Genomic DNA, 57058 nt, shown 5'->3' with positions numbered 1-57058 from the left:
GGCTGGCAACCCTGACAAAAAACTGCGGCCTGGACGGCGTCGTCTGTTCCGCCCAGGAAGCACCAAAACTGAAAGCAGAGCAGGGTACCGACTTCAAACTGATCACCCCGGGAATTCGCCCACTGACCGCCGATAAAGGTGATCAGCAGCGCATTATGACCCCTGCGGATGCCCTTAAGGCCGGGTCCGATTACCTGGTTATCGGGCGTCCTATTACTCAGGCGGCTGATCCGTTGGCGGCGTTGGAGGCGATCCACGCAGAAGTGCTTTCGGTCTAGCTTTGGTGCGTCGCGGCTGATGCTGGCCCTAGCCTTTCAACTGAGGGGGAGGGCTTACATCCTCGCCTGGTGTGCAGCGGTGACATAGTCGGTTCGAAAGCCTGAAAAGCGTAGGTCGGATTAGCGAAGCGTAATCCGACAAAACGTTTACCACCCAACATGCGTTCAATTTTGTCGGATTACGGCTGCGCCTAATCCGACCTACGTTTGTGACTATCGCACTAAGTCCGAAGGAGGGGGCTCCACCCACACCCATCCCGCCAAGCAAGCAGGCTAGGGCAGGACTTGGCCATCATTCTCCAATCCACGCAGAAAAAACACCAAAGCCAAAAACGAAAAAAGCCCGCTAACTCAAAGAATTAGCGGGCTTTCAAAATAGTGGCTCCCCGACCTGGGCTCGAACCAGGGACAAACGGATTAACAGTCCGTTGCTCTACCAACTGAGCTATCGGGGAACGTCGTCATGTGACGAGGCGCGTATATTAAGGTGACTATACCGCCCCGTCAACCCCTGGCTAAGAAATTTAGCCGAGGGCTTTTTGCAACCGTTCGATGGCTTTTTTCAGGTTATCCATGCTGGTCGCAAAGCTCAGGCGCATATGGCCTGGGCTGCCAAAAGCGGAGCCAGGGACTAGGGCGACGCCGGCTTCGGTGAGCAGCTTTTCGGCAAACTCGACATCATTGCTGACATCGCTGTCGGCATCAATGGCGGCCTGAAAGCTGGGGAACACGTAAAACGTGCCGTCGCCGTTCAGGCACTCTACGCCTGGCAACTTGTTCAGCGCCTCGACCAGCCAGTCATGACGCTCCTTGAAGGCAGTGACCATTTCGCCGACGCAGTCCTGTGACCCTTCCAGGGCGGCCACGGCAGCGGCCTGGGAGATGGAGGCCGGGTTGGACGTGCTCTGGGACTGGATCTTCTTCATCGCCCCGATGATTTTCGCCGGCCCGGCGGCGTAGCCGATACGCCATCCTGTCATGGAGTAGGCTTTGGACACGCCGTTCAGCACGAAGGTGCGGTCGTAAAGCTCCGGTGTGGCGTTGAGGATGTTACAGAACGGCTTTCCAGTCCACAGGATCGGCTCATACATGTCGTCGGTGGCGATCATGATTTGCGGGTGCTTTTTCAGCACTTCGCCAATGGCCTGCAGCTCTTCGAGTGTGTACGCCATGCCGCTGGGGTTGGACGGGCTGTTGATCACGAACAGGCGGCTGCGCTCGGTGATGGCGTTTTCCAGCTGCTCTGCAGTGATCTTGAAACGGGTGGCGGCGGTGGTTTCGATGACTACCGGTTTGCCTTCTGCCACCAGCACCATGTCCGGGTAGGACACCCAGTATGGTGCCGGGATGATGGCTTCGTCACCCGGGTTCAGAGTGGCCAGTGCAAGGTTGAAAAAGCTCTGTTTGCCACCACTGCTGACTAATACCTGGTTGGCTTCGTAATCCAGGCCGTTGTCCCGTTTGAACTTCGCAATGATCGCCTTTTTCAACGCGGGCGTACCATCCACGGCGGTGTACTTGGTCTGGCCGTTGTTGATGGCTTCAATGGCTGCCTGCTTGATGTGATCCGGGGTGTCGAAGTCTGGCTCGCCAGCACCGAGGCCGATGATGTCCTGGCCTGCAGCGCGCAACTCGGCTGCTTTGTTGGTGACAGCGAGGGTGGGAGAGGGCTTGATTGCCTGTACTCGGCTGGAAAGTTGAAGGTCCAAACTTGCGCTCCTTAAAGCTGCATCTGATAGGGCTGCAACACGCCGGCACCCCGTGGTTCTGGTGGATTTGCGGGCGGTCATTGATTGCAGTGATGGTACCATGAAGCCAGCGTAACGATAAATTTCTCTGTAAACTGCGACGATTGAAATTCCGAACCCTTTACCGGAGGTTGGCTGCCAATTATGGCTACTTCAGAAACTGGCGCGCTGATGAAAGACGGCGCGTTCAAGGTCGATTCCCCGTTCCAGCCAGCGGGCGACCAGCCCAAGGCGATTGAGGAGCTGGTGGACGGTATCCAGTCCGGTCTTGCGCACCAGACCTTGCTGGGGGTGACCGGGTCCGGTAAGACGTTCACCGTCGCCAATGTTATCCAGCAGGTGCAGCGGCCCACCCTTGTCATGGCCCACAACAAGACGCTGGCCGCGCAGTTGTATGGTGAGTTCCGGGAGTTCTTTCCGGACAACGCCGTGGAATACTTTGTGTCCTACTACGACTATTACCAGCCTGAGGCCTACGTACCGTCGTCGGACACGTTCATCGAAAAAGATGCGTCCATCAACGAGCATATTGAACAGATGCGGTTGTCGGCCACCAAGGCGCTGCTGGAGCGGCCAGACGCCATCATTGTGGCGACGGTGTCGTCGATATATGGCCTGGGGGATCCCCAGTCCTACCTGAAAATGATGCTGCATCTGGATCGGGGTGACCAGATCGATCAGCGCTACATTCTGCAGCGATTGGCGGAGCTGCAGTACACCCGCAACGACATCGAGTTTCACCGGGCCAACTACCGTGTTCGCGGCGATGTGATTGACGTGTTTCCGGCGGAATCCGAAAAGGAAGCCATCCGCATCGAGCTGTTCGACGACGAGGTGGAAAACCTCAGTTACTTCGACCCGCTCACCGGGGAGGTTCTGCGCCGCGTACCGCGGGTGACCGTATACCCGAAATCCCACTACGTCACGCCCCTACAAACCGTGCTGGATGCCGTTGAACACATCAAGGTTGAGCTGGACGGCCGCTTGCAACAGTTGCGTGACAACAACCGTCTGGTCGAAGCCCAGCGCCTGGAAGAGCGCACCCGCTACGACATCGAGATGATGCTGGAGCTGGGCTACTGCAATGGCATTGAGAACTACTCCCGGTACCTTTCTGGCCGGCGTCCCGGCGCAGCACCGCCGACGCTGTTTGATTACCTGCCACCCAACGCGCTGCTGGTGGTGGATGAATCCCACGTGACCGTCTCTCAGATCGGTGCCATGTACAAAGGCGACCGGTCGCGCAAAGAAACCCTGGTGGAGTATGGCTTCCGCCTGCCGTCAGCGCTCGACAACCGGCCCATGCGTTTTGATGAGTGGGAGCGGATAGCGCCGCAGATGATCTTTGTCTCCGCCACGCCTGGCAACTACGAGGCCGAGCATACCGGGCAGGTGGTTGAGCAGGTGGTCCGCCCGACCGGGCTGCTGGACCCGGCAATCGAAGTGCGGCCCGCCTCGACCCAAGTGGATGACCTGCTCTCCGAGATCCATTCCCGGGTGAAAGTCAAAGAACGGGTGCTGGTGACCACACTCACCAAACGCATGGCGGAAGATCTGACCGACTTCCTGATGGAACACGATATAAAAGTGCGTTACCTGCACTCCGATATCGACACCGTTGAGCGGGTTGAAATCATCCGTGACCTCCGCCGGGGTGAATTCGATGTGTTGGTGGGTATTAACCTGCTGCGGGAAGGGCTGGATATGCCCGAGGTCTCACTGGTGTGTATTCTGGATGCGGATAAGGAGGGTTTCCTGCGCTCCGAGCGTTCATTGATCCAGACCATTGGTCGGGCAGCCCGTAACCTGAATGGCAAAGCCATACTCTACGGCGACCGGATCACCGGCTCCATGCAGCGGGCCATTGACGAGACGGCCCGACGCCGGGCGAAACAGGCGGCGCACAATGAGGAGCATGGTATTACCCCCAAGGGCCTGAATAAGAAGGTCGCTGATATTATGGAGGGAGCCGGTAGCGGTGGCCGGGGTCGCCGCAAGGCTGAGCGCCCGGGGCAGAAAGCGGCCGAAGAGGCCGAGAAGTATCGGGCCAGAACGGGCAACAAGTCTCCGCAGGAGGTGCTCAAGGAGATGGCGCGCCTGGAGGACGATATGTACAAGGCGGCGTCCGAGCTGGATTTCGAGAAAGCCGCCCGCCTGCGGGACGACATCGCCGAACTGAAGGAAGCGGCATTGCGAACCGGCTAGCTGTATTAACGTCGCGGTCCGACAATGACCGCGGCCTGCAGTGGCTGGTTACTGCCGTAGCGCGACATCCTGTCGAACACCCGGCGATCGATCGGCAGGTATTGCTTGTCGGCCATGGTTTCGCCGGCGTGCACATCGATCTCCGGATCGTGCAGGTAGACGAACTGGTCATCGATGGCACACACAGTGACCCAGTGCGGCACCCGGCTGCGGTTGAGCTGCCAGGTGCTGATCAGGATCACCGGCACGTGGCCTTCATGCAGCGCTGATTCCATGCCTGCAAGGGTCAGTGGATCGTGGTGGATGGCGATGCCGGTCTGCCCGATATCGTGCAGGAACCCTTCATGCACCAGCTCCAGAACCCGCTTCTTGTCGTCGTTTCTCACCGTGTCCTTGAACAGCGCACCTTCCTTGCTGATCCAGGCGCTGGCGTGAAAACCCCGGTGCCACGCTGACAGTGCCAGGCCGTGAGGGCCGCAGCCGCCATGACCGGCCAACATGAAAATGGTGGTGGCCTCGCGCCAGATCTTCAGTTCCTCCAGGGTGGTGACTGGCTGTTTCTCGTCCAGAGTAGCCATCGCCATGATCAGCGCGGCCGGGCCACAGGAAAATTCCGTGGTCTGCGGGTAATAGGGCACTTTCGGAAACTCGCGGGACGGTTCGTAAAACAGAATCCGGCGTTCAAAGCGTAAGGCGTCACCGTGGTCTTCGTAATAATCTCGATAGGTGCCGAATTGTCGGTACCCCAGCCGTTTGTAGAGGTTGATTGCAGCTGCGTTGTCGTCACGCACCTCCAGGCGCATAACGATGCGGTCGGCCTCAGCCGCCTCTTTCTCGGCTTCCCGAATGAGCATTTCGCCAACGCCGCGACCACGAGCCGTCGGTGACACCGCAAGGGAATAGATCCGCGCTAGCCTGGTGGCGGCGTTCATCAGTACCAGGCAATAGCCGATGAGCTGGTTGTTCAGTTCCGCGACCACCAGACGATCCCGGGGCATGTCCAGGAAACGACGGAAGCTGCGGCGGGAAATCCTGTCGTCGCGGAAACTGCGGTTCTCCAGTTCCATCAGTGCGTCAAGATCGCGGCTGCTCGCTTGGCGAAGGGTGACATCGGACATAAATACGTGCCTTGGTACATCGTGGTCGGGGCGGCTCGCAGGCTTCCCGTATCACGCTATTATGGTAGAGAGTCGGGCAAGCGCAAATAGCGCCATCATGCGTAAAAGCACGCATCTTCAAAGCATTGTGCGCTTGTGGGGGCGGGCGTATTGTTGCCGGCAATCGAGCGGATTTATCCTCAGGGAGGACCTGCATGTCCCGTTTGCTTATCGTCGTGGATCGCGCCAAAGACTGGGCACCTTATTACCCCAGCGAAGACGTGCTTACTTTTGATCAGTATCTTCAGTTTTCGGCCCCAGCGGCGAGCCGGGTGCGGGTGATCAACCTGTGCCAGAGTGCGAAGTATCTGAGCCGCGGGTATTACTGTTCCCTGCTTGCCGAAGCGCGGGGGCATCATGTGGTGCCATCGGTGATGACCCTGAATGACCTGAGTCGCAAAGGGCTGTTCTCTCTTGAGCTTGAAGAGCTGGATGCCAGTGTCATGACCTGGCTGGAGGCCGCCGGTTCTGAAATTGACCCGGCCAGTGACGACCGCAATGCCACTCACGAAGTGCGCATCCGCACCTTTTTCGGCCAGGCCAGCCATGCGGATCTGAAGCCGGTTGCCCGCGCGCTGTTTGAACGCTTTCCCTGCCCGATTCTGGAGGTGGTCTTCAAGCGCCGGAAGACCTGGCAGATAGCGTCCATGAAGCCGGCCGCACCGGCGGATCTCAACGAAAAAGAGCAGGATGTTTTTGCCGCTGCCTTTGATCGGTTCAGCAGCATGGTGTGGCGCAAGCCCCGCACCCGTCGCCGCTACCGCTTCGACCTGGCAGTGCTGGTCAATCCGGAAGAGGAAATGCCGCCCAGTGACAAGATCGCCCTCAGCCGGTTCGAGAAAGCCGGGCGGAAGCTGGGCATCAACGTAGAGCAGATTACCCGCCGCGATTACATGCGCCTGCCGGAATACGACGGGCTGTTTATTCGCGAAACGACGGCCATTGATCATCACACCTACCGGTTTGCCCGCAAGGCTGCAGCGGAGGGCATGGTGGTGATCGATGATCCGGTTTCCATCCTGCGCTGCACCAATAAAGTGTTTCTCGCGGATCTGCTGAAAAACAACAAAGTACCGACACCGAGGACCCTGATTCTGTCTAAGGATCAGAAGGATGCCTCAGAGCAGGTAATCCGCGAACTGGGCTTTCCGGCGGTGATCAAGATTCCCGATGGTGCGTTCTCCCGTGGGGTCAACAAGGCCGAGGATGAAAAATCCCTGAAAGCCGGATTAAAGGAACTGTTCAAACAGTCCGCGCTGGTGCTCGCTCAGGAGTATTTGTATACCGATTATGACTGGCGAATCGGCGTGCTGGGTGGCCGGGCCATCTACGCGTGTAAATATTACATGGTGAAAGGCCACTGGCAGATTTATCAGCATGGTGGTGCGGAGGTGGGCAGCGGCGGCTTCGAAACCATGCCCACCTACGAGGTACCGCGAAATGTGATTCAGGCGGCGCTGAATGCCACCCGGTTGATTGGCAACGGCCTGTATGGCGTGGATATCAAACAGTCGGGCAACCGCGTGGCGGTCATTGAAGTGAACGACAACCCGAGTATTGACGCTGGCGTGGAGGACCGTTTTCTGGGGGGCGAGCTGTACACCCTCATCATGCAGGAGTTCCTCTCCCGCATGGAAGACAATCGCCGCCGTTAAGGGTTGGCTGACCACACCCGCAAGCTGCCGAACCAGGGGTAGCCTGCGAATTGTCTGCTAAGGTCGGAACTGTTGAACGCGGGTGTATCGGCCGGCGAGTCAAAAAACAGCTCCATGTAAACCTTGTTGCGGAGGTAGTGCAGGTGCATTCGGGTGTGGGGCGGCAGTTCGCCGAGGTGTTCCACAAGCAACCCGTGAATGTCTTCCCTGGACGGCAGTTGCTCAGACGTCTGGGTGTGGCTCTCGTCGTTTTCCGCGTCAATGTGGAAGTTGATGTCGAGGATGTTGTCCAGCACATCCCGCATACCGGTCACGACCCGCATACCAATCTGATGGCCTTCGGATACGCTGATTTCAGGCCTTACCACCAGATGGACATCCAGGAGGATGTCGTGGCCCATCCGGCGGCTGCGCAACTCGTGAACGTTGCGCACGCCCTCGGTGTCACGGGCAATGGCTTTCAGCCTGTCGGTGTCTTCCGGTGACAGGCCGGTATCCACCAGTTCCTTGACGGCGCTCCAGGTGAATTTCCAGCCAATGTGAATCACAATGCCTGCAATGACCACGGCCGCCAGGATATCGAGCACGATAAAGCCCGCCATTGCGCCGAGGGTGGAAAACAGCACAATCACCGACGAGAAAGCGTCTGTGCGGCTGTGCCAGGCATTGGCAATGATCAGTTCGGAGCGAATGGATTCTCCCACTCGCCGGGTATAGCGGTAGATCCACTCTTTTCCGATTACCGAAGCGGCCGCTGCAACCAGAACGGGCCAGCCCGGTAGCTGGTGACCGGCACCGGCCATCAGCCGCAGAATATTATCCCAGGCCAGAGCCGCACCAACGGCGATCAGTATGCTACCGAGCACCATGGTCCCCATGGTCTCAATTCGCTGGTGGCCGTAGGGATGATTCTGATCCGGGGCCCGGCGGGACGCACGCATAACGCCGAGTACCACAAAGTCCGAGGCGACGTCTGTGAACGAGTGAATGCCGTCGACGAGCAGCGCCTGGGAATGAAAAAGTGCACCGGCGATGACTTTAATGACACCCAGAGCGGCATCCAGTAACATGCCTATTATGGTGACATGTGTTGCGGCCTGACGCTCGGCGTCCAGTCCGGTACCGTGACGGACTGACGAACTCGGTGGTTGTGACATGCGAAGCTTCCTTGGCAATTTCACCGCCATTATAACGACAAATCGCGACCTGATTGGCCACAGAGCAAAAAGTGGTACTTCTGTGTAATTTATGCACATCGTGACAAAACAGTGAAACCGTAACATCGTGTGAGGGCGCATTGGCCCAATTAGGAAATATTTTATAAATCATTGAAATTAAACATAAAAATAGCTGATCAAAAAATGATCAATCTGTAGGCTGGCGCAGTTATCAAGGGATGGGAACCGTTGCCCCGCGATTTTGCACAGGTTTATCCACAGATTCCGTGGAAAAGCTTACGAGACGTCCACATGACGCGGGTTTGCGGGTTAAATGAGTAAGTTGGAAGATGCTGTGGACAACTTCCGGTATACTCCGCGGCACTCAAAGGCAAGGAGTTTCTTTCCATGTACGGTGCTATTCGCCACCTGTTGTTTCGGTTGCCCCCTGAGCAGGCACACGCCCTCGCTTTGTCGGGGCTCGACCTGGCTAACCGCCTCGGTGTGCTAAAGGCCTGCTCGCCGAGAATAGAGGCATGCCCGGTGAATGTTATGGGTCTGGACTTTCCAAACCCCGTGGGGCTGGCTGCAGGGCTGGATAAAAACGCGGATCACCTGGGTGCGCTGGGTGCGCTGGGGTTCGGGTTTATTGAAGTTGGCACCGTGACACCGCGGGCTCAGCCCGGCAACCCGAAACCGCGAATGTTCCGCTTGCCAGAACACCAGGCCATCATTAATCGAATGGGGTTTAACAATGAGGGTCTGGACCATCTGATCGCGCAGGTCGACAAGCGCCAGTACCGGGGAATCCTCGGTATCAACGTAGGCAAAAACAAGGATACGCCAAACGAAGAATCGGAGTCAGACTACCGCAAAGGCATCGCGGCGGTTTATTCCCGGGCGGACTACATTACCGTGAATGTGTCATCGCCCAATACGCCTGGGCTGCGGGACCTTCAGTTCGGCGACTCCCTCAAACGTCTGCTCGAGGCCATCAAGCACCAGCAGGTCGAATGCGAAGGGCTCCATTCCCGCTACGTTCCGATCGCCGTCAAGATTGCCCCGGATATGGCCGACGAAGGCATCCGCTTTGTCGCACACGCGCTGCGGGATTCCGGGCTCGACGGCGTCATTGCCACCAACACCACCATCAGCCGCGATGCGGTGCAAGGCCATGCCCACGCGAACGAGGCTGGAGGGTTGAGCGGCGCACCGGTGCGTGAGCCGTCCCTGAGACTCATTCGTGGCCTCTATGCGGAATTGGGTGAGGATCTGCCGATTATTGGCGTGGGTGGCATTGTGGACGGTGCCAGCGCGGCCGAGAAGATTCAGGCGGGTGCAAAATTGGTTCAGGTCTATACCGGATTTATCTATCGTGGCCCGGCATTGATTAAAGAGGCGGTGGAAGCGATTCGCCAGTTGTCGCAGGCATAAACGAAAATGGGCCCGCTAAGCGGGCCCGTGCGGGGAACGAACCCCGTGGCGTTTCATCGCATGGTACGGGTCGGGAGGACCCGTTTTGGTTGCTCTGTGTACTGCGTCAAATTGTGTGTATAAAAGATCAGACTAAAGATCGGGGGTCATGGACGTCACGCCGTGACGTTTGCCAGTCTGTGGATGCCGGATACGCCGGTCATGCCCTCCCATTGATCTGTGCGGCCTTCGCGCCACCCGTTTACCCACTCCTGGTGGGCTTCAGCCTGTTCCAACGGGCAGCTGTCTTTGGATTTGCCGGACACACCGGCCAGATAACCCCGTTTGAATGCACGAGCGTACATATCTCTTTTCTGTCTTTTCATGCCGTTCCTCACTGATGGATTAACAGAACAAGCGTGTACACTTCTGCAGTGGCCCAGGCAGTTGGAGTCCCTCCGGGACTTTCCACTATTGCCAGCTCCGGCCAGAGCAGTCAGGATCCTGTTAACGGAGAACCTTTTCGGTTCTCCCGAACGACGCGTCACTTACAAGGTAGTTCGAACCTCGCGCCGATGTACACTAATTATTTCATCTATATGAAGCTTCTCTTATAGTTGTGTGACATAACGAAAGCGCGCCTTTCATGAGAAAATGCGCCATACCATGCAGTTAGCCGAATGTCGTTTATTCCGGGAGTAGAACTTGTCTGATTCTGTCTTTTTCGTAACCTGTCCAAAGGGTGTTGAATACCTTCTGGCGGATGAACTTCGCACCTTCGGCATGGAGCCGGTGCGGAATGCGCCTGCGGGCGTGTGGGCAGAGGGGCCGCTGGAAAGTGGTTACCGGGCGTGTTTGTGGTCACGGCTGGCGAACCGGGTCATCCTTCATATCGACGAAGTCGGTGCCATCAGTGGCGACGAGCTTTACGACGGTGTCGTGCACCTGGACTGGCAACAGCACATTCCCGCCAACGGCAGTTTCCGTGTCCTGTTCCTGGGTCAGAACGAGGCGATTCGCAACACTCAGTACGGTGCCCAGCGGGTCAAGGATGGCATTGTCGACCGTATGCGTTCGGGGACCGGGCAACGGCCATCGGTCGACGCCAAAACGCCGGATGTCATGATTTCCGCGCGGCTGAACCGGGGCCGACTGTCTCTTGGGCTGGATTTGAGTGGTCACAGCCTTCACATGCGAGGCTATCGCACCGACAAGGGCATAGCGCCGCTCAAGGAAAACCTGGCGGCGGCACTGCTGCTGCGAGGCGGGTGGCCCGAGATTGCGAAGGCCGGCGGCGATTTTATTGATCCGATGTGCGGCTCAGGCACGTTGGCGGTCGAAGCGGCCCTGATGGCGCTGGACATCGCCCCCGGACGAAACACCGATCGGTTTGGGTTTGAAACCTGGCCTGGCCATCAGCCGGAATTGTGGCTGCAACTGCGTCAGGAAGCTGAGCGCCGCGCCCATGAAGGCAAGCAGGGTCAGCAGCCGCGGGTTGCCGGATACGATCAGGACAGCCGGGTGATTGCCACTGCCTGGAAGAACATTCAGCGCGCGGGCCTGGACGGGTTGGTGCATGTGGAGTGCCGGGCTGTTGAGCAACTGACGCTCGAGGGTGAATGGGCTGAACAGGGGCTGGTGTTGACCAATCCGCCGTACGGCGAGCGGTTGAGTGAACGCAAGGAACTGGGGGCGCTGTATCGTTCCCTGGGTGACGCCGTGAAAGCGGCGGTTCCGGGGTGGCGTCTGGGCGTGTTCACCGGCGCGCCGGAGTTCGGCAAATCCATCGGGCTGCGCAGTTACAAACAGTACAACCTGTTCAACGCCAAGCTGCCAGCCCAGTTGCTCCTGTTCTCAGTGGATGACGTCAGCGCCATGACGCCCCGGGAGCCCGGTATACCGGGTGAGGTTCAGCCCCGCATTGCCAATGCGGAGCGGGCGGCCATGCTTGCTAACAGGCTGAAGAAAAATCAGAAGGCCATAGGGCAGTGGGCCCGCAAGCAGGGCATAGAGTGCTATCGGTTGTATGACGCGGATATGCCGGAATTTGCGTTGGCGATTGATGTGTATGACGGGTTGGTGCATGTGCAGGAATACGCTGCACCCAAGTCGGTCGATGCGCGCGCTGCGCGTGAGCGGCTGGCGGAGGCCATGGCAGTGATTCCGGACGCTCTGGGTATTGAGCGGGACGCGATGGTGTGCAAACAGCGCCAGCGTCAGACGGGCACGTCCCAGTACGAGAAGCAGGCGGCCAGTGGTGAGTTTTTCAACGTTCACGAGCACGGCTGTGTGTTGAAGGTGAACCTCAAGGATTATCTGGATACCGGGCTGTTTCTGGATCATCGCCCGGTCCGCCACTGGATTCAGCAGCATGCCGCTGGCAAGCGGTTCCTGAATCTGTTCTGTTACACCGGGGCAGCGACGGTGCACGCGGCGGTGGGAGGGGCCGCCCGGTCGCTGAGCCTGGATATGTCGAAGACCTATGTGAACTGGGCGCAGGACAATCTGGCGCTGAATCGGGCAGATGCACGCCATCATCTGGTGGAGCAGGCGGATTGTCTGGCGTGGCTGGCGGCGAAGCCGTCACCGGACCAGCGGTTTGATCTGATCTTTATGGACCCGCCGACCTTCTCGAATTCGGCCCGCATGGCCGGGGTGCTGGATATTCAGAAGGATCACGGCAAGCTGGTGCGCCAGGCGATGCAGCGGCTGACGTCCGAAGGGCTGCTGATTTTCTCGAACAATTTCCGGCGCTTCAAGCTAGATGAGGCGCTGGAGCAGGAGTTCGCCATTGAGGAGGTGTCGCGGGATACCCTCGACAAGGATTTCCAGCGCAATGCGCGGATTCACCGGTGCTTTCATATCCGCCACCGGATTTGATGTTTTGGAGCACAGGCCAGGTGTGGCCCTCCCCCGGGATACGCTACGAGCACATCCATGTGCGCTTGATCTCCGGCCATCCATGGCCTCCGACAATCCCGGGGGAGGGCCACACCCGGCCTCTCAGAGCTCTCTGCTATCTTTTACCCTTCGTACCCTTCGTACCCTTCGTAGGTCGGATTAGCGAAGCGTAATCCGACATCCAACCAATCCGACACCTAACCCATGCCAAATGATGTTGCAAAATATCTTGTCGGATTACGCTTCCGCTAATCCGACCTACTAGAATTCATACCTGACACCGCCGGAAAACTGGAAGGTGTTCACCCCAGAGCCGGTGTCTTTGAACAGCCGGCCACCCTCAAACACCAGATAACCATTGTCGATCACTTCGAAGTCGAGACCGGCCAGCCAGCTGATGCTGAAGCTGCTGTCGGGGAAGTCGCCGTCGAGCGCCCGGAACTGGCCGTTGCCATCGCCATCGAAGTTGGCCAGCTCTGCTTCTCCGCTGATGTGGGAAAAACCGGTCTGGGCGTATACGTTGGCGTAGTGGGTGATGGGGTAATGCAGGCCGATGTACCAACTGGCGAAGTAGTCGATGGAGAGGGTCAGGTCGCCGGTTTTGGCGTCTTTGTACCCACCACCGGCACGCACTTCGGCGTGGAACAGGTCGCTGATGTGGCCGCCGATCACCAGAGTGCCCACTTGGCCCCACGCGGCTTCATTGGAAATTTCGCCGATGCTGCGATGGTTCAGGGTGGTGGCGTACAGGCCGATGTAATGCATGTCTTCACGGGCCTTCTCTCCCGCTGCGGCCAGGTCGGCACTAATAAACAGTGCGATGGGCAGCAGGACTGCCGGCAGGGTATGTCGCAACACCTTGTTCATTGTTATGGGCTTTCCTGACGATTGCGGGTACGGGCAGATTCTGCCTTCTGTAACGGTCTGTTACGTCGACCCGCGTCACACTTCCCTCAGTCTTCCAGCAGGCCTTCTTCCCGCGCGAGCAGCAGCAGGGCATAGACGCCGTTTTCGGAGAGTGTGGGTTCCAGCCCTTCGTCGAACAGCAGTTGGCGGCGGCGGTCTTCGAGGCTGTCGGTGTCGAGGGTGGTGATCAGCTCGGTGATCGGAGCCACTTCGAACGGTGGCTCCATGCTGACGGCGGTGAAGATCAGATCCACCAGAATCTCGTCCGGGTCCATGCCATCGGTGAAGACGGTCTGGTCCGGCAGGTCCTGGTGTAGTTCCTGCGCCAGCTCAATCACTGGTACGCCCTGTTCCTCCAGGTAGAGCAGGTCGACGTCGCCCAGGTCGCTGTCTTCGGAAATCCAGCTGTCGTCCGGCGCGATGACCACGGTTTTCAGTCGTCCGTCCTCCAACGACCAGGACATGGCGGTGGGGAAGACGGTGTCGTCGGTCTGGCAGTATTCGATGTCAAGAAATCGTGGTAGTGGCAAGGTTAACTCCCGGTGCTGTCGTGCCAGGTGAATGTGTATCGGTTATTGGCTTCGTGCCATACTGTTCCCAGTATTATCAGTTAATCAGGAGCATCATGGAACACGCGCAGTTTAATCAAGGTCTGCTGAACTTTCTCGATTCCTCACCAACTCCCTGGCACGCAGTGGCCACCATGAAGGATCGTCTCGATGAGGCCGGCTTTACGGCGTTGGATGAGAAAGACGAATGGGCGCTGAAGCCAGGGCAGGGCTACTACGTGATTCGCAATGGCTCATCCATTGTCGCATTTCGGACCGGGCAGGGCGATGTGGTCGGCAAGGGCGTCCGCATGGTGGGTGCACATACGGACAGCCCCTGCCTGAAGGTAAAACCGAACCCGGAACTGCGCCGTAAAGGTTTTTTTCAGCTGGGTGTCGAGGTCTACGGCGGTGTGTTGCTGAACCCCTGGTTTGATCGTGACCTGTCGCTGGCGGGTCGCGTTACCGTGCTGGATGACGCTGGCACGGTCAGGGATACGCTCGTGGATTTCCGTAAGCCGGTAGCGTTCATACCCAGCCTGGCGATTCACCTGGATCGTGAGGCCAACAGCAACCGCACCATCAACGCTCAGACGGACCTGCCACCGGTCATGATGCAGGTGCCGGATTCCGATACCACCACCTTTGCGTCGCTGCTGGAACACCAGATCGCCAGCGAATCCGGTATTCAGGTGCGCAAGGTGCTGGGTTATGAGCTGGGCTTTTACGATGCGTGCGGTGCGTCCTTTGTGGGACTGCGGGACGAGTTTATTGCCTCGGCGCGGCTGGATAACCTGCTCAGCTGCTACATCGGGTTGCAGGCGTTGATGGACGCCTCGGGTGACGAACCCGCGCTGCTGGTCTGCAACGACCATGAAGAAGTTGGGAGCATGTCGGCCGAGGGTGCCCAGGGGCCCTTCCTGTCAGCGGTCCTGGATCGTTGGTGTGGGGCGGACAAGTCCCGTGCCATTGCCCGTTCGATGATGATCTCGGCGGATAATGCCCACGGCGTTCACCCCAACTACGCGGATCGTCATGACGAGAACCATGGCCCGCTGCTCAACCAGGGCCCGGTTATCAAGGTCAATCACAATCAGCGCTACGCCAGTAACAGCCGCTCCGCAGGCGTCTATCGTCTCATCAGCGACGAGCTGGGGCTGCCTTACCAGACCTTTGTGGTGCGCAGTGATATGGGCTGTGGCAGCACCATCGGTCCGCTGACGGCGGGGAACCTTGGGGTGACCACGCTGGATATCGGCGTGCCCCAGTTGGGCATGCACTCGATCCGTGAAATGACCGGCACCGAAGACGGTTTCACTCTGTATCGGGTGTTGCAGGCTTTTATGCAGCAGCCTCAGGTATTCTGAGGTCTGAAACGAAAAATGCCGCTGGCTTCATCAGAAACAGCGGCATTTTGGAATACGTGGCTCCCCGAGCTGGGCTCGAACCAGCGACAAACGGATTAACAGTCCGTTGCTCTACCAACTGAGCTATCAGGGAACAGCTTAGCGGTGAGAATATTAAGGGCTTTATTCGCCAGGGTCAACCCTCTGAATTGAAAGGTTAAAATTTGTACTATCAGTCTGCTCCCCACCCGGTTCCGCCCGATATCGGCAAGCGTGTACTGCGATATCGGCCGCCGCCCTGGCTTCGTAACGGCCACCTGCAATCGGTGTGGCCCACGTTATTTCGCAAAGTGCCCATGGCCGAGCCGGAAACCGAGGTTCTGACCACCAGTGATAACGACGAGCTACACCTGGACTGGTATCGCCAGGGCAGTGACCGGCTGGCGATCCTCTCTCATGGGCTTGAGGGCCATAGCCGCCGGCCCTATGTTCTGGGTATGGCTCGTGCGTTGCTGACGGAAGGCTGGGACGTACTGGCGTGGAACTTCCGTTCCTGCGGCGGGGTCATGAACCTGCAACCCCGGTTCTATCACAGTGGTGCCACGGAAGACCTGGATCGGGTGGTTCGCCACGGCCTGTCCAAGGATTATCGGGCCTTATTTCTGTCCGGTTTCAGTATGGGCGGAAACCTCACGTTACTGTATTTGGGGCAGCAATCGGAGAACGTGGACAGCCGGATTTGCGGGGCCGTTGCCTACTCGGTGCCCTGTGACCTGGCGGGCAGCGCCGATGAGCTCGCCAAGCCCAGCCGGAAAATCTACATGCAACGGTTCCTCCGGGACCTGCAGGGGAAGATGCAGGAGAAGGCCACGCGGTTTCCGGAACAGATCGATGTGACCGGCTTCGAGACTATTCGTAATTTTCACGAATTCGATAATCGGTACACTGCGCCACTTCATGGCTTTCGCGATGCCGATGACTACTGGTCCAGCTGTTCCGCGCTGGGTAAGCTGAAGGATATCCGGGTGCCGTCGCTGATGGTGAATGCGGCGGATGACCCTTTCCTGTCGCCCCGGTGTTTTCCGGAGTCCAGCGAGCTGCTGGGCCGGCACGTTCAGTTGGAGGCTCCTCGTTGGGGTGGCCACGTGGGTTTTGTTGAACACGCCCGGGATGGCTACTACTGGTCGGAGCGCCGTGCAGTGGCCCACGTTCAGTCGGTGGTCGGGTCTTCGGTCGAAAGGAAATAAGAAGAGCCAGGCGTGTGCCGGGCAATCCCGACATACGGTCTATTTTAACAACGGTGCCAGCTGCGGCCAGATGTTGGTGAGCAACTGGCTTTGCGCCTCGGCGGTGGGGTGAATGCCGTCGTCCTGCATCATGCCGTCCTGGTTGTAGATGCCATCGAGAAAGAACTCCACCAGCCCGGTGTCATACTGTGCGGCCAGTTTCGGGAATATGTCCGCAAACGCCCGGGTATAGCGTTCGCCGTAATTCGGTGGAATCTGCATGCCGACCAGCAGGGTGTGGGCACCGGATTCACGGACCTGTTCAATCATTTTTGCCAGGTTTTCTTCGATCACATTCGGGGGGAAGCCGCGCAGGCCGTCGTTGCCGCCCAGCTCGATGACTACCACATCGGGCGTATTTTCATCGAGCAGGTCAGGCAGGCGGCGCAGACCGCCGTCGGTGGTTTCACCACTGATGCTGGCATTGACGACCTGCCAGTTACCCAGGCCCTCGGCGTCAAGCCGGTTGCGCAGCAGCGCGACCCAGGCTTCATCCGATTGCACGCCGTAGGCGGCGCTGAGGCTGTCTCCGACGATCAATAAGGTAGTATCGGAAGTCTCACCCTGATTGGCTTGGGCTTGTGTAAAGACGCAAAGAAAAGCGACGAAAACTATTGATCTCAGACGTAAAAATACCGTATCCATAGACAACCTGTTTAAAGACGTAAAACCGATGGAGAATTCGTGAGCAACCTGACCGACGTTCCTACTCAAGGGCAGTACAAACCTATGCTAAAAGTCAGCAACCTGACTCATAGAGTCCGGCTCGAAACCGATACGTTGACGATCTTGCAGGGGGTCAGTCTGGAAATCAATCGTGGAGAGTCCGTAGCGATTGTCGGCCGGTCCGGCTCAGGTAAAACCACTTTGCTGGGTCTGCTGGCTGGGCTGGATACCCCAACGGAAGGCACGGTGGCGCTCGACGGTGCCCTTATCAGCAAACTGTCCGAAGACGAGCGTGCAAAACTTCGGGCACAGCGGGTCGGTTTTGTGTTTCAGTCTTTCCAGCTGCTGCCGGCGTTGACGGCGCTGGAGAATGTTATGTTGCCGCTCGAACTGGGTGGCATGGATGCGCCCGCGAAAAAAGCGCGGGAACTGCTTGAGCGCGTGGGCCTGGGCGAACGCCTCAACCACACTCCGCGGCAGCTATCCGGCGGGGAGCAGCAGCGGGTAGCGATCGCGCGGGCCTTCGCGTCAGATCCGGTCGTGCTGTTTGCGGATGAGCCTACGGGCAACCTCGACAACCGCACGGGTCAGGCGGTGTCTGACCTGCTGATGGCGCTCAACCGGGAGCAGGGCACCACCCTGGTGATGGTGACCCACGATGAACACCTGGCGGTGCGCTGTGGCAGGCAATTCAACATTGAGGCTGGCATCCTGACTGAGCCAGACGCGGCCAACACAGAGGAGCCGGTGTCCTGATGGCTGCGTCCCAGAAACTCATGTCCATTCGGCGTGACTGGCGCGAGCGCGATGTTCGCGTGGTGCTGGCTGCGCTGATGATCGCAGTTGCTACGGTTGCCACCATCGCCCTGTTCGCCAGCCAGTTGCAGCGTACTCTGGTGACATCCGCCAGTTCGTTCCTGGCCGCTGATCGCCAGCTCGAAGCAGAGAACGGCCGGCCTGTTCCTGAGGCCTGGCTTGCCGAAGCAAAGAATCGTCAATTGGAAACCGGTCAGATGGTTGAATTCTCAACCATGGTTTTCGGGGCGGACAGCTACCAGTTGGTATCGATCAAGGGGGTCAGTAACGAGTACCCGCTGCGCGGACAAATCGAATACCAGCGTGGCCCTGATGAGCCCCGGCAAGTGGTGTCGCAAGGCCCCGGGTCAGGGGAGGTCTGGATCAACCCCAGGCTGCTCAGGCTGTTGGATATAGAAGTGGGTGACGCTCTGGAGGTGGGTAATCTGGAGCTGACGGTCTCTGGCCTGTTGGTCCGTGAGCCCGATGGTGGTTTTCGGCTGTCGGCGCTGGCCCCTAGGGTGATGATGCACGTGGACGACATACCGGAGACCGGCGTTCTGCAAGAAGGCAGCCGGGTGGAGTACATTTACCTGTTCGCCGGAGAAGAGTCGGCGCTGGAATCCTACTATCAATGGCTGGAGCCGCAGCTGGAACCCAGCCATGAATGGGAAGGGGTGCGGGACGGGGAAACCTTCTCCCAATCTCTTCAGCGCGCGGAGCGCTTCCTGTTGCTTGGCGGTAGCCTGGCGGTGATGCTGGCGGCTGTCGCAGTCGCCGTTGCCAGCCGGCAATACGCGCTGTCACAGCGGGACACTGTCGCGTTGCTCAAAACATTGGGCGTTCGCAGCCGCGGCATTGGCAAGTTGTATCTGAAACGCCTCGGGCTGTGGGGAGTGGCCGGTGCGGTTGGTGGGCTGATTATTGCCTTGCCGCTGTACTGGTTGCTCTCCAAGCTGCTCAGCGATGTGCTGGACCGCTCGGTGGACTATCAGGTTGACCCCGGGGCTCTGGTGCCTGCGTTGCTGACGGCCTTGGTGTCGCTGTTTGCCTTTGCCTATCCGCCCATTCGCCGGCTACGTCATGTGCCGGCCATGAGGGTGTTGCGGTCCCAGCCCGGTGAATCCGGCCGGGAGGCCTTGCCCGATGTGGTCATTGCGGTATTGGCGGTATTCGGCCTGGTATGGATGTACGCGGGCGAAATATCCCTGGTACTGGCCCTGCTTGGCGGGCTGGCGCTGTTATTGGGGACCCTTGCACTGCTGGGCTGGATCATGGTGCTGAGCCTGCGAAAAATAAGCGGCGGCGGTAATGCCTGGCGTCTGGCGCTGGTCGGATTGTATCGTCACCGACGTGCAAGCCTGTCCCAGATCGCGGTGTTTGCGATGACGCTTATGCTGGCGGCCACGCTGATTCTGGTCAGAACCTCACTGCTCGCAGACTGGCAGGACCAGTTGCCTGAAGACACCCCCAACCATTTCCTGATCAACATCGCGCCGGATGCTGTCAATGAGATCGATGAGTTCTGGCAGACCCGTGGGCAGCCGTTGGACACCTTGTATCCCATGGTGCGGGGACGGTTCACCGAATTGAACGGAGACCCCGTGAAAGAATCGGTGACCAAGGACGAACGGGTCGGTGCGATTAACCGTGAACTGAACCTGACCTGGATGGACTCGTTACCGGATGACAACGAAATCATCGAGGGTGAGTGGTTCGAATCGGGCGACACCACGGGCGTGTCAGTGGAGGCCGAGCTGGCGGAAAAACTGGGCCTGAGAGTAGGTGACGAGCTGACGTTCACCATTGGTTCCGACAAAGTAACTGAGCCGGTTACCAGCATACGCACGGTGCAGTGGGACAGCATGAAACCGAACTTCTACATGGCGTTTCCACCTGGTGGTGGGCTGGAGGATATGCCCGCTACGTGGATCACCAGCTTCTACCTGCCCGGTGGCGACAAGTCGATGCTGAACGAGTTTTCGCGGGAGTATCCCACCGTGTCCGTGCTGGAGATCGATCATATTATCCAGCGCATTCAGGCTATTGTTCAGCAGGTTACCCAGGCCATTGAAGCCATTCTGGCCCTGATCCTGGCCGCGGCGCTGGTGGTGATGGCTGCGGTAGTCAGCGCCACCCTGCAGGATCGCCAGCGGGAAGGCGCGTTGCTGAGAACATTGGGGGGGCGTCAGTCCCTGCTGGTGCGCAGCACGATGCTGGAGTTTGCGCTGCTCGGGCTGTTTGCCGGGATACTCGGGGTGATAGCGGCGGAAGCTGCGGTCTGGGCCCTGCAGTTCCGCATGTTCGAAGGGCAGTTCCAGTGGCACTGGTCGGTGGTTTTGCCGATACCGGTCTTCAGCGCCATCGTTTTGGCGTTGTTCGGACGCTGGCAGTTGCGACCTGTGCTGAATGTTTCACCGATGCTGCTGCTCAGGCGCCTGGAATAATCCGGGCGCTTATCGGTACTCTGAAAGAATCGCTTCCAGCTCGCCGTTTTCCTGAATGACGGCGAGCTCCGCGTTAAACCGATCGGCAAAATCAGTCCAGTCTTTACGGAGCATCAGGCGGAAGGGGTAGTTACTGATGCTCTCTTTAGAGATACGGAACTCGCCCTGCAATCCTTCATTTTTCAGAATCCACTGGCCCACCAGGCGGTCGGCGATGGCGGCATCAAAATGCTGACCGTGCACCACAAACCTGAACATATCCCGATCACGGGACACATCAAAGCGTTTGATGTTGCCGGATTCAAAGTGTGTCTCCAGAGCGGGGTATGAATAGCCCAGATGGGTCACAACCGTTCTGGAAAACAGGTCTTCCGGCTTTTGGTAGCCAAGCTGGGAACTGGCGGGAATGAACAGCACTTCCTCGAGCGGAACAATGGCATCGGTGAACAGAAAGCGGTCTGGGTTGTCTGTCCATTCGATGGCGCGCGAAGTGGCATCGATACGACCTTCCAGCAGCATGGCGTCAACGCGCTTGCGCGGAATCTGCTCGGGAACGACGGTATAGCCAATCCGGTCGGCAATCACACTAACCACGTCCCATATGATGCCGGCTGATTTGTTGTCTTCAACGATCAGGTAGGGAGGGTAGCCGTTGGGCGACACATTAAAGCGCAGGACACGGTCTTGCTCGCTGGAGTTGGCAAGGACGGAAAAGAAAAGAGAGCTACTGATCAAAAAACCGATTAAGGATAACGCGTGAAGTGCAATGCGATGGGAAAGTGACTTGGTTGGCATAGATTGGGGCATCCCGATGTTGGTACGTGGTGCTAACTCGGCTACATCCCTGCCAATAACTCGCCAATTGTTACTTTATCGTAAGGCCGTTTCAATGATTATTTATGCAGATTGAGAAAAAGAAGATACTTTATGCATGATGAGAAAAACGGTGCCCGGATATCCGGGCACCTGACGATCTGCTGATTTTCAGGCCCAGGCCCGGCGCAACACCGCCCGGGCGTCCTCCAGGCTGACTTCCTTGGGGTTGAACATAATAGCGCCGTCATCCAGGGCCAGGTCGGCAATTTGTTCCAACTGACTTTCCGTGACCTTACCGGTCTCTTTCAGAGTGCGCGGCAGCTTGCAGTGCTTGTAGAGCGCGTCTCGCAGGCGGCGGATGGCTGAAATGCTGGCTTCTGCACGGCGGGACGAGGGTGTGGCAGCGTAGACCTCCGGGCCGTCCAGATATAGCAGCAGCTCACCCAACGGTTCGCGAATCGACTCAAGGTTATATTCCAGCACATAGGGCATGTACAGGCTCATGCACAGACCGTGCGGAAGCTGGCAGATAGCGCCGGTGGCGTGGCCAAGCGCGTGCACCAGACCTACCATGGAGTTAGAAAAAGCAATGCCCGCCATGGTGGAGGCCTGCGCAAGCTCCAGCCGGCCATCGGCGTCTTTGGGGTTATCCATCACCGCCAGCAAAGAGGTGCTGATCTTTTTGATCGCTGCCGTGGCATAGGCATCACTGAGGGGGTTTTTACCCATGCAGGTGAAAGCCTCGGTGGCGTGGGTGAGGGCGTCCATAGCCGTCGCTGCGGTAATGTGGGGCGGCAGCGTGAGCGTCATGCGCGGGTCGATGATGGCCGCGTTTGGCAACAGGAACGATGAAGTGAAGGGCAGCTTGACGTGCTTTTCAGTATCGGCGATCACCGCCACGGCGGTGACTTCGGACCCGGTGCCGGCGGTTGTTGGCACCACAAAGAACGGCTTGAGCGGGCGCTTGAGTACGCCCGCCCCGGTGTAGACTGAGATGTCGTCGCCGCCTTCCGACACCAGAATGTTGACGGCCTTGGCGGTATCAATGGCGGAGCCGCCACCGACAGCAATGATCGAGTCACACTTTTCACTGCGATAGACGCCAGCAATATCGCGGACCACCGAGGTGGAGGAGTCCGGTGGAACATCGTCGTAAATGCTGACAATCTCCAGCCCGCTTTCCTCGCAGGCGGCAATAACCGGGTCGAGCAGGCCGGCGGCGCGTACGCCCTTGTCGGTCACAATCATCGGGCGTTTGGCGGCCATGCCCGTCAGCTCATAGGGAATGTGCTCCAGAGCAGACTTACCGGCGATGACTTTAACCGGGCAAAAGAACTCATAGTATTTGTTCGTCATTATGCTCTCACCGTTTCCACAAAATGGGTTGCAACCTTGAGGTAAATTCGTGCCGCACTGATCAGCTTTTCTGGCAGGTGCAGATTAGCGGGGTATTCCTTTACCGCACGCTTGGCGACTAGCCGGGGCAGAATAAAGGATTCAAGACGGTTCAGTACCCGCGTCATGCGAATGGCGTAGCTGATATCACCATCCACCAGCATCCGGTCGTGGGCGAAGGCGACCGATGTTTTTTCCTGGAAAGACAGCACCAGAAAGGCGTGGGCAACGTGTTTGAACTGGATGGAAAGGTCCACCGGGCGCGGCGCGGTAGTGCCGTGATAAAGAAAACGACCGCTACCGGTATGCTCAACGATCAGATTGGAACCTTCGGGCATAACCATCATTTCAAACAGAAAACCGTCCGGCAGGCCTTGGGCTTCCTTCTGGACTGTGGCATCCACCTCACTGACGGCCTGAAGCGCGCGGCCCATGACCTGGAACATCAGTTCCACGTAAAGGCGTCTGGCCTGGAAAACCATCGGTTGGATACGTTTCGCTAACATGGCAATCGTCCGATTGTTGTTGATGTAACCTAATTTTTAGAGTTATTGCTCTAAAAGTCAATGCGGACGGTGACATGGTTTTTGCGTCAGTAGGGCAACTTCATGGAAAATTCTGAAAAATCAGCGGTGAACACGAAAAAGCCCGGCGTGTGCCGGGCCTTTCTAATCGTACGATTTGCCTAGTTCGTCAGGTTTGCCAGCTTGCGCCTGGCCTCTTCGGCCACGTCACCCTCGGCTTTGGCCGCCGTGCTGTAATACTGAATGGCCTCCTCGCGGCGGTTCTGCTTGACCGCCACATCACCAAGGCGCAGGAAAGCAATGGAGGTGGGCACCACTTCGTTGGCCTTGCTGAGATTCTCCTTGGCTTTGTCGAGCTTGTTCTGGTCCAGAGCGTTCAGGCCATTGTGCAGCCGGTAGCTGAACATTTCGGGGTAGAGCGCCACCGCCTTGTCGAAATCCTTTTCGGCCTTGGTCTGTTCGTCCAGCTCTTCGTAGATACGGCCCCTGAGCGCGAAGAACATGGCTTCGCCCGACTCAAGTTTGATGGCTTCATTGATTTTTCCCAGAGCCGCGCTCATGTTGCCGTCGCTTGCAAGTTTCAGAGCAGCTTCATGAGCGTCATAGGCGGGCTGCAGGTCACGGGCCTTGGCCAGTTTCCGATCGTACACATCCTTGTTGCGCTTGCCATTAACGCCCAGCTCTCTGACCCGTTTTCGGTTTTCCTCAACCCGCTTCTGGGAGGGAGGGTGGCTGGCAAACAGGCCCTCGACGAAGTTTGATTGCCGGCCTTCAGACAGCTTCAGGAAAAGTTCCTGCAATTCCACTGCGGCTTGCGGGTCATACCCCACTTCCACCATGTATTCGATGCCGTAGTGGTCCGATTCCAGTTCATCGCCCTGGCTGTACTGCGCCATGGCAAGCTGGGCACCCAAGGCCGCGCCGCCCATCAGCAATCCGCCCCATTCATTATCAGACAGCGCAAAGCCCAGCCCGGCAACGCCTGCATTGACCAACATACCTTTCTGCATGCGCTGGACGCTGTGTCTGGCAGCGGCGTGGACAATCTCGTGCCCGAGTACCGACGCCAACTGAGCCTCATCCTCCAACTCCGTCAGTAACCCACGGTTGATGGCAATCTTGCCCCCGGGCAAGGCCCAGGCGTTGGGCACGTTGCTGTTAAGCACCACAAATTCATAGGGCAGGTCGGGGCGATCGCTGACCGCGGCGAGTTTCTGGCCCACCTCGCGCACGTACACCGTCAGTTCCGGATCGAGATAGAACTGGCCGCCCTGGGTTTGCTGAGTCGGGGTGTATTGCTCCGCGCCCATGGACAGTTCCTGGCTTTCAGGAATCAGGGACAACTGTTTTTCCCCGGTGACCGGGTTCACGGAACACCCGGCTATCACGGCAAAGGCAGACATCAGGGTCAGGCAGCGCAAGAACAGTCGGTTTGTCACGATTAACTCCTGTATTCAGTCCTTGATCCGGGTGCGGTCCGCATTTCCGGTTTGAATACCGGCAGTTTATACCATTTCCCAACAAGGTGGGGATGAACTGAAGGAGCGTCGATCTGTGGAGCTGATTGGAGGCAAAGTGTATGATAACAGGCTCTAACCCCGACCTTTTTTGACGCCAAACGTGGATACTGCATGGGTGAATATCTGGAATTGATTGCGCTGTCCTGGTTTCTGGTGTGCTGGCTGGGGTACAGCGAGTATTCACGTCGGAAAGCGACTGACAGGCCGTGCCTGTCGAACACCCTGGACCTCTACCGGGAAGACTGGATGCGCGTCATGCTGCGGCGCGACAACCGAATTTCCGACGCGTCCGTTGTTGGTAATCTGGAGCGCAACGGTGCCTTTTTCGCCTCAAGCTGCCTATTGATACTGGCCGGTATAATTACCGCGCTTGGGTACACTCAGGAAGTCATGGAAGTCTTTAACACCATGCCATTCGGCAACCTGCCCAGCCGGGCGGTGTGGGAGATGCGAATGGTGGTACTGCTGGTGGTATTTATCTATGCCTTCTTCAAGTTCACCTGGTCCATGCGCATGTACAATTTCGTGGCTGTGCTGATTGGGGGCGCACCACCCCCGGATGACACCAAAACCAGCCCTGCTGGCCGGGAAGCGTTTGCCCAAAGCGCGGCACGGGTTTGCAACCTTGCCGGCGACGCTTTCAACCTCGGCCTGCGGTCCTATTACTATGCGCTCGCCGTGGTGGCCTGGTTTATCCACCCTGTGGCGTTCATTGGCGCATCGACTCTGGTGGTGGTGATTCTCTACCGTCGGGAGTTCCGCTCCGATGCACTTCAGGCGCTCAGGGCCGGCAAAGTCTTTGACGAACCCGCCCCCAAAACAGAACCATCGCAAAAAACCAACAGCAACCGAACTGGCACGACTGAATGACTGACGATACCCGACTGAACCGCGTTCTCCGGTTTATTGAAACACTGAACCAGGCCCGGGAACTGGGCCTGGCCGTTGAAGAGGCCAGCGATGGCGTATTGACCATGCGCCTGCCCTACAGCGACCGGATTATCGGCAACCCGGACACCGGCGTCATCCATGGCGGGGCCATTACCACATTGATGGACACTACCTCCGGATCGGTGATTATCTGCGCGCTGCCGGATTTCGAGTTGTGCCCAACCCTCGACCTGCGAGTCGACTACATGCGCCCGGCCGAACCCCACAAACCGGTATTTGCCCGCGCCGAGACCTATAAGATCACCCGTAACATCATCTTTACCCGCTGTGAGGCCTATCAGGAAGGCGGCGAAACCATCGCCAACTGCGTGGGCACCTTCATGCGCATCGGCAAGGAAGCGACGCCCAAAAGCTACCGTGACCTGATCACCGGAGGTGAAGCATGACCGATCCTGAAATCCTCCGGTACACCCGCGAAACCGGCAATTTTTCCCGCCTGCTGGAAAGCGTGCCCTACGCCAGATTCATCGGCCTGGAATGTGAGCGTTTTGGGGATGACCTGATCTTCCGGCTGCCCAAAAAGGAAGAAAACCTGGGCAACCCCATCCTCCCGGCTATCCATGGCGGCGTGATCGGTGGGTTCATGGAAATGTCCGCCGCCATCTACCTGATGATGTCGCAAGACAGCCTGCGCATGCCCCGCATCGTCGATTTTTCCCTGGATTACCTACGCGCCGGCCTGAACCGCGAAACCTACGCCGAGTGCCGCCTGACCCGCCAGGGCAACCGCGTGGCCAACATCATGGTCAGTGCCTGGCAGAAATCCCGTTCCCAACCGATTGCCACTGCCAGAGCCCACTTCCTGTTAGAAGACTGATTTCCCCTGTTAACCGGGGCTTGAAATGCCCCGGTCTGCCCCCATTTCAGGACTCAGCGTATTAAGCATTGGTGCAGGCAAGCACACGCCTCGAGACGTCCCTGTACGGCTCGGGCTCCGTACCCGCGCCGCTCCACCAAACCAAACAAAGCAGGAGACAAAAGAACCATGACGGTAGAAGCGCAAAAAGAGACCCTGGGATTCCAGACCGAAGTGAAGCAGTTGCTTCACCTGATGATCCATTCCCTGTATTCCAACAAGGAAATCTTCCTTCGTGAGCTGATTTCAAACGCCTCGGATGCCGAAGACAAACTGCGTTTCGCGGCCCTGAAGGACGACAGCCTGTATGAAAGCGACCCAGAGCTGAAAATTCGCCTCGACTACGACCAGGAAACGAACACCGTCACCCTCACCGATAACGGCATCGGCATGACCCGCGAAGACGTGGTTCAGAACCTTGGCACCATCGCCCGTTCCGGCACCGCCGAGTTCCTGCAGCAGCTCTCCGGAGACGAGAAAAAAGACAGCAAACTGATCGGTCAGTTTGGCGTTGGTTTTTACTCCTCATTCATCGTTGCCGACAAGGTAGAAGTGCTGACCCGCCGTGCCGGCACGCCCGCTGAAGAGGGCATTCGCTGGGAGTCCAACGGCGATGGTGAATTCACCATCGAGCAGGCTAACCTCGAAAACCGTGGCACCCAGATTGTCCTGCACCTGAAAGCCGACGCCAAAGAATTCGCCGATGGCTTCCGGCTTCGCAATCTCGTGAAAAAATACTCCGACCACATCTCCTTCCCCGTGGTTATGAAAGCCGAATCAGAAGGTGAGGGCGAAGAGAAGCAGGGTGAGTACGAAACCGTCAACGACGCCACCGCGCTGTGGACCCTGCCGCGCACCGAAATCAAAGACGAAGAGTACAAAGAATTCTACAAGCACATCGCCCACGATTTTGAAGACCCGCTGACCTGGTCCCACAACAAGATTGAAGGCAAACTCGACTACACCAGCCTGCTGTACATGCCGGCCCGTGCACCGTTCGATATGTACAACCGGGAAGCGCCTCGCGGCCTCAAGCTCTATGTACAGCGCGTGTTCATCATGGACGACGCCGAGCAGTTCCTGCCGTTGTACCTGCGCTTCACCAAGGGTGTGATTGACTCCAACGATCTGTCGCTCAACGTCTCCCGCGAGATCCTACAGAACGACAGCACCGTGGAAAGCATCCGCACCGCGGTCACCAAGCGGGTTCTGGACATGCTCTCCAAGTTGGCCAAGAAAGAGCCCGAGCAGTACCAGAAGTTCTGGGGTGAGTTTGGCACCGTATTGAAAGAAGGCCCGGCGGAAGACTTCAGCAACCGTGAGAAAATCGCCGGCCTGCTGCGGTTTGCCACCACCCAGACCGGTGAGCAGACCCAGAACGTGTCACTGGACGACTACATTGGCCGCATGAAAGAAGGCCAGAACAAGATTTACTACATCACCGCCGACAACTTCATGGCCGCCAAGAGCAGCCCGCACCTGGAAGTCTTCCGCAAGAAAGGCATAGAGGTGTTGATCCTGTCTGACCGTATCGACGAGTGGATGATGGGTTACCTCAGCGAGTACGACGGCAAACAGCTCCAGGACGTTGCCCGCGGCGACCTCGACCTCGGTGAAGTGGAAACCGAGGAAGACAAGAAGCACAAGGAAGAAGCCGCCGAAGAGCATAAAGGCCTGCTTGAGCGCATCAAGACGGCTCTGGACGACCGGGTTCAGGACGTGCGGGTGACCAACCGCCTGACGGACTCGCCGGCGTGTCTGGTGGTTGGTGATTTCGACATGGGCGCGCAGATGAAGAAGATCATGGAAGCGGCGGGTCAGAAAGTGCCCGACAGCAAGCCGATCTTTGAAATCAACGTGGACCATCCGCTGGTACAGCGCCTGGAAAACGAAAAAGGTGACGAGCGCTTCGGCGAGCTGTCTGCGGTTCTTCTGGACCAGGCAACTCTTGCCAGCGGCGAGCAACTGCAGGACCCGGGTGCCTATGTGACCCGCCTGAACCGTCTGTTGCTGGAACTGGCGAACTAAAGCCCCCATGCAGCAGATCATTGTGGACATTGCCATCAGCCCGGATGAGTGGATCAAGCTCTATCAGGGTGTGGCGACCGATGTTCATACCACCGCCCGGGACGGACGCTCTGTCCGCTTCCCGGCGCGGATTCTCTCCCGCTTTTATCTGCGCGATGGTGTTCGTGGCAGTTTCCGCATTGTTTTTGATGGCGAGGGCAAGTTCGCCTCCATCGAACGGCTCTGATAACCGCCGCCGCTCATTACTAAACAGTCACCGTCAAATGTCACGTATTGCGCTACAGTTTTGAGGTGTGTGGTTGTCTTCATCCAATGGCAAGGAGGTCAATATGAACGTATTCGAAGCGCTCAGACACGATCACGAAGTCCAACGGGATTTACTGAACAGGCTCGAAGATACCCAGGGGGCCGAGCAGCTCCGCCAGCAAAATTTCGCCAAACTGAAAGACGAACTCTCCCAGCACGCAGCGGCGGAAGAGAAATGCTTCTATGCCCAGTTGCTGACTGTGGATCTGACCCAGGACAAGGCCCGGCACAGTGTGGCGGAACATAAAGAGATGGATGATCTGGTCGAGGAACTGGCAGAAATCGACTACAGCAGTCCCCAATGGCTGCAAAAATTCAAAGACCTCAAGCATCTGGTAAGCCATCACCTGGACGAAGAAGAACAGGAAGTGTTTCAGATGGCCGGTAAGGCATTGACCGACAAACAGAAAGAATACCTGGGTGAGCAGTACCGCAACGAAATGGAGCGCCATCGCAAGGCCTCCTGACACCGCCGGGGACTGGCCAGCGGGTGCGGAACCCACTACAATTCCGCCCCGCTCATTCTTTGAACACCCCGGAGACCCCATGCGAATAATCCTCGCCCCGATGGAAGGGCTGGTGGACGCACCGATTCGTGAAACCTTGACGAAAGTCGGGGGTATTGATCGTTGTGTGACCGAATTTATTCGCGTGACCCACGGCATGTTGCCGCCCCGCGTTTTTTACAAATACGCCCCGGAACTGCACAACGATTCGCTCACCGAAGCAGGCGTACCGGTTGCCGTGCAGTTGCTCGGCTCCGACCCGGTTCAAATGGGCCGCCACGGGGCAAAAGCCGCCGAGCTCGGTGCCACCCAGGTGGATATCAATTTTGGCTGCCCGGCCAAAACCGTCAACAAGCACAAGGGTGGTTGCGTGTTGATGCGGGAGCCGGAATTGATGCACGAGATCGTGGCGCAGGTTCGCTCGGCTGTGCCGGCCTCTATACCGGTGACCGCCAAGATGCGTCTCGGTTACGAAGACCGCTCCATGGGCGTAGCCTGCGCCCAGGCACTGGAAGCCGCCGGGGCCGGGGAAATCGTGATTCACGCCCGCAGCAAAGTCGATGGCTACAAGCCGCCTGCCTACTGGGAAGACATCGCCAAAGCGCGGGAAGCAGTGAGCCTGCCGGTGATCGCCAATGGCGACATCTGGTCCGTGGACGATTACTGGCGTTGTCGTGACGTATCGGGTTGTGATGATGTGATGATTGGCCGCGGCCTGATCGCACGCCCGGACCTGGCCCGGAAAATCCGCGCCAGCCAACGCGGTGAATCGGTGCCGGATATGACCTGGCCCGAAGCGGTGGCTCTGGTTCGTGAATACGCCATTGCCCTGCAAACGCGCCTGGAAGACCGGTTTGTGACCGGTCGCATCAAACAATGGCTGAACTACCTCCGCCAGGGCTTCGCCGAAGCGGAATTGCTCTGGCCCGAGGCCCGCAAACTCCGCCAGGTCGAACCCATGCTGGCCTGCCTGCAACAACCGGTGAGCATCCCCCGCGCTGCCTGAAACCGATCAGCTCTCCATCTCCGGTTTGTAGGCCCCATTGCGTGCGGCACTGTTCAGCTTTGCCCGCAGGTGCAGGGCATCCTGGGCGGCGGGTCCATTCTCAAGGTTTCCGGCCCAGGCATGCTGGGCCGGTTCCTGAAGCGCGCGACCGTAGGAAAAACTCAGTTGCCAGGGTTGTGGGGCGTGTTGATTGAGGGCGTGGAGGTTGGCCGTTGCCTGTTCCGGCGTTTGGCCGCCGGAGAGGAACACAATGCCCGGAACGGCCGCCGGCACGGCGCGTCTGAATACGCTCAACGTGGCTTGTGCCACCTGCTCCGGGCTGGCCTGGCTGGTGTGGGATTTACCGGGTGTCACCATGCTGGGTTTGAGCAGCATGCCTTCCAGACCAACACCGTGGCGATCAAGCGCCCGGAAAACCTCCCTTAGCACCGCTTCGCTGACCTGGGCGCAGCGTTCGATCGTGTGATGGCCATCGATCAGCACTTCGGTCTCTACAATCGGGACGATGCCCAGAGACTGGCACACAGCGGCGTACCGGGCGAGTATTTCTGCGTTGGCTTCCATCGCCAGCCGGCTGGGGTTGGTGTCGGTGATGTGGTACACATCGCGCCACTTGGCAAAGCGGGCACCCTGTTCCCGAAAGCCCAGCAGGCGTTCCTCCAGTCCATCCAGGCCAAAGGTGATCTCATCACCGGGTGCGTTCGCCAGCGGGCCTTTGCCTTTATCCACTTTGATGCCCGGAACAATGCCCTGACGCTGCAGGAGTGCGGCCATGGGCTCGCCGTCGAGGCTGAGCTGATCCAGCGTTTCCTCGTAAAGAATAACGCCGCTGATGTAATCACCCAGACCGGGTGTGGAAAACATCAGGCTACGGTACTCCCGCCGTTTATCTTCGGTTGACTCAACCCCGACCGCCGTAAACCGCTTGGCAATGGTGGGTGCGCTTTCATCCGCAGCGAGAATGCCCTTGCCGGGGTGAATCAGTTGGCTAATGGTTTCTTCCAGTACCTGTTGTTGGCCCATGCTGTTTCTCCTTCAATCAGCGCACGTGCGCCCGTGATCCTTTATGTTCGCCATTGTGCTACTGCCCAACTTCCACGGCAACCCGCGAAAAACGGACTATGCTTGCTGTGGTCCGGGTTGCGAGTGTGGCTGCTGTGGTTTATTGCAGACGGCCTCATGATAAATGCAAGCTATCGATCTGGTTAGAAAATGCAACTTAATCCAATGTGGGGGTATTGGAGTACATTGGATAGTGACGAATAAAGAGTTTTACCACCAACAAGTTTGGCGAGAAACGGAGAGAGTAATGGACGCTTACGATGTGAACAGCGAAGGTAAATGCCCGGTCATGCATGGGTCGAGGACCAGCATGGGTAACAAAGGCCCCTCAAGCCACGATTGGTGGCCTGGCCAATTGAATCTGGGCATCCTGCATCAGCATACCCCCAAGTCAAACCCGCTCGGCGATCACTTCAACTACGCCGAGGAATTCAAAAAACTTGATCTGGCAGCCGTCAAAAACGATCTTGCAGCTCTGATGACCGATTCCCAGGACTGGTGGCCCGCAGACTACGGTCACTATGGACCGTTTTTCATTCGTATGGCCTGGCACAGCGCTGGTACCTATCGTGTTGGCGATGGCCGTGGTGGTGCGGGTTCTGGCTCTCAGCGCTTTGCACCGCTGAACAGCTGGCCGGATAACGGCAACCTCGACAAGGCTCGACGCCTACTGTGGCCGATCAAGAAAAAGTACGGCAACAAACTGTCCTGGTCGGATCTGTTTATTCTGACCGGTAACGTGGCCCTGGAAACCATGGGTTTCAAAACCTTCGGCTTTGCCGGTGGTCGTGAAGATATTTACGAGCCGGAAGAAGATATCTATTGGGGTGCGGAAGACGAGTGGCTGGCCACCAGCGACAAGGAAAACAGCCGCTACTCCGGCGAGCGTGATCTGGAAAACCCGTTGGCAGCCGTGCAGATGGGTCTGATCTACGTCAACCCGGAAGGCCCGGATGGTAAACCTGATCCGCTGGGTTCTGCGAAGGACATCCGCGAAACTTTCGCCCGAATGGCCATGAACGATTACGAAACCGTAGCACTGACCGCCGGCGGCCACACCTTCGGCAAAACCCACGGGGCCGGTGACCCATCCAACGTCGGAGCCGAACCGGAATCCGGTGGCATCGAAGACATGGGCTTCGGCTGGAAGAACAAGCACGGTAGTGGCCATGGTCGCGATACCATCACCAGTGGCCTGGAAGGGTCATGGACGCCGACGCCGACCACCTGGGATATGAGCTATTTTGATGTGCTGTTTGGCTACGAGTGGGAGCTCACCAAGAGCCCGGCAGGGGCGAATCAGTGGCAGGCGAAAGGCCTGGCCGACAAAGACATGGCTCCCGATGCGGAAGACAGCTCGCAGCGTGTCGGCATCATGATGTCCACGGCAGACATAGCCATGCGGGAAGATCCGGAGTACCGCAAGATCTCCGAGCACTTCCACAAGAATCCGGAAGAGTTTGCAGACGCCTTCGCCCGCGCCTGGTTCAAACTGACCCACCGCGACATGGGCCCGAAAGACCGTTACCTGGGCACAGAAGTTCCGGCCGAAGACCTGATCTGGCAGGACCCAGTGCCCGCCGTGGATCATGAACTGGTCAACGCTCAGGATGTTGCTGACCTCAAGAGCAAGATCCTGTCATCTGGCCTGTCGGTCTCTGAGCTGGTGTACACCGCCTGGTCGTCGGCGTCCACATTCCGTGGCACCGACATGCGCGGTGGCGCTAACGGTGCCCGCATTCGCCTGGCCCCGCAGAAGGACTGGGAGGTCAACCAGCCTGAACAGCTGGCCAAGGTCCTGAAAACGCTGGAAGGCATTCAGAGCGACTTTAACGGTGCCCAATCCGGTAATAAGAAAGTCTCCCTCGCGGACCTGATTGTGCTGGGTGGCTCCGCCGCTGTCGAAAAAGCGGCGAAAGATGCCGGCCATAACGTTGACGTGCCGTTCACGCCGGGCCGTACAGACGCCACCGAGGAGCAGACCGACGCAGAATCCTTTGACTGGCTGAAGCCGGATGCGGACGGTTTCCGCAACTATCGCCGCACGGCTTTCACGGTGCCGGACGAGGAAATGTTGATGGATCGTGCGCAACTTCTGGGCCTGAGCGCCCCGGAGCTGACGGTGCTGATCGGCGGTCTGCGCGTGCTGGACGCTAACCACAAGCAGTCCAAACACGGTGTATTGACCAAAACGCCGGGCAAACTCACCAACGATTTCTTCGTCAACCTGGTGGACATGAACATTGAATGGAAGCCAGTGTCTGACGAGCGGTATGAGTTCGAAGCCCGGGATCGGAAAACCGGCGATGTGAAGTGGATGGGCACCCGGGTCGACCTGGTGTTTGGTTCCAATTCACAGCTGCGCGCCATTACTGAAGTCTATGCGCAGGACGACGCCAAAGAGCGTTTTGCCAAAGACTTCGTGAAAGCGTGGAACAAGGTGATGGATGCGGATCGCTTCGATCTGAATTAATCCACTGGCTACGAGAAAAGGGCGCGGTCAGAGATGACCGCGCCCTTTTTTTTGATCCGTTGATAGCAAAAGTTCAGCCATCTGCGCGTATGGTCTATGGTGTTAAGTGTAAATAACCGATGACCTCCGGAGGCGCATCTGATCACTTATCTTCTACTGATATTGGCGATGGTCCTGCTGTCGGTAACCATATTGGGCAAAGTGCGCCTTCATGACTGGTGGATTCGGGTGTGTGAGTTTCCACGGGTGCAGATTGCCACGCTGGCCACAGCAACGGCCATTGCCGCTTTCTGGCTGGCGCAGGGCGAGTTGCGAGGCTGGGTACTCGGGTTGTGCAGCGTGGTCCTGGTGCTGCAGTTATACCGCATCCTCCCATGGACGCGGCTCTGGCCCCTGCAAGTGCACGCTGCCGAGCCGGGCCAGAAGGAACGCTGTGTGACACTGATGGTTGCCAATGTGCTGACGCCAAACCGTAACAGCGATGCCCTGATTCGTCAGGTGCGGGAGCGGGAACCGGATGTGCTGCTGACGCTGGAATCCGACCAATGGTGGGGCGACCAGCTTGATAAGGCCTTTGGCGACTGGCCAACCATTATCCGGGTGCCGCTGGACAACCTGTACGGTATGCACCTGTATTCCAGGTTTCCCCTGGAGGAAGCCGAGGTGAATTATCTGATTCAGGATGACATTCCGTCGATACACGGCTGGCTCAAACTGCCCAGCGGTGACCGTGTGAAGTTACACGCGCTGCACCCAAGGCCGCCGGCTCCCAGCGAAAGTGAGGAATCCCTCTGGCGCGATGCGGAATTACTGCTGATTGGTCAGCAAATCCGTCAGGGCGATTACCCGGCTATCGTCGCCGGTGATCTCAATGATGTGGCTTGGTCACGCACCACGCGGCTGTTCTGCCGGATCAGCGGCATGTTGGACCCGCGGCGGGGCAGGGGCATGTTCAGCACGTTCCACGCCGGCCACTGGTACCTTCGCTGGCCGCTGGACCACGTCTTTACCACGGAACACTTTACCCTCGGAAATATCGAGAGGCTGGCTCCGTTTGGGTCGGACCATTTCCCGATCCTGGCCACTTTGTGCTTCCGGCCCTCGCGAGCCGATGAGCACGACGTACCGGAAGCCGATCGGGAAGAGCGCCAGGAAGCACGGGAAAATATCCGCGAGGGAAAAGAGCGGGAGCAGGAAACCTGACAGCGGTCACTGCACCCGCTGTTCGGTCTCCGCTGCCCCGTCCGTTGGTACCAGCGCGCGGACCAGATCCTTCATGTTCAGAACGCCGATTTGCTCGCCCTTTCGCATTACCCGGTAGGTTAGCTCGGTGTCGCCTTCGGACCTGGCAATCACCGATTCCAGGTTGTCCCGCTCGGAGATATCGCCGGCGCAGGTTTTCGGCGCTTCCGTGGTTCTCTTCATGATCGAGCGCACACGCAGTACCCGGGCCCGGTTGATATCGCTGATAAAGTCGATGATGTACGGGTCGTTCGGGTTCATCAGGATTTCCTGAGGTTCGCCCTGCTGGACGATGTAGCCGTCCTTGAGAATGACCAGGTGGTCGGCCAGCTTCAGCGACTCGTCCAGATCGTGGGTGATGAACACCACTGTTTTCTGAAGCTCATCCTGCAGCTCCAACAGCAGGTCCTGCATGTCCGAGCGGATGAGCGGGTCCAGTGCGGAAAAGGCTTCGTCCATCAGCATCACGGGTGAATTGGACGCCAGCGCCCGGGCAATGCCAACACGCTGCTGCATGCCGCCAGACAACTGGTGGGGGTACTGGTTCTCGTTGCCCTCCAATCCAACGCGGGCCAACCATTTTCTGGCGTCTGCCTCAAACTCCTCCACGGTATAGCCACGCACCAACAGCGCCATGCCGGCGTTCTCCAGCACGGTCTTGTGGGGGAGCAGGGCAAACTTCTGGAACACCATGGACATTCGTTCCCGCCGCAGTTTGCGCAGCTTGTCTTCGTTGAACGCCAGCACATCATCACCGTCGACGCGGATTTCCCCGGCGGTTGGTTCAATCAGCCTGTTCAGATGGCGGATAAGGGTGGATTTTCCCGAGCCGGACAGCCCCATGATGACGGTAATCTCACCCTCACGGATATCCACGTTGATATCCTGAAGGCCCAGCACATGGTTGTGCTTCTCAAGCAGTTCGGCCTTGCCCATGCCCCGACGAACGTACGCCAGGGCAACGTCTGGAATGGGGCCGAAAATCTTGTACAGGTTCCGGATGGAAATCTTGATATCCCGATCCACAATTCGCTCCCTTACTGTTTCTGTGAGGCGTTGATGCGCGCCAGAGACGCCTTGGTCACACGGTCAAGCACGACGGCCAGAATCACGATGCCCAGGCCGGCCACCAGGCCCACGCCCAACTCCAGATTACGGATGCCCTGCAGCACCAGTACACCCAGGCCCGGAGCAGATACCAGGGAGGCAATCACTACCATCGCCAGGCTCATCATGATGGTCTGGTTCACGCCGGCCATGATGTTGGGCAGGGCCAGGGGGATTTGAACCTTGAAGAGTTTCTGGCGGCTGGTCATGCCGAAGGCATCGGCGGCCTCGATCACATCCTTGTCCACCAGGCGGATACCCAGGTTGGTCAGGCGGATCACCGGCACTATGGCGTAGAGGATGATAGCGATGCCATAGAGTTTGGATTCGGTCACACTGAACAGGAAGATCAGCGGGATCAGGTACACGAAGGGGGGCAACGTTTGCAGCATATCCAGTACGGGTATGGTTAGCCGCTGCATCATGTCACTGCGGGACATGGCAATGCCGATGGGCACGCCGATCATCACGCACAGAAATGCGCACACAAAAATAATCGCCAGTGTTTGCATGGCGTAGTCGTAGTAATCGATAAAGGCCAGCAGGGCAAGGCTGGCACCCACGAACGCCACCAGCTTCCAGGATTTGGAGACCACAAACACCACCGCCAGAAGCACCGGGATGACGATCCACCAGGGCGTAGTCAGCATGCTGTAGAGGGCACCGTCGAGGGCCCAACTGAGTGGTTGAGTCAGTGGATCCAGCACAATGCTGAGGCTGTCCTTGATGGCCAGAAAGCCCTCTTCCAGGCCTCTGGTCAGTTCCCGGGATTTGGGAAACGACGCGCAGGAGGCATTAAGCGCATCCATGGAGGGAAAAGGCAGGTCCCAGAGGGAGTCGGGCTCCGCCTGGGTGCCCTGAGATTTTCTAAGCAGTGCCGCCATGGTCATGGGTGCATCGCTTTGTCCTTCGGCACACCACTGCTCAAGGCCGAGTGATGAAAACAGGAAATCATAGCTAGCCATTTGCGTTCAGTGTCCCCTGCGCATTACGGATAATGGGTTGTGGTGCAGTACTCCGGCAGCCGGAGTGGGCAGAGCCGATGTTCCGGCCCTGCCACGGCAGGACGGCTATCAGTTCAGCACGGCAGCGAGGCGCTCACGGGCGGACTCGTTCAGCCAGTTGGACCATTCGTCGCTGTTGTTGCTCAGGAAGTACACGGCAGCTTCCTCCGCAGACGCGTTATTCTCGTCCATCCACGCCAACAGACCGCTCATGGTGTCGGTTTTGAACGTGAGATTGCTGAGCATCTCGGTCACTTCCGGTTCACGATCTTTGAAGTCGGTGGTGACAGAAGTCAGGATGGTCGCCGCCGGGAATTCGGACACGCCGGGGTTGTCCGCATCCTGGGTCTGGTTACGGCTGTGCACATCCTCCTTGTACTCACCCAGCTCAACGCGGGTCATGTCGTACTTGCCGAGTGGAATGGTCGGGCCCCAATAGTAGCCGAACCAGGGCTCTTCATCCTGCACTGCGGAGGCCATGGACGACGCCAGGGTCTCACCGGAACCGTGGTTAAACACTTCAATACCGGACGATTGGAGATCCAGCGCTCGGATCAGGTTGTCACTGACCACACGGCAGCCCCACCCGCTCGGACAGTTGTTGAAGGTTCCGCCCACCAGCTCGGGGTTTTCCATGACGCCCTCAATGGTTGTCAGCTCAGGGTGCTTCTCCGCCAGATAGGTCGGAATCCACCAGCCTTCGACACCGCCGGGATCAAGCACTTTCGCCAGCCGCTCAATCTTGCCTTCTTCCTCCAGGCGCAGGTAAGCCTCACCGGCGGAGTTCAGCCAGAGTTCGGTCACGATATCCGGCTCGCCATTTTCGGCAACCGAAGTGACAGCAGGCACGGTGTCCGAGGGCACGATAGTGACGTCGCAGCCATACCCTTCTTCCATAATGAATTTGGCGACGTTGGTGACAACCGTGTTGGAGGCCCAGTTCATTTCAGTGATCGACACTTCACCGCAATCCGCCTGGGCGATTGCCGGGACGGATAGCGCGCAAAGCGCAGCAACAGGCATTAGCTTTCGCATGATCTGTTCTCCTTTTCGGGTTTTGAAGAGTGCAGCAAAGATGCCGCTGGCGAGACCGGAACGGCCTCGCCGGAAGAGGGGGGTGTATCAAGACCGACTGCTGATTGAGGATGAAAAATGGCTCGTACCTCGGTTAATACCTACCCTCCAGAATAACGGCATAGGTGTGAGTTACAAGCCTGTAAAGAAAATTGATGTGAATTAACACAAATAAGCTTAGACAATTTTTGCTGCTCGGGCCGCGTGAAGCTTTTTATAGCTGTCGACCAGGCGCAGGTGCTTATCCAGACCCTCCAACCGCATACTGGTCGGTGTCAGACCATGGAAACGGACCTCGCCAGTCACCAGGCCCACCACATTGGTGATGGTGTCCTCGCCATACATTCGCTGCAGATTGACCAGAAAATCCGCCAGCTCAAGTTCATCATCGAGGGTGATTTCCAGCACCGCGCTCACGGCGCGGTAAAACAGATTACGCTCCACGGTGTTGTCATTGAACTGCAGGAAGGTCTCCACCCGCTCCAGGGCTTCTTCATGTTGCTGCAGAGCCAGATTGATCAGCAGCTTCAGCTCAAGAATGGTGAGCTGCCCCCATACCGTGTTCTCATCGAATTCAATACCGATCAGGGTGATGATGTCGGTGTAGTCATCCATCTGGCTTTCTTCCAGGCGCTCCACCAGATCGCTCAGTTGATCATCGCTCAGGCGGTGCAGGTTGAGGATATCCTCGCGATAATCCAGCGCCTTGTTGGTGTTGTCCCACACCAGGTCGTCCGCCGGATACACTTCCGAATAGCCAGGCACCAGGATGCGGCACACCGGTGCGCCCAGCTCTTCGTATACGGCCACGTAGGTTTCCTTGCCCAAGTCCTCCAGAATGCTGAACAGGCCCGCGGCTTCTTCGGCGGTGGTGCCGGAAAAATCCCATTCACAAAATTCCACATCCGACTTCGCACTGAAGAAGCGCCATGACACCACCCCCGTGGAATCAATAAAGTGTTCCACAAAGTTGTTGGGCTCGGTGACCGCCAGGCTGTTGAACGTGGGCGGTGGCACGTCGTTCAGGCCCTCGAAACTGCGGCCCTGAAGCAGTTCGGTCAGGCTTCGTTCAAGGGCGACTTCAAAGCTCGGGTGGGCACCGAAAGAGGCGAACACACCGCCGTTGCGGGGGTTCATCAGGGTGACGCACATCACCGGGAACTGGCCGCCGAGGGAGGCATCCTTGACCAGAGTGGGGAAGCCCTGGGCTTCCAGTGCCTGAACGCCTTCCAGGATGTTTGGATATTTTTCCAACACGTGCATGGGCACGTCCGGCAGTGCGAGCTCTTCTTCGATGATCTGCTTCTTCACCGCCCGCTCAAAAATTTCCGAGAGACACTGAACCTGGGCTTCCTGCAGAGTATTACCGGCACTCATGCCGTTGCTGAGGAACAGGTTCTCGATCAGGTTTGACGGAAAATACACCACCTCGCCGTCTGACTGACGTACGTAGGGCAGGGATACAATGCCGCGTTCGGTGTTGCCGGAGTTGGTGTCAATCAGGTTGGAGCCAAACAGCTCGCCATCCGGGTTGTAGATCGCCAGGCAGTGATCATCCAGAATGCCCTCCGGCAACTCGTCATCGGGACCCGGCCTGAACCATTTTTCATTCGGGTAATGCACGAACTCGCTGTTGGCGATGTCTTCCCCGAAAAACTGGTCGTTGTAGAAGAAGTTGCAGTTCAGCCGTTCGATGAATTCGCCCAGCGCTGAACACAAAGCGCTTTCCTTGGTGGCCCCTTTGCCATTGGTGAAACACGTCGGTGAGGCCGCATCGCGAATGTGCAGTGACCACACATGGGGCACAATGTTGCGCCAGGAGGCAATCTCGATTTTCATGCCCAGATCCTCGAGGATGCGGGTCATGTTGGCGATGGTCTGCTCCAGGGGCAGATCTTTGCCTTCAATAAAGGTTTGGGTGCCGCCCTCGGGCTGGGTCATCAGCAGGGCCTGGGCGTCTGAGCCGAGGTTGTCGACGGTTTCGATCTCGAAGGTCGGGTTGGTTTGCACCACTTTCTTGACCGTGCATCGATCAATTGACCGCAGGATACCTTGCCGATCTTTATCGGAGATGTCTTCCGGCAATTCCACCTGAATTTTGAAGATCTGGTTGTAGCGGTTTTCCGGGTCCACGATGTTGTTCTGGGACAGGCGGATGTTCTCCGTGGGAATGTCCCGTGCCTTGCAGTACACCCGCACGAAATAGGCCGCACACAAGGCAGACGATGCCAGGAAGTAATCAAACGGGCTGGGCGCGGAACCATCGCCCTTGTAGCGAATGGGCTGGTCGGTAATGACAGTGAAATCATCAAACTTGGCTTCAAGTCTGAGGTTGTCGAGAAAGTTGACGTTGATTTCCATTACAGATTCACCTGGATTGAAGAATGTGGCGCGACGTGACGTTAGTGGCGGCCATTATCCAGTTTTTAGGGGCGTTCACAAAGCGACTTCACATCGGCAAGAAACCGGTCGACCTGCTGCTCGCTGGTCGACCAGGAACACATCAGCCGTGAGCTGCCCCCGATGAAATCGTAGAAGCGCCAGCCGCGATCACGCAGAGCGGCCTGCAGGGGTTCGGGCAGATCCACAAATACCCCGTTGACCTCGCGCGGGTAGCGCAAGGAAACCCCGGGCAAGCCCTGAAGCCCTTCCGCAAGGCGGGCAGCGCAGGCGTTGGCGTGTTGGGCATTGCTCAGCCAGACATCGTTTTCCAGCAGGCCACACCAGGGGGCCGAGATGTATCGCATCTTGGAGGCCAGTTGCCCGGCCTGCTTGCAGCGCCATTCAAAATCCTCGGCCAGCTGGCGGTTAAAGAAAATCACCGCCTCCCCCAGAGCCAGTCCGTTTTTGGTGCCGGAAAAACACAGCACATCCACGCCGGCTTTCCAGGTGATTTCAGACGGGTGCACGCCCAGGGCGGCGACCGCATTGGCAAAGCGGGCTCCGTCCATATGGACATTCAGTTTGTGCCGGTCAGCCACCGCGCGGATGGCGCGCAATTCGTCCGGGGTGTACACCGTGCCCACTTCGGTGGCCTGGGTAATGCTGACCGCCTTGGGTTTGGGGTAATGAATGTCGGTGCGCTTGGTGACCAGGTGTTCAATGCTCTGGGGTGTGAGTTTGCCATTGCGGCCTTCGCCAAGGAGCAGTTTTGCCCCATTGGACGCGTATTCCGGCCCACCGCACTCATCGGTCTCGATGTGAGCCAGTTCGTGGCAGATCACGCTGTGAAAGGACTGCCCGATAGACGCCAAAGCCAGGGAGTTGGCGGCGGTGCCGTTGAACACAAAAAACACGTCGCAGTCGGTACCGAACAGATCCCGCAGGCCGTCTGCCGCTCTCGTGGTCCAGCGATCCTCACCGTAGGCCGGTTCATCCATCCGGTTGGCCGCCGCCATCGAGTTCCAGGCCTCGGGGCATATTCCGCTGTAATTATCACTGGCGAACTGTTCGGAATCTGACACGTTATGCGCTCCCGCGGTACCCTGAGTTTGCTATGAAACGTCCAAATTACAGGAAAAGCCTCCGATTTCCAGTAGACGTTTGAACATTAAGTGACGGTGAGGAAGCTCTGAGCGCTTTCCGTCTCAGGTTATGGTTGAATAGGGTTTGATCAGACGTTCAGGTGTTAGTCTCGGCAACCTTCAATGACCGGAGCAACCACCATGAGTGAGGATGTGCTTTCCGGATTACTTCGCCGTATTCGCCTGCGCGGGGCTCTGTTTTTCAATGTCGAATGTGTGGGCACCTGGGTCACCGAGGCACCCGCTTCTGCGCTGATTGCCAATGCCGTGATGCCGGGGTCCGAACACCTGATGGAATACCATGTCGTGGTGGGTGGCACCTGTTGGGCCGGTATAACAGGGGAGCCACCGTTTCAAATGAATGCGGGGGATGTCGTGCTCTTTCCCCACGGGGATGCCCACGTGATGTCCAGTGTCCCTGGCTTGCGGGCAGAACCGGACCTTCCGTTCCTGATTGCCAATCTGAAGCTGCGCACCGGCTTACCGTTCATGGTTCGCCAACAAGATGATAAACGCATTCAGCCGGCCGCCCCTCAAACTGAAATCGCCTCTTATCCGCCCGCTGCCACGTTGCTGTGCGGCTTTCTGGGCTGCGACAGCGGTCCGTTCAATCCTATGCTTTCCGCATTACCAAGGGTGATTCATGCCCGAGCCAGCGAGTTGTCGGAGGACAGCTGGGCCGGTCAGCTCGCCAGGCTTGCGGAAACGGAGTCCCGTGGGGCCAGGCCCGGTGGTGAAGCCGTTCTCGAACGGATGAGCGAAATGATGTTAGTTGATCTGGTCCGGCTTTACCTGAGTTCCGTGCCAAAAAGCCAGACCGGATGGCTCGCCGCACTGCGGGATCGACACGTTGCCCGAGTTCTCAGCCTGATGCACAGCCGGCCGGCGGAAGCCTGGACGCTGGCAAAACTCTCTGACCATGCTGGTCTTTCACGCTCCGCGCTGCAGGAGCGGTTTGTCGAGTTGGTCGGTCAACCCCCGATGCATTACCTGAGATGCTGGCGCATTCAGATTGCATCCAATCTGTTGGTCGAGAGCAATGCCAAGATGGCCACCATCGCCCATGAAGTGGGCTATGAATCGGAAGAAGCCTTCAGCCGGTCCTTCAAACGTGCCGTGGGCCAGCCACCCGCGACCTGGCGTCGTGAGCGGTCGGTTCAACAAATCCGGTAGAACAGTCATACGCTCCGGACGGATGATCATTCATCCGGAAGACCTATCCTCCCACTATAGTACTGCCTGCCGCGCGCCCGGTTTCTGAAAGGGAAGAGTGTACGTTCGCTGCTGCGACAGACTCATACCTTTACTGTTTCAGGGAGAAAGATCATGGAAGCCATTCAAATGTTTGATGAAAACAAGCTCAATGCCTTTGTGGGGCAGGTGCTTGGTGACCTGGGAGGCGCGTACAGTGCGGCGCTGGTGAAGATTGGAGATAAACTCGGGCTGTATCGGGAGTTGCAGAGCGGAGGCCCCGCCACTTCGGCGGAACTGGCCGAACGTACCGGCTATTCTGAGCGGTATCTTCGTGAATGGCTGGCCCATCACGCCGCCTCAAACTATCTGGACTACGACGCCTCAACCAAACGGTTCCGGTTGCCCCCGGAACAAGCGATGGTGTTCGCCGACGAAGACAGCCCGGTTTACATGATGGGGGGCTTTGAGAACGCCTTCACCACCTTTGAGAACGAGCCCAAGGTGAGAAATGCATTTCGCACGGGGGAGGGCGTGGCCTGGGGTGACCAGGCTCCGTGCATGTTCTGCGCGGTGGCGAGGTTCTTTCGCCCGGGCTACGTGCACAATCTGGTGCAGAACTGGTTGCCGGCGCTGGACGGCGTGGTCGAAAAGCTCGAACGGGGTGCAAAGGTGGCTGATATCGGCTGCGGCCATGGTCATTCAACGCTGTTGATGGCGACCGCATTTCCGAATTCGACCTTCATCGGTTACGACTTCCACGGTGGCTCCATTGAAGCTGCCAACGAGCATCGTGATGAGGAGGGCCTGGATTCCGGTCGGCTTCGCTTTGAACAGGCAACGGCGGCCGATTTCAAAGAGGGTGATTTTGATCTTGTGACCTGCTTCGATGCCCTGCATGACATGGGCGACCCGGTTGGGGCTGCTGCCCACATAGTCAGGCAGCTCAAGCCGGACGGTACCTGGATGATCGTGGAGCCTATGGCCGGCGATGAGCTGAGTGATAATTTCAACCCGGTAGGGCGGTTGTTCTACGCAGCCTCGACCAGCATCTGCGTGCCTACGGCCCTGGCGCAACAGACGGGGCTCGCGCTTGGTGCCCAGGCTGGCGAGCGTAAACTGACGGAAGTCATCAAGGAGGGTGGTTTCCGACACGTACGCCGGGCGGCGGAAACGCCGTTCAACATTGTTCTGGAAGCGCGCCCGTAACACCGGAGATGAAAGCCCCGGAAGCAACTGCTCCCAGGGCTTTCGTGCTGGATCTGCGGATAGTGTGAACTTAACAACGGATTAAAACGTTGTCTCCAGCACCGTCCCCATTTTCCTGCTGCCTAGTGAGGCATCAAAATCATCCCCCTGCCAGGCCGGATGGCCAGCGATCATCACCAGTGGCACCACGCCGTCGGTGCGGTTAACCAGCTGTTCGTGCTGGAACTCGTCGCGGTACTGGCGCTTAACCGTGTTGTTGTGGTCCAAACGCCGCAGAGCAGACGGATCGATCAACGTCAGGTCTGCCTGATCGCCCACTTCCATGCTGCCTCCTTTCACCCCGAACACGCGAGCCGGGTCACGGGTGAGGCGGCGGACGATGTAGGCCACATCGATATCGCCACCGTCGGAGGCCATCTTCAGCGCCCTCAGGTTGCCATCGTAAAACGCCATGTTGGTCAGGTGAGCCCCGCTGTCATTAAATCCTGGCAGTAGCTGGCGGTCCATCAACAGGTTGCGCACCATGCCTTCGTCGCGGTTGGCGGAAACGGTGTGCCAGCTCAGATCCCGGTCAAACGCCCGCAGCATGGCCAGCACGAAATCGCCTTCGTCCTTTACGTTGGTGAAGTAATCTTTCAGCAGGGTGGTCTCTGCTCCCCCCCCCTGGACGGCCTCGTCTGAGTTGGCGGCCTTTACCCGGTCAAACACGTCCGCAAAGGTTTTGCCTTCCCACGCTTTGAGCGGGCAGACGTCGATGGTCATGTCTTCCAGAGTGCGGTTGAACGCATAATCTTCGAGCCGTAACAGGCGTTTGAGGCGGCTCAGGCCGAAACCGGTTTTGCCGCTCATCCACATCGCCTTGAAGCGTTGAATGTACTCTGGATCGTTGAGGATTTTCATCCGGCCTTCGCGGTCTTCCAGTTCGGTTTCGTTAAGAATCCGCAGCTCTTCGATTTCCTCGGACAGCGGCGTTACCGCGCCATCGGACCAGACCTTGAAGGGCGCAGCCAGGGCCTGCATGTGAAAGTCGCCCTTCAGCAAGCGGGAGTTAAGTACCCGCGCCAGCAAGCGGGCCAGCCGTATGATCTTGCGATTGCTCTGCACATCCAGTGCCGCCACCACCGTGGTTTTCAGCGGTTTGCCGTGGAGCCGGCCGCAGCTGAGCAAAAAGGTTTTGAGGGTGCCAATGGTGCTGTCCTTGGGTGGCGTTGCCTGCCACACGCCGCCTTTGCGACGCACCACGTCCGTCAACCGTTTGATTTCGGCGTACTTGGCAAACTGGGTGGGAATGGTCTTGCGGGTATTGGGCTGGTTCGCCAGATAGTGGAAAGGCAGGGCGTCGGTGGAAAAGCCAGCGTAACCGTCATCCAGCGCCTGTTCCAGCAGTGCCTCCATCGCCTGCAACTCGTCTTCGGTGGGCTCTCTGGAGATGCTGGCGTCAAAGCCCATTACTTCAATTCTGAGCATGGAATGGGGCAGCATGGTCACCAGGTTTGGGCCGAGGCTGAGCTTGTTCAGGTGCTGCAGGTAGGCCTTCGGGTTTTCCCAGTCCACTTTGTCCGCGGTGGCGCGAAGCACCTCTTTTGGAATATTTTCGACCCGGGCGTAGCAGTCCACAATCGGGTCAGCGCCGTCCTTGCGCTGGGAACCAAAAGCCAGCCCCAGGCTGCAGTTGGCGATGACCACGGTGGTGGTGCCGTGACGAACGGATTCCGGCAGCCCCGGTGCAACTTCCAGCTCGAGATCGTAATGGGTGTGGATATCAAACAGCCCGGGCATGGCCCAGTATTCGCTGCCATCGATAACCTTGCGTGCACTGTTTGGGTCCAGTCCTTCGCCCCGGGCGGCTATTTTGCCGTCGGCAATGGCGATGTCCTCGCGGCGGGGCAACTCGCCGGTGCCGTCAAAAACCTTGGCACCGTGAATCAGGTAATCCCAGGTAACAGAGTCTGTTGCAGCGTTGTTCATGATGGTCTCACGTTTTGTGGTTCTGAATGTTGGTCTGGCTTTCAAAATAGGCGGCCAGTATTTGCGTGCCTTTCTCGATCAGGTCGTCCCGCTTTACATCGTCATGCCCCTGGAAAACATGCCGGTGAACGATGCCCTCGGCCATGGCAAACAGGCAGAACGCGGTGGTTTCCACATCGTCCCGCACATACCGGGCAACGAATGCCCGCACCCGCTCCATCAGCACTGCTTCGCCCTCGTCCATCAGCTGTTCCAGGGCAGGGTCTACCCGTCGGCGATACTCCAGCACGTCATGAAGCCCGGATTCCTGCTGATGCAAATCATAGAGAAATCCAAGTGCCTGGCGGAAAACATCACGGATGTTGGTGCCAGCGCCAGGCGTTAACTCAAGCCGCGCCTTCGGCACGGTGAGGTGATCGTGCAGTTCAGCAAACCGCTGGCGGGTGATTTCCAGAAGCACGTCGTGCTTGTTGTGGAAATATTGATAGAAGGTGCCCGTGGCAACGCCAGCGCGGTCGGCAATGGACTTCGCCGTGGTGGCCTCAAAGCCATGAACGGAAAATTCACCGAACGCGGCGGCCAGTAGCGCGTTGCGTTTGCGGATGGCTCTTTGCTGTCTGGGTGCTGGTTTCATAGCGGATTCCAAAGTGTGTCATGCAGGATAAACAAAAATTAAACCTGACGTCAAGTTCAGGTATTGGAGGGTAACCCATTCCCATGACCAACCGCGTAACAGTCATTACTGCATTCGCTGGGGCATTCTGAACGGGCGGATACGGGCGTGCAGACGGCTAATTGATCAATCCACCGTCATCGACAGGATTCTCGATAGGTGGCTGTAGGGCAGGCCTGTTTCCTCGTGCCAACGGTTGAAGGCTTGCTGTGCCTGCATCAGCCCTTTTTTGCTGCCGGGCGAGGCGTCCAGCATCTCTTCTCGATACAACGCGGCAATGACATCCCGGGAGAGGATAAAACCGTCCCAGCCGACCCAGCGTAGAAAATACTGGGCGGTGTTGCCACCCAGCCGGGCTCCGTTGCGTTTCAGCCAGAGCAACAGTCCGGCCTGGTCGCTGCTGGGCCAGTCCGCGAGGAATCGCCCGAAACTCCCGTGCTCCCGGGAGGCATCCACAATCATCCGGGCGTTTTCCGGTACCGTGAGGATTTTCTGGGTGTTGCGCACAATCCGCTCATCACCAGACAACCGCTCCAGCACCTCCGGCGGCACCTGCTGCCAGTAAACCGGCACAAACCCGTCGAAGGCGGCCTCAAACCCTGGCCACTTGTTATCGATCACCCGCCAGACAAAGCCCGCTTTGAACACACAACGGGTCAATTCTGACAAAAAGCGGTCATCACTCAGAGCTTCCAGTTCGCCCGGTTCCGAAACTCTGGGTAACCGGGCGCGTATTTCAGATTCGCCGCCTTTCTGAATAACGGCCTGTTCGTAGAGTCGGGAAAACGTCATAACAATGTCTGGAAGCCTTGTAAGTCAGTTCTTAATTGCTTCAGTAGGCGGAATCACCGCCCCCCTGTTCGTAACGAACCTTGGAATCGCGCATCAGCTTGGTGCCTTCGCGGGTCATTTCACGGCCTTCTTCTACCATGCGCTCGCCCTCGCGAATTCTTTCCTGACCGTCCCTGATCCGTTTCTCACCTTTTCCCACCAATGCCTCACCCTCGGACCACTGTTCGCCTACCACTCTCAGCGCAGTGCCCTCATCCTGAATCTGCTCACCGTAGGTGGGCTCACGGAATCCTGCGCAAGAACTCAGAGTGCTAACAACGACAGTCAGAAGCAATACGTGCAGTATATTTTTCATTTCGCTGTTCCCCCTGGTAGATGCTGAAAAGTTCAACAATGAAAGAACTTGGCCGATACCGAGCCAACATTGGCCGGATAGAACTAAGAACACCCGGAATTACTTTAAGTTCCCAAGCCTGAAGAATTTTCTAGAGACAATGGTCATGTTGGAGAAAGGCGTTTCGGCCAGGGTGGTGGGCCGTAAACTGTGTAAAACCTACCGCCAACTCGGTAATTTTTACTCGATCAGTCCAACTGGCGTTGCCAGGCCGCCGGCGCGATCCCATGAGGAAAACGCGGTTAATACAACAGGTAACTGCTTGCTTCGCATATTTTTCTAGAAAAACACGCCATAACCGGTGGTGGCATGCCTTCTGCACGTCATTAGTGGGTGCATAGCGCTCCAGGCGCTTGTCGAGACTTTTATTCGCAAAAGGAAAACCATATGCACAAGCTACTGAAGTCCTTACTTATAACCGCAGCCATCGCCCCCTCTTTGGTGTTTGCTCAGGCAATGGAGGGTGACCGGGAAGTCACTATCAGCGGCCAGGGTCAAAGCGATAAGGATCTGGATAACAGCGTCTTCGCCATGACCGCAAGCTACGGCCGATACTACAGCGACCGAAGTCTGTTCGGCGTGCGTCAGTCCCTCAGCTTCTCCGACCGTGACGGCGAAAGTACGGACTTTGATGGCGCGACTGTGGGCTTTTATGACTATCATTTCGGCAGAAGCGATTTCCGTCCCTATATTGGTGCGAATCTGGGCTACAACTACGGTGATCGTACCGATGAAACTTTCTCAGGTGGTCCTGAAGCCGGCCTGAAGTACTACGTTCTGAACAAGACATTCGTGCAGGGGACGGTGCAATATCAATTCCTGTTCGACAGCTCGAGCGAAGTGGATGATAATTTTGACGACGGTATTCTCTACTACGCCGTTGGCATGGGTTACAACTTCTGAACTAGGCCAGGGCACAGACCCTGGGCCACACAGATTCAGGCAGGGACGTTATGGATATGCCCACGTTCGATGAGCTCAGGGAATTGCTCCAGCGTGACCCGGAAGGCTTTGAGATATTGCGCGCAGAATTGATAGAAGCACGCATCCAAGACTGTTCTGCGTGCCATCAACGCCGGCTGCGGGGCCTTCAGTTTGTGATTGATGCGCGGCGACGGTTAGCCGGCAGTCCGGTAAAGGCACTGCTTGATATTCAGGGCATGATGTACGACTGTTTGCACGGTCTGCAGCAGGCCCTGCTTGGCGAGCAGGGCCTGCCTGAGCCATCGTCCCGGAAGAGCGCACGAATCCTGCACTTTCGACCATACCAAGGATGATGTCGCGACTGCTGGCTTTTACAGTTTCCTACCGCTTCCCATAGCGACCGCCATAGTACTTCGCCAGCGGTGCGGCAGTCATGCCGTGCACCACCAGTGAGGCGGCCACCAGCAGACTGGCACCCACCCAGACCGTCTCATTGCCGGTCTCGTGGTACACCACCATGGCGTAGAAAACCGCTGCCACGCCGATGGGCCCGAACCAGCCAGCCAACAAGGCCACCGGCAGATCCCGCCAAAGCCGGATGACAGGACGTAACAGCAGTATTATCGGCAGACGGCGCAGTACCAGAGTCGCCAGGGCCAGGCCCAGCCCGGCCCAGCCAAGATTCAGCCAGCCAGACCAGGGGATCATCAGGCCAACCAGCATGAATACCGGTAGTGTGAGGAAAAGATTAACAGCCTCCTGGATTTCGCTCTCTTCACTACGGTCTTTGCCCCCGACCCGCTGATCGAAGGCAATGCCGGTGACAAACACAGCCAGAATGCTGTCCGTGCCCATAAGTTTGGCGGCACCCAAGGCCAGCAGTGTCAGCGCCAGGGTAGTGACCAGGAAGGAGGGCTGGTCAATCAGGTCGCGGGCCTCTGCCACGCGCAGGGCAGTGCCGGCCAGGTAGCCCATCAGGGCACCGATGGCCACCGCCCCCAGTACTTGCCATCCCAGAACATGGACAAACCATTCCTGAAGCGCGGTGTGCGAACTTTTGATCAGCAAAATCGGCAACATGACGAGCGGCAGGGCCAGTCCGTCGTTCAGGGCGGCCTCCGCTGACAGGGTATGGCGGAAGCGGCCAGGCAAATTTTTGGTTGCCACGCCACCCGTGACGATTGAGCTGGAGACAACCGGGTCGGTGGCGCACACTGAGGCCCCCAACATAAGGGCAGTCATTAGCGCCACGTCAAGAAATCCCAGTGCCAGCCCGCTGCTTATCAACCACATCAGCGGCATCCCGAGCCCCAGAATGACCATCAGGGTCCGGCTGTGGTCGAACACGAATCTTGGCGGCAGACGCAGGGCGATACCCATGAGACTGACCCCCAGGCTCACGCGAGCTACTTCTTCCAGGATCTTCATCTCATGGCCCCAGCCGGCGGGGTCCAGCCAGCCCAATACGGGGCCCGCGAGCACTCCCAGCAGGAACGCCAGCAAGGGCAGAGACAAGATGCTTCGGTTAAGCAACCGGGACACCATCCCGATCAACAGGACCGTTGCGCCGACCAGCGCCAGGGCGATATTGAGTTCGCTCACGCTACACGCCTCATTACAGGTTGGAATTCACGAAGGACCAATAGAGCCCTGTTAGTTTGGCCCCAATTTTCCGGACTTCAAGGACTGCCATCGAAGTTGATCTGCTGGAACGCTTCTCGCTCGTCAGGCGAACGATACAACGGCAGGTTATCGAGTCGCTGATCCCTGTTGCTCGGGGTGCCGGCCCTTTATCAGGCATTCCCCCATGGGCCGATCCTCATCCTGCGACGACAGCGCCGAAGGCTACCGGAGTTGACTGTCCTTACTGCCACGGCGGTTAATGCCGCCTGAATAATGCGCCTGCTTTTCCAGAGCAGACTGACACGCAACACACAGGCGAACTCCGGGAATCGCTGTGCGCCGTTCCTCGGGAATAGCACGGTCACACTCTTCACAATGGGTGGCGCTCTCCCCGGTTACCAGCTGGCTACGCGCGCGTTGCACGGCGTCCTCCACGCTCGCATCAATTTGATCCTGAACGGCACCATCTTTTGACCAACCACCAGCCATAGCGCTCTCCTCTTGCACCCCAGCCTGTTTCCAGGCCCTGGTACTGTTAGTGTAGGTTACTGCAGCCAATTGCAATGGGGTATCAGGATGAAAGCCGCCGGCCTGCTTATCGTGTTTCTCGCCCTTTACGGGTGCTCCGGGAAACCCTATGGCATCGACACAAACATCACGGCAGACAGCGCTCTCACAAACAGAGTGTACGTTGTGAGCCATGGCTGGCATGTAGGGCTCGTTATTGCCGCTGAAGACCTCAACCTATCAATCCCGGGCCTGAAAGAACGGTTCCCAGAGGCCGAGTATTACGAACTTGGCTGGGGTGACGAGGGGTTCTACCAGGCCCGGGAGATCACCGCAGGTGTGACCCTGAGGGCGATAGTCTGGTCACGGGGCACTGTTATGCACGTTGTGGCATTGCCGGTTTCTCCCGTTGAGTACTTCGCGGGGAGCGAAGTGGTGGATACTTGCCTGAGCGCTGAGGGCACCGATGCCCTGAACCGGTACCTGTCCAACAGCTTTGCCCGAGAGACCGCCAACAACCTGGTTGAACTCGAGCGCGGGATTTACGGTGATAGCCAGTTCTACAGGGGCGAAGGCCGGTACCACCTGCTCAATACCAGTAATAAATGGGTCGCGAAGGCGCTACAAAGCGCCGGGATGGAGATAGCGCCCACCTTCAGGCTGACGGCCGGCAGTGTTATGGGGCATGTTGTCGAGAACCGCAGTGACTGCGCCTTGAAAAGGTGAAAGAGTAACCATGCTTTTCAAGCACGCACCCGGTCACATGGCTCTGGCAAATAAACCGAAAGGCAGCGCCTTCAGTACATAGCTGAGCGGTGTCCAGGGCCACCAGGGCACATAAGCGCGGCGTTTTTCGGAATCAATGGCTTTCACCAATGCCTTGACGCCGGTATTGAGGTCCACCCGGAAAGGGGCATTGTCTGTACCGCGGTTGATATCCGTCAGAATGTAGCCGGGCAGAATGTTGCTGACGTTAATGGGCTTGCCCCGGGTATCCAGTTGCAGGCCCTCAGCCAGCGAGGCCACGGCGGCTTTGGTGGCGGCATACACGTTCAGCGGGCCCCGGAACCCACGAACACCGCTGACCGATGACATCAGCACCAGATGGCCGCTGTTCTGTTCCCGGAAAATTTCCATGGCCGCCTCGCTCTGGGCGATGGCCGCGATAAAGTTGGTTTCTGCCGTGTGTCGGTTGGCGGCAAAGTGCCCGCGCCCGATTGGCTGGGAACTGCCAATGCCCGCATTCACCACCACGCGATCTAGACTGCCCAGCTCCTCCCGGAACCCCCGGAACACCTCAAATACCTGATCGTAATCGCACACATCCAGCCCCCGGACCAACACCCGAATGTTGGGGTAGGCCTGCTGCAATTCCCGCTGCAGCGCCTCCAGCTTATCGGCCCGCCGCGCACACAGTGCAAGGTTGCAGCCCTTGGCGGCCCATTCGCGGGCCATGCCTTCGCCAAGACCGGTACTGGCACCGGTGATCAGGATATTCTTTCGCATGGGTTTTGCCTTGTTATATTCGGATGGTTTGCGCTCAGACTAGCATGAATGGCATTCATGGGAATGGGGCGTGGCGGGTTTTGCCCCGTTTCCGCCTTGGACGCTCTTTTGCCTTGGGTCTATGCTTAAATCAGAGGTGCCCGACGTGAGTCAGCGGCGCAAGGAGTGGTCGATGAACCGACAGAAAATTGTGCGCAGGAACAACGTCCACCTGATTGGAGATGGACCGCGCACTATGATGCTTGCCCATGGGTTTGGTTGCGATCAGACCATGTGGCGATACCTGGTACCACGCTTGCGAGAGCATTACACATTGGTGCTTTTTGATTATGTTGGGTCAGGCGGTTCGGAACTATCGGCGTTTGATCCGGATCGCTACGGGTCACTGGAGGGCTATGCGAGAGACATCACCGAGATTTGTGAGGCACTTGAACTTCAGGACGTGGTGCTCGTGGGCCACTCGGTGAGCAGCATGATCGGTCTTATTGCGTCCCAGGAAAATCCGGTCCTCTTTAACCGGTTGGTGATGATCTGTCCCTCTCCCTGTTTCCTGAATATACCCCCCGACTACCTGGGCGGCTTTGAGCGGGAGGACCTCCAGGAACTCCTTGACCTGATGGAGAGAAATTATCTGGGCTGGGCCAGCTTCATGGCCCCGCTGATCATGGGACGCGAAGCACCACCAGAACTGATTGATGATCTGGCCAAAAGCTTCTGTTCTACCGATATCAGAGCTGCCAGGGCTTTCGCCCGGGCGACGTTCTTTTCGGATTATCGCCACATCCTTCCCGATGCAAAGCACCCCGCGCTGATTCTGCAGAGCGAAACCGACGCCTTGGCCGAGCAAAGGATTGGTCTTTACATGCATGAACGGATGCCTGGCAGTACGTTTTCGTTGATCAAGGGGGAGGGCCACTGCCTCCATATGACTCACCCTGCCGAAGTGGCGGATGTCATTGAACGTTTTTGCGCCGACCGGAGTCGCTGAATGCAGGCGTTTGCCGAATTCGGCCCTGAAAAGTTCCCCTGCGGTTGCCTGGTAACCACGGGGCCGGGCACGCCGGGTGATCGAATGATTGTGTTTGCGAACCCGTATTTCTATAACCGGCTGGGTTTCACCAGCGGCACCCTGGTTGGGCAAGCTCTTGCCTCCGTGCTCACCCCCGCATCCCGCATCATTCTCGACAGTTTTATGCTGCCCATGCTCAAACATGAAGGAAAAGTGGAAGAGATTCTGCTGGAGATACTCAGCTCCGACGCTGAACGCGTGCCCGTGGTGGTGAATGCGGTAATCGACCGGCCGGGAGAAGAATACATCTACTGGAGCTTGTTTCGAGCCGTTCAGCGCGACAAGCTGTACAAAGAACTGAACCAGACCCGGGACATGGCCGAGGAGGCAAACCGGGCAAAATCCCGATTTCTTTCCAGCATGAGCCACGAGTTGCGCACCCCAATGAACGCCATTCTTGGTTTCAGCCAGATCATGAAAGCCGACCCAGCTTTTCCCGAAAGCCACAGGAGCGGTGTCGACGAAATCATCAAAGCGGGTCATCATCTGCTCGAACTGATCAACGAGGTTCTTGACCTGGCGCGGGTGGAAGCGGGGCAGATCGACCTGTCACTGGAGCCGGTTCCGGTCACCACGGCCATTGAAGGCGTACTGAGACTGGTGCGGCCACTGGCCGACAAGCGAGGCATACAGTGCCGCCTCACCGGTACCGCAAACCTGGGCGTGATAGCCGACCGCACCCGCCTTAATCAGGTGCTGCTGAACCTGGTCTCCAATGCCATCAAGTACAACCGCGACGGCGGTGAGGTTACCGTGAATGTTCAGCGCGTTCAGGAGAACAACCACGCCCAGGTGCGTTTGTCCATTTCCGATACTGGGCCAGGCATCGACCCTGAGGATCTGGCTGGCTTGGCCGCCCCCTTTCACCGTCTGCAGAGCGAGGACAGCGGCATTGAAGGCACAGGCATTGGCCTGACGATCACCCGGCAGATCGTCAAAGCCATGGACGGAACCCTGGGGATCAGCAGCAAGGTCGGCGCAGGCAGTACGTTCTGGATAGAGCTGCCCGAATGCCAGCCAAAGGTTCCGGTGCCGGAAACTCCGGCGGAAAAGCCCGCCGCTGATTCCGCAGCAGCACCGCAGCAACCGTCAGACATCGTGCTGTACATCGAGGACAACCCGGTCAATCTCATGCTGGTGGAGCAATTCATCCGCCGCCATGGTAAGGCCCGGATGGTGCCTGCAGATTCCCCGGAGAAAGGCATTGAACTGGCGACCACCCTCAAGCCGGCGGTTATCCTGCTGGATCTCAGCATGCCGGAAATGGACGGCTTTCAGGTATTAGAAATACTGAAGGCGAAACCGGCATTGGCGGGCGTGCCCATCATCGCCATGACCGCCCATGCCTTGCCCGCAGACATCCAACGGGGCAAGGCCGCCGGCTTCGACGACTACCTGACCAAGCCCCTGAAACTGAAACATTTCTTTCAGGTTCTGGACCGGTATCTTGCGGGTTAAACCCGGCCCACGGAACCCAGGAAACCGTTACACCAACGCGCCATTAACAATAGCCCGCAACTCCTGACGGATCGGGTAAGTCGATGAGGGGATCAATTGCGTCATGAAGATCACCACCAGTTCCTCCACAGGATCGATAAAAAAGTTAGTGCTCGCCAGGCCACCCCAACCATACTCGCCGACCGATCCGTTGATCTGGGATTGGGCGACGTCAGTCTTTACTGAAAAGCCCAGACCGAAGCCACTCCCGGCATAAGGTGTCTCGCTGAACGCACCGACGGAGAGGCCTGGCAGGTCCTGATTGCCGGGTAGATGATTGCGACGCATGAATTCCAGAGTCTTTCGACCAATAATCCGCCGCCCGCCAAACTCCCCGCCCTGACAGAGCGCCTGGGCAAAGTGGAAATAATCGTCAATGGTGGAAACCAGCCCGCCGCCGCCAGACAAAAACTTCCTTTCGTGCCGGAAAGGGGACGTCTGCGGATCGTCCTGCAGCTTGAACTGATCGACGGGATCGTACTGATAGCAGGCGGCGAAGCGGTCAAGCTGATCGTCACGAACCTGGAAGCCGGTGTCGCGCATGCCCAAAGGTTCAAAGATATGCTCGCGCAGATACTCATCAAACGGCTTATCAGCCAGCAACTGCACCAGATACCCCAGCACATCCGTGCTGACCGAATAGTTCCAGGCGGTACCCGGTGAGAACTCCAGCGGCAGTTCCGCCAGCTGATCGACCAGCGCTTCCAGCGTCATATTCCGGCTGCCATCCAGCTTCAGCTCCCGGTAAGCAGCGTCAACGTTGGTGCGGTTCATAAACCCGTAGGTCAGGCCTGACATATGGGTGAACAGGTCGCGAATGGTCATGGTGCTGGTGGCGGGTGTGGTCAGGAAGTTGGGATAAACACCGCTTTTGTAAACCCGCAGGTTTTTCCAGGCCGGAATATACTTGTGTACGGGATCATCCAGCAAAAACCGCCCCTGCTCATAGAGCTGCATCATGGCGATAGACGTAATCGGCTTGGTCATGGAATAAATGCGGAAAACCGTATCCCGGCAGACCGGCTTGTTGCGCTCCACATCCATCAGCCCCTGGGCTTTCAGATAGGCAATTTCCCCACGCCGGGCCACCAGTGTCAGCGCGCCGGGCAATTTCCCCGGTTGGATATAGCGCCGGTCAAGATGGTCTGCAATGCGAGTAAGATAGTCTGGTGAGAGGCCGGTGACCTGTTTGGATTCCGTCATAGAGATAATAACTTCTTGTTTGGTTTTGAAGGAATTGTGGCGTTATTAAACGATGATCCCTGAACTTACGGCCAGGGGCAAAAAATAAATCTGTCAGATTTACGGCGTTCATAGCCAGCGACGAATCCGCTGCTCATAGGCCCGGAATTCATCACCGAACAACGCCCGTAGGGCTCGCTCTTCAGGAGCAATCTGAAAGTGATTCATATGGTGGTATTTGCACGCCGGAACGAGATCACGCCGGCCAGCGGGAAGAGCGTGCCCAGTAGAAACAGGGCGGCAGCAACAAACAAACGGAGCGTGTCACCGATCTTGATGGGAGGGCTCACGGCTGCGATGCCCCACATCGCAAACGCCACAATCACAACCAGAGCCAGGGGCGGAATGCGTTTTTCCAGCATGTACTTCCTCCTTTTCCAGCCTTCATCAAGCCAAGCCCGACCAGAATGGAGAGAGCACAAGCTATTGTCGAGACATTCAACATAAGGGAACCAAAAACGTTTAGCCCGCCTGGCCACCAGCGGGAAAAGCTGACATATCCATCCACATCGCCTCCCAAACGTGGCCATCGGGATCCGCCAGGTTCCGGTTATACATAAA

General features: G+C 57.8%; 51 protein-coding genes and 2 tRNA genes (1 of these 53 cut by a window edge). 25 read left to right on the top strand and 28 right to left on the bottom strand.

All coding sequences use genetic code 11. The annotated features are described in order from the left end of the window. Nucleotides 1–278, top strand: the 3' end of a protein-coding gene (pyrF, locus tag WD429_RS09425) for an orotidine-5'-phosphate decarboxylase (protein WP_368421922.1). Its footprint begins 433 nt before the window's first position; only the last 278 of its 711 coding nucleotides appear in the window; its start codon lies off the left edge, out of view; the stop codon is at nucleotides 276–278. Nucleotides 279–657: 379 nt separating this feature from the next. Here pyrF and WD429_RS09420 read toward each other — a convergent pair. Beyond that, nucleotides 658–733, bottom strand: a tRNA-Asn gene (locus WD429_RS09420). Nucleotides 734–802: 69 nt separating this feature from the next. Continuing rightward, nucleotides 803–1987 carry a pyridoxal phosphate-dependent aminotransferase gene (locus tag WD429_RS09415; RefSeq protein ID WP_368421921.1) on the bottom strand — a complete coding sequence of 395 codons (1185 nt, stop codon included), beginning with the start codon at nucleotides 1985–1987 and terminating at the stop codon, nucleotides 803–805. A gap of 183 nt (nucleotides 1988–2170) precedes the next feature. Between WD429_RS09415 and uvrB the strand changes: the two genes are divergently transcribed. Continuing rightward, nucleotides 2171–4231, top strand: coding sequence for an excinuclease ABC subunit UvrB (gene uvrB / locus WD429_RS09410; protein ID WP_368421920.1), 2061 nt, complete (start codon nucleotides 2171–2173; stop codon nucleotides 4229–4231). A 5-nt stretch (nucleotides 4232–4236) separates the two neighbouring features. Here the strand turns inward: uvrB and rimI are convergent, their stop codons facing one another. Next, the gene (gene rimI, locus WD429_RS09405) at nucleotides 4237–5349 is read right to left on the bottom strand and encodes a ribosomal protein S18-alanine N-acetyltransferase (protein WP_368421919.1); all 1113 of its coding nucleotides are present in this window, start codon (nucleotides 5347–5349) and stop codon (nucleotides 4237–4239) included. 194 nt (nucleotides 5350–5543) lie between these two features. On the opposite strand from rimI, the gene WD429_RS09400 reads away from it, so the two are divergent. Next, nucleotides 5544–7043 (top strand): RimK family protein, encoded by a 1500-nt coding sequence (locus WD429_RS09400; protein WP_368421918.1) that lies wholly within the window; start codon nucleotides 5544–5546, stop codon nucleotides 7041–7043. Here WD429_RS09400 and WD429_RS09395 read toward each other — a convergent pair. Continuing rightward, nucleotides 7040–8200: a cation diffusion facilitator family transporter gene (locus WD429_RS09395; RefSeq protein ID WP_368421917.1), complete on the bottom strand. Its 1161-nt coding sequence runs from the start codon at nucleotides 8198–8200 to the stop codon at nucleotides 7040–7042. The genes WD429_RS09400 and WD429_RS09395 overlap by 4 nt on opposite strands. Nucleotides 8201–8608: 408 nt before the next feature. Here WD429_RS09395 and WD429_RS09390 point away from each other — a divergent pair, with 408 nt between their 5' ends. After that, entirely contained in the window at nucleotides 8609–9634 is a 1026-nt protein-coding gene (locus WD429_RS09390) for a quinone-dependent dihydroorotate dehydrogenase (RefSeq protein WP_368421916.1), read from the top strand. 155 nt (nucleotides 9635–9789) lie between these two features. Here WD429_RS09390 and rmf read toward each other — a convergent pair whose 3' ends face one another. Continuing rightward, nucleotides 9790–9999, bottom strand: a complete 210-nt coding sequence (gene rmf / locus WD429_RS09385; protein WP_368421915.1) for a ribosome modulation factor — start codon at nucleotides 9997–9999, stop codon at nucleotides 9790–9792. 319 nt (nucleotides 10000–10318) lie between these two features. Here rmf and rlmKL point away from each other — a divergent pair, with 319 nt between their 5' ends. Beyond that, entirely contained in the window at nucleotides 10319–12493 is a 2175-nt protein-coding gene (gene rlmKL, locus WD429_RS09380; RefSeq protein WP_368421914.1) for a bifunctional 23S rRNA (guanine(2069)-N(7))-methyltransferase RlmK/23S rRNA (guanine(2445)-N(2))-methyltransferase RlmL, read from the top strand. A 282-nt stretch (nucleotides 12494–12775) separates the two neighbouring features. Here the strand turns inward: rlmKL and WD429_RS09375 are convergent, their stop codons facing one another. Both WD429_RS09375 and WD429_RS09370 read right to left on the bottom strand, forming a co-directional pair. Next, the gene (locus WD429_RS09375) at nucleotides 12776–13381 is read right to left on the bottom strand and encodes an outer membrane beta-barrel protein (RefSeq protein ID WP_368421913.1); all 606 of its coding nucleotides are present in this window, start codon (nucleotides 13379–13381) and stop codon (nucleotides 12776–12778) included. Nucleotides 13382–13467: 86 nt separating this feature from the next. Further along, nucleotides 13468–13950: a hypothetical protein gene (locus WD429_RS09370; protein WP_368421912.1), complete on the bottom strand. Its 483-nt coding sequence runs from the start codon at nucleotides 13948–13950 to the stop codon at nucleotides 13468–13470. A gap of 95 nt (nucleotides 13951–14045) precedes the next feature. On the opposite strand from WD429_RS09370, the gene WD429_RS09365 reads away from it, so the two are divergent. Next, on the top strand, nucleotides 14046–15335 hold the full coding sequence (locus tag WD429_RS09365; RefSeq protein WP_368421911.1) for a M18 family aminopeptidase: 1290 nt from the start codon (nucleotides 14046–14048) through the stop codon (nucleotides 15333–15335). 57 nt (nucleotides 15336–15392) lie between these two features. Here the strand turns inward: WD429_RS09365 and WD429_RS09360 are convergent. Then, a tRNA-Asn gene (locus WD429_RS09360) sits at nucleotides 15393–15468 on the bottom strand. Nucleotides 15469–15538: 70 nt separating this feature from the next. Here WD429_RS09360 and WD429_RS09355 point away from each other — a divergent pair. Next, a complete protein-coding gene (locus WD429_RS09355) occupies nucleotides 15539–16561 on the top strand; it encodes a YheT family hydrolase (RefSeq protein ID WP_368421910.1) in 1023 nt (340 codons plus the stop codon). A gap of 39 nt (nucleotides 16562–16600) precedes the next feature. On the opposite strand, the gene WD429_RS09350 is transcribed toward WD429_RS09355, so the two are convergent. Next, entirely contained in the window at nucleotides 16601–17245 is a 645-nt protein-coding gene (locus WD429_RS09350; RefSeq protein ID WP_368421909.1) for an arylesterase, read from the bottom strand. 84 nt (nucleotides 17246–17329) lie between these two features. On the opposite strand from WD429_RS09350, the gene WD429_RS09345 reads away from it, so the two are divergent. After that, nucleotides 17330–18022 carry an ABC transporter ATP-binding protein gene (locus WD429_RS09345; RefSeq protein ID WP_368421963.1) on the top strand — a complete coding sequence of 231 codons (693 nt, stop codon included), beginning with the start codon at nucleotides 17330–17332 and terminating at the stop codon, nucleotides 18020–18022. Next, a complete protein-coding gene (locus WD429_RS09340) occupies nucleotides 18022–20508 on the top strand; it encodes an ABC transporter permease (protein ID WP_368421908.1) in 2487 nt (828 codons plus the stop codon). Before WD429_RS09345 ends, WD429_RS09340 begins: the two co-directional genes overlap by 1 nt. A 9-nt stretch (nucleotides 20509–20517) precedes the next feature. On the opposite strand, the gene WD429_RS09335 is transcribed toward WD429_RS09340, so the two are convergent. The 4 genes from WD429_RS09335 to WD429_RS09320 all read right to left on the bottom strand — a co-directional run bounded on the left by WD429_RS09335 (nucleotide 20518) and on the right by WD429_RS09320 (nucleotide 24646). Beyond that, complete coding sequence (locus WD429_RS09335) at nucleotides 20518–21303, bottom strand: substrate-binding periplasmic protein (protein WP_368421907.1); 786 nt, start codon at nucleotides 21301–21303, stop codon at nucleotides 20518–20520. Between the two features lie 189 nt (nucleotides 21304–21492). Continuing rightward, nucleotides 21493–22680 (bottom strand): iron-containing alcohol dehydrogenase, encoded by a 1188-nt coding sequence (locus WD429_RS09330; RefSeq protein WP_368421906.1) that lies wholly within the window; start codon nucleotides 22678–22680, stop codon nucleotides 21493–21495. After that, nucleotides 22680–23225, bottom strand: coding sequence for a hypothetical protein (locus WD429_RS09325; protein WP_368421905.1), 546 nt, complete (start codon nucleotides 23223–23225; stop codon nucleotides 22680–22682). Before WD429_RS09325 ends, WD429_RS09330 begins: the two co-directional genes overlap by 1 nt. A gap of 179 nt (nucleotides 23226–23404) precedes the next feature. After that, complete coding sequence (locus WD429_RS09320; RefSeq protein ID WP_368421962.1) at nucleotides 23405–24646, bottom strand: M48 family metalloprotease; 1242 nt, start codon at nucleotides 24644–24646, stop codon at nucleotides 23405–23407. A 228-nt stretch (nucleotides 24647–24874) separates the two neighbouring features. Between WD429_RS09320 and WD429_RS09315 the strand changes: the two genes are divergently transcribed. The 7 genes from WD429_RS09315 (at nucleotide 24875) to WD429_RS09285 (ending at nucleotide 30416) form a co-directional block, all read left to right on the top strand. After that, on the top strand, nucleotides 24875–25633 hold the full coding sequence (locus WD429_RS09315; protein WP_368421904.1) for a DUF599 domain-containing protein: 759 nt from the start codon (nucleotides 24875–24877) through the stop codon (nucleotides 25631–25633). After that, the gene (locus tag WD429_RS09310; protein ID WP_368421903.1) at nucleotides 25630–26100 is read left to right on the top strand and encodes a PaaI family thioesterase; all 471 of its coding nucleotides are present in this window, start codon (nucleotides 25630–25632) and stop codon (nucleotides 26098–26100) included. Before WD429_RS09315 ends, WD429_RS09310 begins: the two co-directional genes overlap by 4 nt. Continuing rightward, nucleotides 26097–26531 carry a PaaI family thioesterase gene (locus WD429_RS09305; protein ID WP_368421902.1) on the top strand — a complete coding sequence of 145 codons (435 nt, stop codon included), beginning with the start codon at nucleotides 26097–26099 and terminating at the stop codon, nucleotides 26529–26531. Before WD429_RS09310 ends, WD429_RS09305 begins: the two co-directional genes overlap by 4 nt. 168 nt (nucleotides 26532–26699) lie before the next feature. Continuing rightward, nucleotides 26700–28598, top strand: a complete 1899-nt coding sequence (htpG, locus tag WD429_RS09300; RefSeq protein WP_368421901.1) for a molecular chaperone HtpG — start codon at nucleotides 26700–26702, stop codon at nucleotides 28596–28598. 7 nt (nucleotides 28599–28605) lie between these two features. Beyond that, on the top strand, nucleotides 28606–28824 hold the full coding sequence (locus WD429_RS09295) for a DUF2835 domain-containing protein (RefSeq protein ID WP_368421900.1): 219 nt from the start codon (nucleotides 28606–28608) through the stop codon (nucleotides 28822–28824). Between the two features lie 103 nt (nucleotides 28825–28927). Beyond that, nucleotides 28928–29371, top strand: a complete 444-nt coding sequence (locus WD429_RS09290; RefSeq protein ID WP_368421899.1) for a hemerythrin domain-containing protein — start codon at nucleotides 28928–28930, stop codon at nucleotides 29369–29371. Nucleotides 29372–29450: 79 nt separating this feature from the next. Then, nucleotides 29451–30416 carry a tRNA dihydrouridine synthase gene (locus WD429_RS09285; RefSeq protein WP_368421898.1) on the top strand — a complete coding sequence of 322 codons (966 nt, stop codon included), beginning with the start codon at nucleotides 29451–29453 and terminating at the stop codon, nucleotides 30414–30416. Between the two features lie 6 nt (nucleotides 30417–30422). Here the strand turns inward: WD429_RS09285 and WD429_RS09280 are convergent, their stop codons facing one another. After that, entirely contained in the window at nucleotides 30423–31439 is a 1017-nt protein-coding gene (locus tag WD429_RS09280; protein ID WP_368421897.1) for a class I fructose-bisphosphate aldolase, read from the bottom strand. A gap of 286 nt (nucleotides 31440–31725) precedes the next feature. Here WD429_RS09280 and katG point away from each other — a divergent pair, with 286 nt between their 5' ends. After that, nucleotides 31726–33951, top strand: coding sequence for a catalase/peroxidase HPI (gene katG, locus WD429_RS09275; RefSeq protein WP_368421896.1), 2226 nt, complete (start codon nucleotides 31726–31728; stop codon nucleotides 33949–33951). Nucleotides 33952–34119: 168 nt separating this feature from the next. Then, nucleotides 34120–35154, top strand: a complete 1035-nt coding sequence (locus WD429_RS09270) for an endonuclease/exonuclease/phosphatase family protein (RefSeq protein WP_368421895.1) — start codon at nucleotides 34120–34122, stop codon at nucleotides 35152–35154. Between the two features lie 6 nt (nucleotides 35155–35160). Here the strand turns inward: WD429_RS09270 and WD429_RS09265 are convergent, their stop codons facing one another. The 5 genes from WD429_RS09265 to WD429_RS09245 form a co-directional block, all read right to left on the bottom strand. Beyond that, a complete protein-coding gene (locus WD429_RS09265; RefSeq protein ID WP_368421894.1) occupies nucleotides 35161–36219 on the bottom strand; it encodes a glycine betaine/L-proline ABC transporter ATP-binding protein in 1059 nt (352 codons plus the stop codon). An 11-nt stretch (nucleotides 36220–36230) separates the two neighbouring features. Continuing rightward, a complete protein-coding gene (locus tag WD429_RS09260; RefSeq protein WP_368421893.1) occupies nucleotides 36231–37265 on the bottom strand; it encodes an ABC transporter permease in 1035 nt (344 codons plus the stop codon). 108 nt (nucleotides 37266–37373) lie between these two features. Next, the gene (locus WD429_RS09255; protein ID WP_368421892.1) at nucleotides 37374–38339 is read right to left on the bottom strand and encodes an ABC transporter substrate-binding protein; all 966 of its coding nucleotides are present in this window, start codon (nucleotides 38337–38339) and stop codon (nucleotides 37374–37376) included. Between the two features lie 216 nt (nucleotides 38340–38555). Beyond that, nucleotides 38556–40739 (bottom strand): OsmC domain/YcaO domain-containing protein, encoded by a 2184-nt coding sequence (locus WD429_RS09250; RefSeq protein WP_368421891.1) that lies wholly within the window; start codon nucleotides 40737–40739, stop codon nucleotides 38556–38558. Between the two features lie 65 nt (nucleotides 40740–40804). Next, nucleotides 40805–41842, bottom strand: coding sequence for a low specificity L-threonine aldolase (locus tag WD429_RS09245; RefSeq protein ID WP_368421890.1), 1038 nt, complete (start codon nucleotides 41840–41842; stop codon nucleotides 40805–40807). Nucleotides 41843–42025: 183 nt separating this feature from the next. On the opposite strand from WD429_RS09245, the gene WD429_RS09240 reads away from it, so the two are divergent. Together WD429_RS09240 and WD429_RS09235 are read left to right on the top strand one after the other, a co-directional pair. After that, complete coding sequence (locus WD429_RS09240) at nucleotides 42026–43075, top strand: cupin domain-containing protein (protein WP_368421889.1); 1050 nt, start codon at nucleotides 42026–42028, stop codon at nucleotides 43073–43075. A 168-nt stretch (nucleotides 43076–43243) separates the two neighbouring features. After that, on the top strand, nucleotides 43244–44302 hold the full coding sequence (locus WD429_RS09235; protein ID WP_368421961.1) for a class I SAM-dependent methyltransferase: 1059 nt from the start codon (nucleotides 43244–43246) through the stop codon (nucleotides 44300–44302). A gap of 81 nt (nucleotides 44303–44383) precedes the next feature. On the opposite strand, the gene WD429_RS09230 is transcribed toward WD429_RS09235, so the two are convergent. The 4 genes from WD429_RS09230 to WD429_RS09215 all read right to left on the bottom strand — a co-directional run bounded on the left by WD429_RS09230 (nucleotide 44384) and on the right by WD429_RS09215 (nucleotide 48090). Next, entirely contained in the window at nucleotides 44384–46270 is a 1887-nt protein-coding gene (locus WD429_RS09230; RefSeq protein WP_368421888.1) for an amidohydrolase family protein, read from the bottom strand. Between the two features lie 7 nt (nucleotides 46271–46277). Further along, nucleotides 46278–46904, bottom strand: a complete 627-nt coding sequence (locus tag WD429_RS09225; protein WP_368421887.1) for a TetR/AcrR family transcriptional regulator — start codon at nucleotides 46902–46904, stop codon at nucleotides 46278–46280. A 165-nt stretch (nucleotides 46905–47069) separates the two neighbouring features. Beyond that, nucleotides 47070–47735 (bottom strand): DNA-3-methyladenine glycosylase I, encoded by a 666-nt coding sequence (locus WD429_RS09220; protein WP_368421886.1) that lies wholly within the window; start codon nucleotides 47733–47735, stop codon nucleotides 47070–47072. Between the two features lie 40 nt (nucleotides 47736–47775). Next, complete coding sequence (locus WD429_RS09215; RefSeq protein WP_368421885.1) at nucleotides 47776–48090, bottom strand: hypothetical protein; 315 nt, start codon at nucleotides 48088–48090, stop codon at nucleotides 47776–47778. A gap of 426 nt (nucleotides 48091–48516) precedes the next feature. Here WD429_RS09215 and WD429_RS09210 point away from each other — a divergent pair, with 426 nt between their 5' ends. Both WD429_RS09210 and WD429_RS09205 read left to right on the top strand, forming a co-directional pair. Beyond that, nucleotides 48517–49032 carry a hypothetical protein gene (locus tag WD429_RS09210; protein WP_368421884.1) on the top strand — a complete coding sequence of 172 codons (516 nt, stop codon included), beginning with the start codon at nucleotides 48517–48519 and terminating at the stop codon, nucleotides 49030–49032. A gap of 56 nt (nucleotides 49033–49088) precedes the next feature. Continuing rightward, nucleotides 49089–49406: a DUF3135 domain-containing protein gene (locus WD429_RS09205; protein WP_368421883.1), complete on the top strand. Its 318-nt coding sequence runs from the start codon at nucleotides 49089–49091 to the stop codon at nucleotides 49404–49406. 28 nt (nucleotides 49407–49434) lie between these two features. Here the strand turns inward: WD429_RS09205 and WD429_RS09200 are convergent, their stop codons facing one another. Together WD429_RS09200 and WD429_RS09195 are read right to left on the bottom strand one after the other, a co-directional pair. Then, a complete protein-coding gene (locus WD429_RS09200; RefSeq protein WP_368421882.1) occupies nucleotides 49435–50655 on the bottom strand; it encodes a cation:proton antiporter in 1221 nt (406 codons plus the stop codon). Nucleotides 50656–50898: 243 nt separating this feature from the next. Continuing rightward, a complete protein-coding gene (locus WD429_RS09195) occupies nucleotides 50899–51165 on the bottom strand; it encodes a DksA/TraR family C4-type zinc finger protein (protein WP_368421881.1) in 267 nt (88 codons plus the stop codon). Nucleotides 51166–51252: 87 nt separating this feature from the next. Between WD429_RS09195 and WD429_RS09190 the strand changes: the two genes are divergently transcribed. Further along, complete coding sequence (locus WD429_RS09190) at nucleotides 51253–51909, top strand: TIGR02117 family protein (RefSeq protein ID WP_368421880.1); 657 nt, start codon at nucleotides 51253–51255, stop codon at nucleotides 51907–51909. A gap of 33 nt (nucleotides 51910–51942) precedes the next feature. Here WD429_RS09190 and WD429_RS09185 read toward each other — a convergent pair whose 3' ends face one another. Next, entirely contained in the window at nucleotides 51943–52689 is a 747-nt protein-coding gene (locus tag WD429_RS09185; protein WP_368421879.1) for an SDR family oxidoreductase, read from the bottom strand. Nucleotides 52690–52861: 172 nt separating this feature from the next. Between WD429_RS09185 and WD429_RS09180 the strand changes: the two genes are divergently transcribed. Further along, on the top strand, nucleotides 52862–53677 hold the full coding sequence (locus WD429_RS09180; protein WP_368421878.1) for an alpha/beta fold hydrolase: 816 nt from the start codon (nucleotides 52862–52864) through the stop codon (nucleotides 53675–53677). Continuing rightward, nucleotides 53678–55216, top strand: a complete 1539-nt coding sequence (locus WD429_RS09175) for an ATP-binding protein (protein WP_368421877.1) — start codon at nucleotides 53678–53680, stop codon at nucleotides 55214–55216. Between the two features lie 27 nt (nucleotides 55217–55243). On the opposite strand, the gene WD429_RS09170 is transcribed toward WD429_RS09175, so the two are convergent. Beyond that, on the bottom strand, nucleotides 55244–56458 hold the full coding sequence (locus WD429_RS09170; protein WP_368421876.1) for a serine hydrolase domain-containing protein: 1215 nt from the start codon (nucleotides 56456–56458) through the stop codon (nucleotides 55244–55246). Between the two features lie 203 nt (nucleotides 56459–56661). After that, the gene (locus WD429_RS09165; protein WP_368421875.1) at nucleotides 56662–56859 is read right to left on the bottom strand and encodes a hypothetical protein; all 198 of its coding nucleotides are present in this window, start codon (nucleotides 56857–56859) and stop codon (nucleotides 56662–56664) included. Nucleotides 56860–57058: the final 199 nt, after the last annotated feature.

This window comes from Marinobacter sp. (assembly GCF_040904845.1).
Classification (GTDB): Bacteria; Pseudomonadota; Gammaproteobacteria; order Pseudomonadales; family Oleiphilaceae; genus Marinobacter.
Note: the sequence above shows the minus strand (reverse complement) of the source record. Positions and strands in the feature narration are given on the sequence as shown.

Bases quoted from the DNA above. Each gene is read 5' to 3' on its own strand.
- uvrB (WP_368421920.1), top strand. From the start codon at position 2,171: ATGGCTACTTCAGAAACTGGCGCGCTGATGAAAGACGGCGCGTTCAAG.
- rimI (WP_368421919.1), bottom strand. From the start codon at position 5,349: ATGTCCGATGTCACCCTTCGCCAAGCGAGCAGCCGCGATCTTGACGCA.
- WD429_RS09400 (WP_368421918.1), top strand. From the start codon at position 5,544: ATGTCCCGTTTGCTTATCGTCGTGGATCGCGCCAAAGACTGGGCACCT.
- WD429_RS09395 (WP_368421917.1), bottom strand. From the start codon at position 8,200: ATGTCACAACCACCGAGTTCGTCAGTCCGTCACGGTACCGGACTGGAC.
- WD429_RS09390 (WP_368421916.1), top strand. From the start codon at position 8,609: ATGTACGGTGCTATTCGCCACCTGTTGTTTCGGTTGCCCCCTGAGCAG.
- rmf (WP_368421915.1), bottom strand. From the start codon at position 9,999: ATGAAAAGACAGAAAAGAGATATGTACGCTCGTGCATTCAAACGGGGT.
- WD429_RS09375 (WP_368421913.1), bottom strand. From the start codon at position 13,381: ATGAACAAGGTGTTGCGACATACCCTGCCGGCAGTCCTGCTGCCCATC.
- WD429_RS09365 (WP_368421911.1), top strand. From the start codon at position 14,046: ATGGAACACGCGCAGTTTAATCAAGGTCTGCTGAACTTTCTCGATTCC.
- WD429_RS09350 (WP_368421909.1), bottom strand. From the start codon at position 17,245: ATGGATACGGTATTTTTACGTCTGAGATCAATAGTTTTCGTCGCTTTT.
- WD429_RS09345 (WP_368421963.1), top strand. From the start codon at position 17,330: ATGCTAAAAGTCAGCAACCTGACTCATAGAGTCCGGCTCGAAACCGAT.
- WD429_RS09340 (WP_368421908.1), top strand. From the start codon at position 18,022: ATGGCTGCGTCCCAGAAACTCATGTCCATTCGGCGTGACTGGCGCGAG.
- WD429_RS09335 (WP_368421907.1), bottom strand. From the start codon at position 21,303: ATGCCAACCAAGTCACTTTCCCATCGCATTGCACTTCACGCGTTATCC.
- WD429_RS09330 (WP_368421906.1), bottom strand. From the start codon at position 22,680: ATGACGAACAAATACTATGAGTTCTTTTGCCCGGTTAAAGTCATCGCC.
- WD429_RS09325 (WP_368421905.1), bottom strand. From the start codon at position 23,225: ATGTTAGCGAAACGTATCCAACCGATGGTTTTCCAGGCCAGACGCCTT.
- WD429_RS09320 (WP_368421962.1), bottom strand. From the start codon at position 24,646: ATGTCTGCCTTTGCCGTGATAGCCGGGTGTTCCGTGAACCCGGTCACC.
- WD429_RS09315 (WP_368421904.1), top strand. From the start codon at position 24,875: ATGGGTGAATATCTGGAATTGATTGCGCTGTCCTGGTTTCTGGTGTGC.
- WD429_RS09310 (WP_368421903.1), top strand. From the start codon at position 25,630: ATGACTGACGATACCCGACTGAACCGCGTTCTCCGGTTTATTGAAACA.
- WD429_RS09305 (WP_368421902.1), top strand. From the start codon at position 26,097: ATGACCGATCCTGAAATCCTCCGGTACACCCGCGAAACCGGCAATTTT.
- htpG (WP_368421901.1), top strand. From the start codon at position 26,700: ATGACGGTAGAAGCGCAAAAAGAGACCCTGGGATTCCAGACCGAAGTG.
- WD429_RS09295 (WP_368421900.1), top strand. From the start codon at position 28,606: ATGCAGCAGATCATTGTGGACATTGCCATCAGCCCGGATGAGTGGATC.
- WD429_RS09290 (WP_368421899.1), top strand. From the start codon at position 28,928: ATGAACGTATTCGAAGCGCTCAGACACGATCACGAAGTCCAACGGGAT.
- WD429_RS09285 (WP_368421898.1), top strand. From the start codon at position 29,451: ATGCGAATAATCCTCGCCCCGATGGAAGGGCTGGTGGACGCACCGATT.
- WD429_RS09280 (WP_368421897.1), bottom strand. From the start codon at position 31,439: ATGGGCCAACAACAGGTACTGGAAGAAACCATTAGCCAACTGATTCAC.
- katG (WP_368421896.1), top strand. From the start codon at position 31,726: ATGGACGCTTACGATGTGAACAGCGAAGGTAAATGCCCGGTCATGCAT.
- WD429_RS09270 (WP_368421895.1), top strand. From the start codon at position 34,120: ATGGTCCTGCTGTCGGTAACCATATTGGGCAAAGTGCGCCTTCATGAC.
- WD429_RS09260 (WP_368421893.1), bottom strand. From the start codon at position 37,265: ATGGCTAGCTATGATTTCCTGTTTTCATCACTCGGCCTTGAGCAGTGG.
- WD429_RS09255 (WP_368421892.1), bottom strand. From the start codon at position 38,339: ATGCGAAAGCTAATGCCTGTTGCTGCGCTTTGCGCGCTATCCGTCCCG.
- WD429_RS09250 (WP_368421891.1), bottom strand. From the start codon at position 40,739: ATGGAAATCAACGTCAACTTTCTCGACAACCTCAGACTTGAAGCCAAG.
- WD429_RS09240 (WP_368421889.1), top strand. From the start codon at position 42,026: ATGACCGGAGCAACCACCATGAGTGAGGATGTGCTTTCCGGATTACTT.
- WD429_RS09235 (WP_368421961.1), top strand. From the start codon at position 43,244: ATGTTTGATGAAAACAAGCTCAATGCCTTTGTGGGGCAGGTGCTTGGT.
- WD429_RS09230 (WP_368421888.1), bottom strand. From the start codon at position 46,270: ATGAACAACGCTGCAACAGACTCTGTTACCTGGGATTACCTGATTCAC.
- WD429_RS09225 (WP_368421887.1), bottom strand. From the start codon at position 46,904: ATGAAACCAGCACCCAGACAGCAAAGAGCCATCCGCAAACGCAACGCG.
- WD429_RS09220 (WP_368421886.1), bottom strand. From the start codon at position 47,735: ATGACGTTTTCCCGACTCTACGAACAGGCCGTTATTCAGAAAGGCGGC.
- WD429_RS09215 (WP_368421885.1), bottom strand. From the start codon at position 48,090: ATGAAAAATATACTGCACGTATTGCTTCTGACTGTCGTTGTTAGCACT.
- WD429_RS09210 (WP_368421884.1), top strand. From the start codon at position 48,517: ATGCACAAGCTACTGAAGTCCTTACTTATAACCGCAGCCATCGCCCCC.
- WD429_RS09205 (WP_368421883.1), top strand. From the start codon at position 49,089: ATGCCCACGTTCGATGAGCTCAGGGAATTGCTCCAGCGTGACCCGGAA.
- WD429_RS09195 (WP_368421881.1), bottom strand. From the start codon at position 51,165: ATGGCTGGTGGTTGGTCAAAAGATGGTGCCGTTCAGGATCAAATTGAT.
- WD429_RS09190 (WP_368421880.1), top strand. From the start codon at position 51,253: ATGAAAGCCGCCGGCCTGCTTATCGTGTTTCTCGCCCTTTACGGGTGC.
- WD429_RS09185 (WP_368421879.1), bottom strand. From the start codon at position 52,689: ATGCGAAAGAATATCCTGATCACCGGTGCCAGTACCGGTCTTGGCGAA.
- WD429_RS09180 (WP_368421878.1), top strand. From the start codon at position 52,862: ATGAACCGACAGAAAATTGTGCGCAGGAACAACGTCCACCTGATTGGA.
- WD429_RS09175 (WP_368421877.1), top strand. From the start codon at position 53,678: ATGCAGGCGTTTGCCGAATTCGGCCCTGAAAAGTTCCCCTGCGGTTGC.
- WD429_RS09170 (WP_368421876.1), bottom strand. From the start codon at position 56,458: ATGACGGAATCCAAACAGGTCACCGGCCTCTCACCAGACTATCTTACT.
- WD429_RS09165 (WP_368421875.1), bottom strand. From the start codon at position 56,859: ATGCTGGAAAAACGCATTCCGCCCCTGGCTCTGGTTGTGATTGTGGCG.